Genomic DNA, 57,671 nt, shown 5'->3' with positions numbered 1-57,671 from the left:
GTAAACTATTACAAGTGTAAGCAAAAAAGAAACACCCTAAACAGTAACCGTTCATTCATATAAACGCTTTGGTTCTGCTTATCCTGTTAAAATTCAACTTCAGAAGTATTGGTATCCAACACCCACTTTAATTAACATCGGTATTTAAAATACCAAAACAAAATCCATATATTGTTGAAAGAGGTTGAAAATTCATGTACGTTTTAAACAAGTTCTTTACCTACAAAAAGATTGTACCTGTCGTATTACTTTCATGTGTAACACTAATAGGGTGTTCTAATAGTAATACTCCATCTGAACCACCTAAGCAAACAAAACAAATAAAGCAAATTAAACAAGAAAATACAGGTCATGATTCTTTTGCTAAGCTTGAAAAAGAATATAATGCTAAGCTTGGTATTTATGCTCTGGATACAGGTACAAATCAAACTGTTGCTTATCATCCAAATGATCGTTTTGCATTTGCCTCTACATCTAAATCATTAGCAGCGGGAGCTCTTTTACGTCAGAACTCAATAGAAGCTCTTGATGAAAGGATTACGTATACGCGTGAAGACCTTTCTAATTATAATCCAATTACAGAAAAGCATGTGGATACAGGAATGACGTTAAAAGAACTTGCAGATGCTTCTGTTCGATATAGTGACAGTACGGCACATAATTTAATTCTTAAAAAATTAGGTGGTCCATCCGCATTTGAAAAAATCTTGAGAGAAACAGGAGATACGGTTACTAAATCTGAACGATTTGAACCTGAATTAAATGAAGTACATCCTGGAGAAACGCGCGATACCAGTACACCAGAAGCGATCGCTAAGACACTTCAATCATTTACATTAGGATCTGCACTTCCAACAGAGAAACGTGAATTATTAGTAGATTGGATGAAGAGAAATACGACTGGTGATAAGTTGATTCGTGCGGGCGTACCAAAAGGATGGGAAGTAGCTGATAAAACAGGCGCAGGATCTTATGGAACAAGGAATGATATTGCGATTATTTGGCCACCAAACAAAAAGCCGATTGTTCTTGCCATCCTTTCTAATCATGATAAAGAAGATGCAGAATATAATGATAAGCTTATTGCTGACGCGACTAAAGTCGTATTAGATACTTTAAAAGTTACGAATAAAAACTAATAAATTAATAGCTTTCCGTGTTAGGGAGTATATTCTCTGATAAGAGTAACCATACATGAACGTCAAATGATGTTAGAAAACGAAAAAACACGCAGTTCCATTTGGAATTGCGTGTTTTTATTTTGCTAATTTATTGGGGATAACCGCTTGTGTCATCCAGTGCTGATTGGATTGCACATGGTCTTTTCGAACAAATTTCCCTACGGATTTTGAAAAATCATTATAGTGAAACGCATCCGTTAATCTAAGTACATACCCTTCCTGAATCCCTCCAAAGAGTGAAGTACCGTTGTAGCACGAACGAATTACCTTTTCATTATAGGGGCCACGATATAACACTGGAACGTGTGCAAGGCCTAACTTTTTACACCATGCAACTGTTGCATCCCACGATAAACATTCATTTTTCTCATTCCATATTGAAAAGACATAAAAATAGGAAGTCAGTGCTGTGTAGTGAATGCTATGACAAGCATATACATTTTCACCACATATACGCCATCCTTCTGGAATTCTATACCCCATACTTCCTTGTAACGTTTTTACCCATGTTCTCGATGGGTGATGACCACTTGATAACGACCTTGCATGAATAGCATCTTTATAAAGGGATGTATTTTCACCATCTAACTTTTCTAGTACGATTACTTCTTGAGTTTCAAATCCGTCCATATTTTGTAGAACACGGTCATCACTTGTTACCCCTATCGACCAAGGAACGTGCAATGTTCGTGGATATTTACAAGCATTTTTTCCCTTCTTTACTTCGCAAATGCATCTGCATCTCGGAAAAAATATAATTTCGTAAGCATCTCATCACCGCAGTAATGATAGATTTCACGTGCTGCCTCTTCCCCGCCATGTAACATCTTCATATGAAACTCTGTAATCATTAATACTTTCTCAATAAACTCCTATTCGAAACCAAGTTCCATTAAAAAGTGGCAAGCGATGTGAGTACTGACATATTCGTGACCATAATACGAATGGTACCCTTTGAGCTTTTTAAATACACGGCAAAACGGTTTACCTGTATCATGGAATGCTGCAGCACTTTGCAGAAGAAATAAATCTTCCCCTACATAATTCTCTGTTAAATGAGCGTATACCATATATGTGTGCTGACATAATGGTAAGGAATGATAGGGGTTTCCTTGATTATATTGAAACATATCAGAAAAGAACGGGATGTTCTTCATGACAAATTGAACACCACACCCATGCGTCTCCTCCTGTTTCACCATTACAGTTTACTCTAAGTCCCGCTTTACTTGTTCGTTTATGGTTTCTTGTAGTTCGAATAAGACGATGCACAATCCGCTCTGATTTTATGTAATCTATTAGCTTGAATCGTTACTTAAATATAAAGGGTTTCTCGGAAACCTATCCTTTTTTTCCTAAGGCAGTGTAAATCGTAACCTCTGAATAACTCATGAATATCTTTATACCAATTGTGATATCTACAATTTTCTCCCCAAGCAGCAATCAACATATTTTCCATTAAAGTTTTTTATTTCCAATATTTCATCTAACTTCGTACGATTAATTACTTCCTGTAGTAGTCTTTCTACTGTATCTATTTTTATCTCATTTGGTTTTCTCAATATTTTTCACTTCTATTTTTTGATTGTTATGACTGGCACCTGCTCGGTGTCGGAAAATTCACTGTAACCATAATAAAGTAGAAAAAACAATAAAATAATTGTCCAAATAAATATAAAAACTTTATAACTATACTTCATATGAAAAACCTCATTTTCCCTATATAAGTGAATGTACATACACCTTATAAATCCAATTACATAAATTATTGGATATTTTAGCAGTAGAGAATCATTAAGTATTAGAAATTGTTATTCATAAACATATCCAAGAAATCTTCTAAAAAATATCATCTAGGCATTTTAACATTTTATCAAAATGCACAGATAATATTTTTACGTTTAGCTAAGTAATGCTTTTTATGTAATAAATCCTTATCTCTATTTCACCTTAATGTTTATATGTACAAGAGTCTGTGTAGCAACTAGACTGTACTTTAAATATGTACTAAATTGTGTGTGGGAAAGGAAGCACATTTTATTTAAAGTTTTTACTTTAAACCCCTTAATTAGTTGGTAGTCTTCTTCATTCAGACAGAAAGGAAATTTAAAGTGTGCACTTATTTTCAACTCAGACTCTTTACTACACACACTCCTATACACATAAAACATCTATAAATTTCGTAACATTACAGAAACAACAAGAAACATTAACGAAACAATAATAACATTAAGTAATATTTTTGTAACACAAATGTAACACAATGTATTTAATCGTACAATACTTTTTTAGCTAATTATCAACAAAGTTCTGTTAATATCGTTCAAATTTAATAATGTTCCCATAAAGTATTACATATTGCTTGTGAAATGATTTTTCAAAATATAACGAATCATACCATGATGGAGGAATATTAATTCAATTTAAAAATAAATGGATTGATATCTTTCTAGCTTTTGTATCCCAATCATGTTGTAGAGCGGATTATGGTTATCCAATTAATGTAGGTGACCATGCACAAGCTAAGCCTTCTAAATAATTACTGTACCTAAAAAAACAAGTAATTATACTTGTTTTTTTAGTTTACTTTCCAATATCGAAACAGTTTTATGTGCTTTCTTTTCCTGTCTACATTGGATGCATATCTTACTAAAGATAGCTTCTATTTTTTTTATGATTCTAGTGAAGTAATTAATTGCTGACGTTCTTTATCTCTATAAATTTTCATTTCATGTTTAAACTCGTAATTTCCTACTTCAAATCTAGCCCATTCCTTACTTGTCCAATATACTACATTTACATTTTCTCTTAAGATTGCAGAACACACATCCACTAATTCATCTTCGTAAAATGGAGCCTCTTTTGCTAATTCAAAAGCAAGCACTTTGGGATCCTTAGTTTTAATTTGAAGTTCCCTAGAGGTTTGCCCTAAATACTGCCATGGTGATGGTATTGATTGAACTTGGGCATTTCCCCTATCTTGAAACTGTGATGGAGAATCATTTGTTGAAGCAAATGTAGGTTTACTTACTCCTATTGCTGTTCCTAAAAAAATAGAACCAATAATAAGTTTTTTAATCATTTTTTCAGCTCCTTTAATAATTTTGGATATGCTTCATTTTTATACCACGTTCATGGTCATGTAAATGAAAAAAATTTGACATAATTATGCATTTTTCTTAAAAAATGCATATTAATTACGCACCTTAAATTTACCCAAAAACAAAATTATTGGTTTAATGAAACTTTTTTGTCATAAGTATACACTTTTTGTATAAAAATTAGTTTTTAAAATATTTGCATACTTATTGATAAAGCTTCCTGCTATCCGTTATTCGAAGCCAGTTTATCTCCACCTACTCACTTCGCATTCCTTGAAGAAGGAATCCTCTTGACTAAAATGATAAAAAAAGTTGGGGATTCCCCCAACTTTTTAATACGTCTATTGTCTGATTAAACCTGTAGATGTAACCCGATATGTTCTTTTCTTTCCTATATATTCCTGTTTTCCATTCTCAAGGTTAGTTAAAGTCGCTCGTGTTTTTTCCTTCGCCACTTCCCCTTCTATATGAGTAAATTCTATATAATCTCCCTCTTTTACAGGTACTGTTTGGGTTTCAGCATTTTGTTGTCTATTTCCTATAATTTCCTTATTGTACAAAACGCTACCAGATGAATTCTGGACTTTAACACTTGCATATGTGCTATTGAAATAAGAATGCGGCACACCAGCTTCTAATTTGATTTTCAGCTCTTCTGCTGTTTTATTATAATCTACTTTTGCAATTTCTCGATCACTATATCCTTTTAGGGACCATGCAAATTGTTTTCCATCTAGAATTGTTGTCTCTGGCATTTTTTCTACTTTCTTTAATCCCTCTTTTGTAACCTCATACCTTGCTGACTTTCCAATAGTCTCATTTTTATTATTTTCAAGATTCGTTAATGTTGCGCGTGTTTTTTCCTTTGCTGCTTCCCCTTCTATATGAGTGAATTCTAAATAATCTCCTACTTTTACAGGTACTGTTTGGGTTTCAGCATTTTGTTGTCTATTTCCCATAATTTCCTTATTGTACAAAACGCTACCAGATGAATTCTGGACTTTAATACTTGCATATGTGCTATTGAAATAAGAATGCGGCACACCAGCTTCTAATTTGATTTTCAGCTCTTCTGCTGTTTTATTATAATCTACTTTTGCAATTTCTCGATCACTATATCCTTTTAGGGACCATGCAAATTGGTTCCCTACTAAAATATCAGAATTTTCATTTGTAATTTCTACTTTTTTCTCTACAGTTCGATCAAATATGTCTGTTAATGTAATTTTAGCAAAAGCCGTTTGAGGCAATTGCATAGTTTGACTTACCTCAGTTTTGTAAGACTTAATATTATCGATTACTTTCAAAGGTTGTCCCATTAACTTTTCATTGTCATAGATTTCAATTTTCCCTTTAAACTGTGGAGTACTTTGTTCTTTCAATTTCCATGAAACATTTAATTTTCCATCTTCAAAGCGAGTATTTTGAATATCAAAATCTAAATTTCCCATTTCTGGTTGACTAGGCTGATTTATATTAAAGGTTTTTCCAGTACCAATAGTTGATTGAGTATTTCCTCCTGCCCTAACCCATAGATATTCTGAAGTTGCTCCTCCATCGTATTGATAGGACGTATCATGTTGCCCAGAGATACGCTGATTATTCCAAGAATTCCATTGTTTATCTGAAACTTTTCTGCTGTATCCATTTTTAAGACGTGCTTCTCTTACATCTTGTCCATTACCAGCCCAGTCCTCTTGAAACATCGATAAACCATAGTTAAATGCCACATTTGCAACTGGATGATCCATAATAGCAACTAACTTCCATTGATTTAATTTATTATCTTTTATCCACTGGCCAAACTTTGTATGGCCATCTTCTTGCCAAGAACGTAGAGTCATTCGATACCATTCACTATCTTTCCAATTATAAGTTGTTTGTACCTTTAGACCTGTTCCTTCTCCACCAAATCTACTGGCTTCTGAAGTCGGCGATAAATATTCAGCTTTTATTGCTTGGTTTGATGCTATTGGATCCCAAAGCGCAAAGTGAAGGGTACGTTTACCGAATTGATCAAAACCACTTTGTTGTTGGAAGCCCGCATAACCACCACCTTCTCCTCCCTGATTCCAGTTATGCACAGCCCAATATGTATAAGGTGCTGTTTGGACTGGTGACCAGTCTATGCTAATAATATCTGAAGCAGCAGTATTCTGTGGTGTTACATAAACTGATGGGGCATGAGATCGGGTTGCTGCCTCTGTACTAGAAATTGGTGCTCCATACATTGACAACATGGTACAAGCCGTTGAAACCATAACAATTTCTTTTATTTTTCCCCTTGTTTTTACTTTAAACATAACTTCCTATCTCCTTTTAAATTATTTTAGTTACATTGAATAATAACCCTATATATCCCTTTAAACAAATTACGTAATAAAGTAACATTAGCTTTAAAATCTAGATATATTTAATGTTTTTTTCACTGCTATTACTAATCAAATTATAGTATTTTGTATTAAAATCGTATGATTTAAGACTAAATATAAAGTGAAAATTTTATAAAATTTCATAAATATGTAGTTTTAGATATTTATGATGAAAGACCCACTAAATAACTTAATTGATTTTATGAAAGATTTCCTTACTTTATTGATTACACTATTAAACCTAGAATTGTTTACTAGAAAAATGTTATGTAAACTTTTAATTTTTCGATTAGAAAAAATAGTTTATCTATTTGCTGATATCTTATCATTAGTTAGAAAGAGCCTACTTAAAAACGTAGACTCCTTTAGGTATCCAAACGTTACATATATAACAAACATAAAAAAATAACATCGAATTCTTCTGTTAGTTTATTTAATATTTAATGACGTAGATAATGTATTCCAAGGTGCATTTGTAGATGTATTTTGATATTTAAATTGCCCATTTTGCTGTCCTGAAGCATCCCATTTATATTCCCATCCATCCACTGTTCTATCCCCATTTATATCAATCATCTTAGAATCTACTTTTTTTAGTTTTTGACCACTCATTTGAGCAATTGGATTTCTACCATATCCCATTTCATTTGTATAAATGTATAAATAGCTCCCTCCGTGATCTTTAGCTGTACTTAAATTATTAGGACCAATAAATTCAACCCCGCCTAATTGAGATTCAACTTTTACCACATTTAATGATGTTAATGGTGGTGCAGGTGCTGCGGATACATCAGTCGCTAAGCCAACTGTTGCTCCCACTAATAATGATGAAACTCCTATAATCATTCTTTTTAGCATACTCTCATCCCCTTTCGATTTAATACAAATTGATTCTATCATAATAATTTCATACATTTCCTTCCCTTTAAAAGAGTTAACAAAAAGTACCTATTTACATATGAAATTGTGCATATTCATTGCTTTTTACCATTTATACTTATCATAAATCATACTAAAGCATAATTAGTTCTCTCCCCTGATTGACTTACTACATTTGGCCCCATCTCAAGGTGACTATTCTAAGAACTAAAAAATGATACATAGTTCACTGGTTTAACAAACAAATAATAGAATTGCAAAGTCAACTTAATTTAAGTTGGCTTTTCCTCTAATATTATAAGCAAGATCCACCACTTGCATCAATTAACTCACCAGTTATCCAACGACTGTCTGATGATGAAAGAAAACCTACAATATCAGCTATATCATTAGGTTCCCCCCACCTATTAAAGGTCGATAAACCTGCAGCATATTTTTGTCCATCTTGGTTGCCCAATGTCTCAGCATTCATTTCTGTGTTAATTATGCCTGGGAGAATTGCATTTACTGTAATACCACGAACACCAAGTTGTTGAGCTAAAGTATGAGTGAGTGTATTTATTGCCCCCTTAGATATACTGTAGGCAAAAACACTTGGGGAGGCTACCCTTGTGACAAAAGACGAAATATTTATAATCCTTCCCCCATCTTTTAAACGTGGCAAAGCCTTCTGAATAATGAAAAATGGAGCTTTCACATTAATATTCATAACCTCATCAAAAGACTCCTCTGTAGATTCCTCTAATGTTAAAACCTGCCCAATTCCAGCGTTGTTTACAAGGATATCAAATGTAGTATTACCTATATATTTTTGAAGAGATTGATCCATCATTGAATACAAGTTATTAATGCCATTAAAAGTACTTAAGTCTGCACGAATCGCAAATGCGGAACCGCCATCTTGTTTAATTTTATCCACTACACTTTCTGCTTCTTCTTTTCTTTTACTATAGTGAACAACGACTAACGCACCAGCATGTGCCAAATGTAATGCAATACTTCGGCCTATTCCTCTACTAGCCCCTGTTACTAATGCAATTTTCCCCTTCAATTTATTCATCTCATCATCCCCTTGTTTAAAAAATTCTACTTAGTTATATCACAAGATACCCTTTGAAATGTTGCTCACTAATTTGATATCCATAAAACCAAAAGGCCCACTCATAATTATAAGAGTCGGCCTTTTCACTTCACATATTCATTTGCTTTACATACAGCCTCTCTAACTGTTGTGTACTTTGTACTAAGTATAATAAGGAATCTTGATGGTATTATAGGTAAAGCCAGCTTAAACTAAAGTTAATTCATGTACATTTTGCTTAGAGTTTCTACCTTTAAACAGTTCGTTTAGGCTTCTATGCATATATTCAACAATATTTCAGCAATGCCTGTATTTTTCATCTTTCATATTTTTGTTTCTTAGGCATGAGCATACTTAGAAAAATCCTAAAAACTAGTTGATAATCTTTTAGAATTTAATTTTCCTATAATACTCTTTGCTATTTCTTCAATATTTTCATTTAGAAAGAAATGACTACCTTCAAAAGAATGAAAAGTACACGTTTTACTTGTATATTGCTTCCATTTTATTACTTGATCATATGTAGTAAATTCATCATTTTTCCCATTAAATATAAGAAAATCAATATCACATGGTTGTATATTATTTTCATGAATATATGTCTCGACAATCTTAAAATCTGCTCTTAAAATAGGGAGAAAAATCTCCATTAATTCTTCTGATTGAAGTACCCCAGATGGTGTACCTCCCATTGCAATAACTTCTCTTTTAAATTGTTCATTAGGAAGATTATATCGGATATTTTTTATTTTACTATTTGGATGGTTTCTACCGGATAAAACAAGAAATTCGGGTAATTCGTTATTAGAACCCTGTATTTTTCTAGCTACTTCATAAGCAATCAAACTCCCCATGCTATGCCCGAATAGAATGTACGGTGAAGCGTCTATTTGCTTAACTATACTAGTGTAGGCATCATTTACGGCCTCTTCCATACCTTGGTACAAGCTTTCTTCAATTCTATATCCTCTACCAGCTAATTCTATCGGGACTACTTCAATATATGGATTAAAGTAATTTTTCCATTTTGCGTAGTTAAACGCAGATCCCCCAGCATGTGGAAAGCAAAAAAGTTTAGTCTTCTGCATTGATTTTCTCCTTACTTTCAAATTTGTATATAGTTTGGCAAATTGTATAAATGTCTTTAATTATTATCTCTTGCGGAAATTCATCTCTTGTTGCACAAGCAGATAACTTATAATTTGGATCAATGTTATATTGTTTAAAGTAAAAGTTTTTAGGTATATTCTTGTATGAAATTGAAGTTCGTGATTCTTTTTTTATAGAGAATGAATTTAATGGGGTATAAAGCCCTTTTCCAATCGTTTTTATATAGCTTTCTTTTAATGTCCATAAATCATAAAAATAATTAATTTTTTCATTAGAATTCATATTAGATATATCATAAAATTCTTCCGCTGAAAAAAATTCTTTTGCTAATTTAAAAGCCTCTATTTCTGAAACTTTTTCTATATCAATACCCACGTTAAAATTAGCAGTAGTACAAACCACCCATTCTCCTGAATGAGACACATTAAAATGAAAGTCAGAAATTTTTTCAACAAAAGGTTTTCCATACTTATTATATATAAATCTAATTTCTTTATTATTAATTTTATACTTTTGGCAGATTAGAGATCGGATTAGTAAATCTCCTATTAGAGTTCTATTAATGTCGCATGAATTTAATAAACGCTTCATTCGTTCTTTCTTCTCATTTGAAACTAAGTTACTAAGTTGCTTAAACAAATGACTTTCAATATTCTTTGGTATTTTCACAGCTTGAATTTGTATAATAAATCACTTCCTTTTTTAAAGAATTACTTCATATATGAACGTTACGGAAATTCAAATTAACTTTATTCTATTGCATATACAATAGAATAGGTGCATATTTACATATCAATGAAAATATGCACCTTTCCTCAGTAATATCATCAGGCATTCGCTTCTATTACAAAGATTTCATAGTATTTACATCATACTATGGGTAACTCATAAAGATTTCTATGTCTCTACCAATTACTTTTTACATTATCCCCTTAAAAAGTAATGCTCTTAATATATTCATTATTCCCTACACTTGATATGCAGGTATTGGTCTACCCTTTTCGTTCATTGCATTGCATCTTTTATACTCTCTACTTTTCCGTTAATAAAATGGATTTCTCTTTTATTCCTTCAAATTCATTTAGTAGATACATAGCTATTTTTTCAACTGCAGGTGAATCCACTATTTCTTCATGTGATCCAGGGACTGAATACCTATTTACTCTACCTTTTAATAAAGGTCCCCAATCTGTAAACAACTCTTTTCCTTCCTCAGCACTAAAGTAGAGAACTTCTCCAGAGTATGGTATTAAATCATGCTCTGCCATTATGTTCAGGCATTTCCTATGCGCATTGATAACTTGCTTCAAATTGATAAGATCTGCATCAGGCGTGAGTACTCCTTCCATAATTAATTGCTCCACAAGCATATCTTGTTTATGGACAAGGTCTCCTTCCTGCTCAGTAAGATCTCTAGGAATGAAATGCTCATATATATATGAGAGCATATCCTCACTTGTTTTATGATCCTGCTTTGAAGGTACTTTAGTATCCATGAGTACCAACAACTCAACTTCCTCACCTTGATTCTTTAATACAGTTGCGATTTCATAAGCAATCGTACCGCCTAAAGACCATCCTCCAAGACGATATGGACCTTCTGGCTGAACACGTTTTATTTCTTCCATGTAAAGTTGAATTACTTCCGGCAAAGTTAACTCGTCAATTTCTTTCTTTTCTATAAGAGGATTCTGTAAACCATAAAATGAACAACGGCTCTTAAGCAATCTTGCTAGTTGAATGTAACAGAATACATTCCCCATAAACGGATGAACGCAGAAGAAAGGTCTTTTCTCTGATTCTTGTAGTGGAACTAGCGCTGCTACTGATTTCGTCATATCATGCTTATCACGAATAAGGCATGCGATTCCTTCCACTGTTGGATTCTTAATCAATGTAGACACCTTAATCTCTTTTCCAAACTTCTCCCTAATTTTTGAAACTAATTTAATTACAAGGAGAGAGTGTCCTCCTCTATTAAAGAAATCATCATTTACATAGACATCTTCTATCTGTAACACATCCTGCCAGATTTTAATCAACTGATATTCAATTTCATCCCTTGGAATGATTGGTGTAGAAAAGTTATTTTCTCTTAAAATAGTTAAATTGTTCAATGCCTTTCGATCAACTTTTCCATTCGTTGTAAGAGGAATCTCGTCTACCTTAATAAAGTGTGCGGGAACCATATAATTCGGTACTTGTGTCTTGAGATATTCACGCCAATCATGCATACTACCATCTCCAACTACATAAGCAACCAATCTCTGCTCTCCTAATTTATCCTCTGTTACCAAAACTACTGCTTCTTTTACCAATGGATGCCTCTCTAGATTCGCTTCAATCTCTTCAAGTTCAATACGAAAGCCCCTAATTTTTACTTGATTATCAATTCTTCTCAAGTAATCTAAATTACCATCAGGTAAATAACGAACCAAATCTCCCGTACGATATAAACGCTCTTCTTCATTAAATGGATGACGGATGAATCTCTCTGCTGTTAATTCTGGGCGATTCAAGTATCCTCTCGCTATACCTGCACCCCCAATATATAGCTCACCTGTTACACCAACTGGAACAGGTAACAAATTTTTATCTAATACATAAGTTTGAACGTTCGGCAACGGACGGCCAATTGTTACTCTCTTACTATCTTTTTTGATATGATAGCATGTTGCATCAACCGTACATTCTGTAGGACCGTATACGTTATAAAAATCAATTTTTTCTGTCTCTACTAGCTGTTCCCATAATGACGGCATAATTGCTTCACCACCGACTAATATCTTACTTGGTACATGAACATCAGCACTTATTTCTAGCAATCCTCCATCTATAAGTAATTGAAGTAATGAAGGTGTCATATCAAACATTTCCAATTTATTCTCCCTAATATAGGACACAAATTGTTCCGGATTAGTGCGAACTTCACTTGGGATAATATATAAACTTGAACCATAAAGCAACATTTGTAATTGCTGAATAGATACATCAAAGGCAATTGACGCATTCAAACCGACGCGCATATTATTAGGTATTTCATGTGAGAAAACTTCTTTTTGTAAACCATAGGATAGGTTTATTACAGAATGGTGCTGTACTAAAGCCCCCTTTGGATTCCCTGTCGAACCAGAAGTATAGATAACATACGCTAAATTTTCCCCTGTTACCTCACATATTGGTGAAAGTTTGCTTTCTTGAGAAAGCATTGCTTGGTCCCTATCTAGGCAAACTGTCTTGATGTCTTTAGGTATCCAGCCTAGTAATACTTTATTTGTAACTAACACTTTAATTCCTGTGTCTTCTAAAATATATTGTAGGCGGCTTTCCGGATTCGATGGATCTAATGGAACATAGGCTGCTCCAGCCTTCCAAATTCCCATGAGACCAACAACCATCTCAACTGAACGCTCAAAGCAAAGGCCAACTAATGACTCTGTCCCAATTCCACATTTCTGTAAATGATGTGCTAATTGATTAGCTCTTTCATTCAGCTCTCGATATGTTAGTTGCTGTTTTTCATCTACCACTGCCAACGCGTCAGGCGTACGATTTACTTGCTCTTCGAATAGTTGATGAATTACATTTTGACGTGGATAGGATATAGTATTATTATTCCATTCTTCCAATAGCTTTCTTTGTTCAGCTTCCGTAATATATACTAGCTCCGATAGATTTTGATCAATGTTTTTGAGCATTTGCATTAACACTTGGTGTAAATGACCCAGCATTCGTTCAATGGTTACTCTATTAAACTTACTACGGTCATACATTAACTTTAACGATAACTGGATTCCTGGAACTACAGCTAACCCTAATGGGTAGTGGGTTTGTTCTACCCCTTCCAATTCACCAATTTCCAGATTTTCTGAAGACTCCTCTTTCACTGGATAATTTTCAAACACATATAAACTATTGAACAGCGGTATTCCTCTAGGAACTTCACTCCACCCCTGAATCTCTGTCAAAGAAGCATACTCATATTGTCTTCTTTCTATCTCTTCCTCTTGTATCTTCTGCAACCAATCTATTAATTTTATATCATCCATCAATTGAATTCGCGTCGGTGACGTTGTAATGAAAGGACCTACGATGTTTTCAACATCAATAATCTCCGTAGAACGCCCTGAGCTTGTTACACCAAAAACAATGTCATTTTCTCCACTATATCGGCTCATGAGATATGCCCATGCACCTTGAATTACTGTACTCAAAGTAAGTTTATTGCGTTTCGCCCATCCTTGTAACGCTTGAGTCTGCTCTTCTGATAAATACGTAACCTTCTCTGTGTAACCTTTTTCTTCCTCTTTACTTTCTAAGCCCAGTAAAGTTGGTGCAGTAAAACCTTTTAGCTTCTCTCTCCAGAATTGTTCCGCCTGCTCCTTATCTTGTTCTCTGAGCCATTGGATATATTTCTTATATGGTGAGGACTTAGGTAACTTCACAGCTTCTCCATTCATTCTCTTTTGATAGACTGTAAGTAATTCATTAAATACTAATGGTAAACTCCATCCATCCAGTAAAATATGGTGATGGGTCCAAACAATCCGATATTCTTCCTCACCTTCTTGAATGACTGTTACCCGCATCAATGGTGCTTCATCAAATTGGAAGGCTTGTTTTCGATCTAATTCCAAAAAGACTTTTCTTTTTTCCTCTATCTCTTCACTCGTCATTGTACGCCAGTCTTCTTTGTTCACTTTAAATGGGATATTTTCATACACCACTTGTACAGGTTCTTCAATTTCGTCCCATACAAATGCTGTACGAAAAATTTCATGCCGCTGAATTACAGATTTCCACGCCTGCTCAAATGTAGGAATATTCATTTTCCCTCGAATCATAAAACTCAATTGCACTATATACGGTGCAACATATTCATCCCCTTGGTCATGCAATGTGTGGAAAATCATACCTTCTTGCAAAGGTGATAGTGGATATAAATCAGTAATCTGATTGTTCTTTCCGCGATGCATTTTGTTTAGTACATTTGTCAAACCTTCTTGGCTAAGATTAGCCATTGCAAAATCCGAAATGGTCAGTGCAGATTCTCTATCTGAAAATTGGATCAATGTACTCAGTTGATATAGCATATTCTGTGCAATACTTTGAATCGTTGATTTGGCAAATTGTCCAACATTGTATACCCAAGTGAATTGAAGTTTTCCATCCGTTACAACCCCAATTACATCAATTACATGCGATCGCTTGGAACCGGCAGCATGATCTAAACGCTTAAATTCGTTCTCTGGAATAAACATTGCATCGCTAGAAAACAATTGGTCAAATTGTCCAAGATAGTTAAAACTAATAGACGGTGTATATTGGAAGCTTAATTGCTCACACATTGTTGCGTTCATGTAACGCAACACCCCATAATCAACACCCTTATTAGGAATTTTGCGAACTTGTTCTTTAACTGCTTTTAATGCTGCAATTGGCGTATTAGCATTAGTAATATTTAAATGAACTGGGTAAATACTTGTAAACCATCCCACGGTTCTCGATAAATCAACATCTTCAATAATCTCTTCTCGACCATGTCCCTCTAAATCTACGCTTAATATCGGCCGCCCCGTACATGCTGCTGTAGCTTGTACCAATGCTGCTAATAATACTTCATTGATTTGGACACGGTGAGTGCTTAAAGTCTCTTGCAATAACATACGGGTCTCATTCTCGTTTAACACCACAGTAATTTCCTCAGTTACTGCGCTTACTGGATTACTTATAGTACCATCTACTGGCAGTATAACTACGTCTTGTTCAGCCTGCTGCTCCCAGTAATGTAGCACTTCTTTTGATATTCCAGTTTCAGCGTAATGTTGTAATTTCTCCGACCATTCTTTAAAAGATGTACTCTTCATAGGTAATTGAATTTTTTGTCCTTGGACTGCTTGCGTATACGCTGTTTGCAAATCTTCCAATAAAATTCGCCAAGAAACACCATCCACGGCTAAGTGATGAATTGTCCAAAATAATCGGCCAGTCTTCTCATCTTCATCAAAATACACCATTCTCATTAAAGGACCATCATGTAAATTCAATCTTTCTTGTGCAACATTAATCTCTTTTTGAATAACTTCATGCCAATCCGCTTCCGGCACTTCGTCTAATGAAATGACAGTCAGCATCAATTGTTCTTTAATTCCTTCATTCCACTGTTCCCAAGTCCCATTAGGTAAACGTTCATATCTTAAACGCAGGGCATCATGATGAAGTAGAAGGCTACGCGCTGCCTTTTCCAGTGATCCTATGTCCAATTTTTCTTTCGTTCTAAAGAACATGGATTGATTCCAATGATGTGGATTAGGATGATTTTGTGCAAAAAACCTTTGCTGAATAGGTGTAAGTATCGTCTCTCCAGTTATAATTCCTTGTTCAGCTTGTACACCTTGTTCTTCTTTGACTACTTGCGCCAACTCAGCAATCGTTTGGTGTTCAAATAGTTGTTTTGGTGTCAACTGTAAACCAGCTTGCTTTGCACGAGAGACAATCTGAATGCTAAGAATTGAATCTCCACCAATTTCAAAAAAGTTATCATAAATACCAATACGTTTTGAACCTAGCACACGTTCCCAAATGATAGAAAGCTTATGTTCACGTTCATTTCTTGGGGCCGCGTAGCCTTCTTGTGTTCCTTGATAATCTGGTATAGGTAACGATTTCCGATCAACCTTTCCATTTATGGTTAGCGGTAATTCTTTCATTTCGACAAAGTAGGAAGGTATCATATGGATTGGCAGTTTTGTTTTAAGATACTCTCGCCATTCTTCTAAACTACCTTCGCCCACTACATAAGCTACTAATCTCTTATCTCCCGACTGATTTTCCCTAACTATTACAACTACCTCTTTTACCAAGTCATGCTCTTGTAAAGTCGACTCAATCTCCCCAAGTTCGATTCGAAATCCTCTAATCTTCACTTGATTATCCATTCTTCCTAAGTAGTCTATATTACCATCTGGAAGATATCTCACAAGATCGCCTGTTCTATATAACCTCTCGCCTTCTTTGAATGGATGAGAAATAAATCGTTCGGATGTTAACTCTGGACGATTCAAGTACCCCCTTGCTAGACCTGCTCCTCCGATATAAAGTTCCCCCATCACACCAACTGGAACTGGTAACCTATTTCTATCTAATACATAAGTTTGGACGTTAGGCAATGGACGCCCAATTGTTACTCTCTTACTATCTTTTTTGATATGATAGCATGTTGCATCAACCGTACATTCTGTAGGACCATATACATTATAAAACTGTATTTTATCAGTCTCTACTAGCTGTTCCCATAATGACGGCATAATTGCTTCACCACCAACCAGTACCTTACTTGGAACATGAATGCCATCGCACGTTTCTAACAATCCGACATCTATAAGTAATTGAAGCAATGAAGGTGTTATATCAAAGATTTCTAACTTGTTCTCCCTAATATAAGCTACAAACTGCTCCGGATCACTTCGTACTTCATTTGGAATAATATACAAACTTGAACCATAAAGCAGCATTTGTAATTGCTGGATAGATGCATCAAAGGCAATTGACGCATTTAAACCGACATGCATGTTAGATGGTATCTCATGTTCGAAAACCTCTTTTTGTAAACCATGTGACAAGTTTAGTACAGAATGATGCTGTATCAAGACACCCTTTGGATTCCCCGTTGATCCTGAAGTATAGATAACATACGCTAAGGTTTCTCCTGTTACTTCACATTTTGGTGAAAGAATGCTTTCTTGTGAAATCATTGCTTGATCCCTATCTAGACAAACTATCTTCATTTCTTTAGGTATCCAGTCTTCCAATGACTCGTTCGTAACTAATACTTGAATTCCAGTGTCCTCCAAAATATATCGTAGGCGACTTTCTGGATATGATGGGTCTAATGGAACATAGGCTGCTCCAGCCTTCCAAATCCCCATAATACTAACAACCATCTCAACTGAACGCTCAAAGCAAAGTCCAACCAATGATTCATTCCCAATTCCGCATTGCTGAAGATAGTGGGCCAATTGATTAGCTTTTTCATTCAGCTCTCGATACGTTAACTGCTGTTTTTCATCTACCACTGCTACCGCATCAGGTGTACGATTTACTTGCTCTTCAAACAGCTGATGAATCGTACTTTCCTGTAGATATGCTACAGCATCATTATTCCACTCTTCCAACTGTTTTTGCTGTAATCCTGATAATATAGGCAACTTAGCTAATGATTTATCAGGATTCTCCACGATTACATTCAACCAGTTCCCAAAATGTTCAGCCATGGATTCAATAGTTAAGCTGTCAAATAAATCAGTTCTATAAACAAAAGTAAGTAATAAACCCTCTTCCACTTCTGCAGCAGTTAAACTTAAATCAAACTTAGCGATAGGGGCATTACTTTCCATTACTTCTATATTTCTTCCATGTAGTTCTGGTAGCTTCTGTCCCGTATTTTGCAAAGTAAACATGGTTTGGAAAATCGGAGAATGGCTTGTATTTCGTTCAGGTTGGATAACCTCTACAATTTTCTCAAACGGAACATCTTGATACTCATACGCCTTCAATGCTTTTATCCGTACTTGAGACAACAACTCTTGAAATGCCGGTGCATTACTTAAATCAGCTCGATAAACCAATGTATTGACAAAGAAACCAATCAGTCCTTCAATTTCTCGATAATTTCGATTTGCAATTGGGCTACCAACAATAATATCCGTTTGTCCCGTATAACGAGCAAGGAAACTTTGATACGCTGCCAATAAGGTCATGAAAAGTGTGGCCCCTTCTTGACGACTTAGTTCGTTTAATTTATCCAGTAATGAGCGCGATAACAAAACATTATGAGTTAATCCATGGTGGGTTTGCACTGGCGGACGCGGACGATCCATTGGCAACATTAAGACTGGTAACTCACCGGATAATTCTTCCTTCCAATACGCAAGTTGTTGATATAGTAATTCATCTTTCAACCATTCTCTTTGCCACTGAGCAAAATCGGCATATTGAACTGGTAGTGGTTCCAGCTCTGCTTGTTTTTCACCAATCGCATTCTCATAAAATGCCATCCATTCTTGAAGTAAGATTTCCATCGACCATCCATCTGAGATAATATGATGCATATTACACAGAAGAATCCATTCTTCTTCTGAAATTCTTATGAGTTTCCCACGGAACAATGGCCCTTGTTCTAAATCAAATGGAGATTCGACTTCAGTTTGAATCCATTGCTCCAACTTTCTTTCTCGCTCCTCTAATGAAAGCTTAGTTAAGTCCATTTGCAGAAGCGGACGGAAAACGTACGGTTGAATCTGCTGGATAGGATGGCCATCCTCTTCATAAAATACAGTCCGCAAAGATTCATGACGCTCTATCAACTGATTCCATCCCAACTCCAATGCCTCAGGTAACCAATTCCCTGTAAGACGGCATGCCATTGGCATATTATAAAGTGCACTATTAGGTGCAAATTGATCAATAAACCATAAGCGCTGTTGGGCATAAGACAGTGGAATATTTCCCCCTCGTTCTATCGGCATCAATGGTGGAATTTCTCGTTTTTCGCTCCCCTTACGTAACTGATCTATTCGTTTCGATAATGCCTCGACCGTTGAATATTCGAACAGTTCACGTACTGGCAATTTGATTTGAAAGACCTCCTGTAAGCGTGAGACCACTTGTGTAGCAAGTAGAGAGTGACCACCGAGCTCAAAGAAAGAATCCTGAACATCAATGTCTCTTATTCCTAGCACTTGACTCCACACTGAAGCAATAAGTTCTTCCAGCGGAGTTCTTGGGTATACAGTATTTTCAGCGGATTGTTCACTAAGTATAGGCAATGCCTTCAAATCAAGTTTTCCATTCGGTGTAAGTGGTAAAAATTCCATCTCAATAAAGTTTGTTGGAACCATGTAATTAGGTAAATGTGTTTGTAGATGTTCTCGCCATTCATGGACACTTCCTTCACCAACTACATAAGCTACTAATCTCTTATCACCTTGATTATCCTCTCGCACCAATACAACAGCTTCTTTCACAGAAGAATGCGCCTGCAAAACAGCTTCTATTTCTCCCAATTCAATCCGGAAACCACGAATTTTCACTTGGTCATCTATACGTCCATGGAACTGGAGATTACCATCAGAAAGATAACTTGCTTTGTCTCCTGTATAATAGAGACGTTCTCCTGACTTGAAAGGATGTGGAATAAATTTTTCCTTTGTAAGATCCGGACGATTAGCATATCCACGTGCAAGACTCTTCCCTCCAATATAGAGATCTCCAATTACACCAATTGGTACTAGCTGAAGATGAGAATCTAACACATAAACTTCTGTATTCGCAATCGGTCGACCAATCGATGGCGTACCTGTTGTCACTCCTACAGGTACATAACAATCTGTGGTAACAACGGTATTTTCCGATGGACCATACTGATTAATTACCGCAAAAGGAATATCGTTAGATGGATACTGTGTTAATTGATCCCCACCAGTAATGATAAAACGAAGATCCGTTTTATCTGGCCAAGATAATTTCAAGAGTCTTTCCAGAATAGGCGTAGGTGCAAAACTAGCTGTTATTCGTGAATCAATGAGCCAGTCCCTTAGTGCTTCTGGATTAATTCTCAGTTCCTCTGTTGACAAGTAGAGTGCTGCACCAGCAGTTAGATACGGCCAAATCTCCTGGACAGCCGAATCAAAAGCAACCCCTGCAATCTGAGTCGCACGATCCTCTGCTGAAATACGATAAACTTCTTGATGCCAAGAAACCATATTCATTAATGAGCGATATTCAACCATAACACCCTTCGGTTTTCCTGTAGAACCAGAGGTATAGACAATATAGGCTAAGTTCTCTGGATTTATTTGACGTGTAGGTGCAATTACGCTTTCCACCGTTAATTCTTCTAACCTCACCATTTCGACGTGTGCGAAATGTCCTTCTTGTACTTCCGCCGTCACTACAAATTGAATTCCTGCATCTTCAATCATGTATTCTAACCTTGATTTTGGATACAACGGGTCTAAAACAACATAAGCTCCACCAGCTTTTAAAATGCCTAGTAAACTTGCCATTAGCTCTGCTGACCTCGGAAGATAAACTCCCACCACTGACTCTGGGGCTACTCCCTTTCGCTGTAAAACATTTGCCAACTGATTTGCTTGTATATCCAGTTCACCATAAGTCCACTGTTTTGTTTGATCAACTATCGCAATCGCATCAGGACGCATTGCTACTTGCTCCTCAAATCTTTCGCAAATAAGACCCTGATGGGACATTTCCATTACAGTGTCATTCCATGTTTCTAATAACAAATTACGCTCGGGTTCCGATAGCATGCTCAGGTCATGCAACGGATTTTGTGGGCGATGAGAAACTTCATATAGCCATTTCTCAAAGTGTCCTGCCATCCGTTCAATAGTAGTAGCATTGAATAAATCCTTATTGTATTCAAAAGTAAAAAGTAATCCCTCTTCTGTCTCAACTGCCATCACACTTAAATCAAACTTTGCAATTGGACTATGGCTTTCTATCATTTCAATACTTCTACTAGATAACACCGGAAACTCTTGTTTCATATTTTGCAAGATGAACATAGTCTGGAAGATTGGCGAATGACTTGTACTTCGCTCCGGTTGCACAACTTCTACAATTTTTTCAAATGGGATATCTTGATATTCATACGCCTTCAATGCCTTTTGACGAACCTGATACAGTACATCTTGAAATGTCGGTCCACCACTCAAATTAGTTCGATAAACCAGCGTGTTAACGAAGAAACCAATTAGTCCTTCAATTTCTCTATAATTCCGATTCGCAATTGGGCTTCCGACCAAAATATCTTCTTGTCCCGTATAACGAGATAGAAAACTTTGATACGCAGCCAACAGCGTCATGAAGAGTGTAGCCCCTTCTTTTCGGCTAAGTTCATTCAATTTATCATGTAGCGTGCTTGGCAAAACTAGAGTGTATGTCGACCCGTGATGAGTTTGTATTGCAGGACGCGGGCGATCCATAGGAAGTTGGAGTACAGGAAGCTCCCCAGACAATTCTTCCCTCCAATATTGAAGTTGTTGATCAAGCACTTCCTCCTTCAGCCATCCTTTTTGCCACTGAGCAAAGTCGGCATATTGAACCGGTAATGGTTCAAGTTCCGCCACCTTTCCATCCGTTGCTTTCTCATAAAATGCCATCCATTCTTCAAGTAGGATTCCCATTGACCATCCATCTGAAATGATATGATGTAAAGTACAAAGGAGTATCCATTCTTCCTCTCCCACGTGCAAAATACTCGTCCTGATTAATGGACCCTCTGTTAAATCAAATGGCACTTCTGTTTCTTGTTGAATGAAACGTTTAACCTCTTCTTCTCGGTCTTCAGAAGAAAGCATAGTTAAATCCGTTTTCGGAATTGATTGAAAAGCATACGATTTAATTTGCTGTACGGGTTGACCATTCACTTCTTGAAAGACCGTCCGCAGTGATTCATGACGTTCTATTAGTTGATTCCATCCCGTTTCCAATGCTTCAAGTAGCCAATTCCCTGTAAGACGGCATACCATTGGCATATTGTAAAGGGCACTATTAGGTGTAAATTGATCAATAAACCATAAACGTTGTTGGGCATAAGATAGTGGAATAGCTTCTCCTCGCTCCATCGGTATTAGTGGCGGAATCTCTCGTTTTTTATCTCCTTTACGTAGCTGTTCTAATCGCTTTGCCAGTGACTCCACCGTTGTATATTCAAATAGTTCACGTACTGGTAATTCGATTTGAAAAATTTCCTGTAAACGTGACACTACTTGAGTAGCTAGTAGTGAATGACCACCGATTTCAAAAAAGGAATCCTGCACACTAATATTTTTTATTCCTAACACTTGGCTCCAAACGGAAACAATGAGCTCCTCCACTGGTGTTCGTGATGAAGTAATATCTTCACTTATGAACTGTTCTTCTAATTCCAATAATGCTTTCCGATTCACTTTACCATTTGGAGTGAGTGGCATACCTTCAATTTGGAAAAAGTATGCCGGAACCATATAATGTGGTAATTGCTTCTTGAGATATTCACGCCACTCTCCAGTATCCCCTTCACCCACTACATAAGCTACTAACTGCTTATCTCCTGGTCGATCTTCCTTCACCAACACGACTGCCTCTTTTACAGATGAGTGATCATGTAAAGCTGCTTCAATTTCTCCCAATTCAATTCGGAATCCTCTAATTTTGACTTGGTTATCTATTCTTCCAATATATTCTAAGTTACGATCATTCATATATCTCACCAAGTCACCCGTTCGATATAATCGTTCCCCGTCCTTAAAAGGATGCGGAATAAAACGTTCAGTAGTTAAATCCGGTCGATTGAAGTAGCCACGTGCCAATCCTACTCCTCCAAGGTAAAGTTCCCCTGCCACACCAATCGGGACCACTTGTTGATATTGATCTAACACATACAACTCTGTATTATCAATCGGACGACCAATCGGAATAAGCATTGCCTCTTTTTCTAAATCACAATCGTAATAAGTCACATCCACAGTCGCTTCAGTAGGACCATACAAGTTAATTAACTTTGTTTGCTGAACATTGTAAAAGATCCCCTTAAACCGGCGAACCTGCTCAGTGTTTAACGCTTCTCCACTAGTAAAAACTTGAATTAAAGACGATACATCCCTTTTCGAATTATATAGTTCCATATAATCTAAAAAAGTAGATAACATCGACGGAACAAAGTGCATGGTGGACACACGATATCGTTCAATATACTCCTCAATCACCGCAGGATCTTTCTCTCCTCCTGGTGGAAGTAAACAAACACGTGCTCCTACAAATGACCACCAAAATAATTCCCAGACAGAAACATCAAATGAAAACGGTGTCTTTTGTAGGATTGTATCGTCCTCGGACAATGGGTATTTTTTCTGCATCCACTGTAGACGGTTGATAACGGAATGATGTTCAATCATTACCCCCTTTGGATTTCCCGTCGAACCCGAAGTGTATATAATATAGGCTAAGTTATTTGCTGTTACTCCACTCACCGGAGCTAAATTACTCTCTTTAGAAATCATTACTTGATCCCGGTCTAAACAAATTGCTCGAATATCTTTAGGTAACCAGTCCTGTAGTGCCTCTTTTGTTAACAGCACTTGAATTTGTGAATTCTCCAAAATGTATCTCAGGCGGTTTTCGGGATAACTTGGGTCCAGTGGGACATAAGCCCCACCTGCTTTCAAAATCCCAAAGAGACCAATAATCATATCAGGAGAACGTTCAATACATATACCCACTAATGATTCAGGTCCGATACCTCGTTTTTGTAGAAAATGTGCCAATTGATTCGATTTTTCATTCAGTTCTTGATACGTTAGCTTTCCACCCTCATAAACTACCGCCACTGCATTAGGTGTCCGTGCAACTTGCTGCTCAAATAGCTCATGAATCATACAATCATGACCATAAACTACGTCCGTATCATTCCATTCTTCTAGGAGTTGTTTTTGCTCAGTATCCGATAACATTGACAGCTTTGTATATGATTCATCTGGATGATACGTGATTTCATTTAGCCAGTTCTCAAAATGTCCTGCCATACGTGCAATGGTACTACTATCAAATAAATCCGTGTTGTATTCAAATGAGACGAATAGACCTTCTTCCACTTCATAGGCAGTTAAGCTCAAATCAAATTTAGCAATAGACATATTACTTTCTACCATTTCAATACTTCTATCAGGCAAATCTAGTCGTTCTTGTTTTATATTTTGTAGCGTAAACATGGTCTGAAATATAGGGGAATGACTCGTGCTTCGTTCAGGTTGCACAGCTTCTACCACTTTTTCAAATGGTATATCTTGATATTCGTAAGCTTTTAACGCCTTTTTCTTTGTTTGGTTCAAAATCTCTCGAAAAGTAGGGATGCCACTCAAATCTGATCGGTAAACCAACGTATTAACAAAGAAACCAATTAATCCTTCTACTCCCTTATGGTTCCGATTTGCAATCGGACTACCAACTAGAATATCTTTTTGTCCCGTATAACGAGCAAGAAAGCTCTGGTATGCGGCCATTAAAGTCATAAATAAAGTAGATCCTTCTTGTCGACTTATATCCTTCAATTGACTAAGCAATTTATAAGGAAAAATTACGTGATGCGTAGCCCCAGAGTAAGTCTGCTTAACCGGTCGAGGTCGATCCACTGGCAGTTGTAAAATAGGAAGCTCACCAGATAATTCTTCTTGCCAATACGTAAGCTGACGATTTAGCACATCACCTTGCAACCACTCCTTTTGCCACTTCGCAAAGTCTGCATATTGAATGGATAATGAACTTAATTTAGCAGGATTTCCGCCCGTTTCTTCTTCATAGAAAGCAAGTAATTCATTCATGAATATACCAATGGACCAAGCATCAGAAATAATATGATGCATCGTACACAGTAATAACCATTCATCCTTCTCTAATTGAACAAGCTGATTACGAACTAAAGGACCATTCATTAAATTAAATGGTTCTTGCGCTTCTCTCGCAATTAAACTATCTACCTCTTTTTCTTTTACTTCTAGAGGAAGTTGAGAGTAATCTCTTACAGGTAATGCTCTAGGAAGGAATTCGACAATTTGTTGCACAGGTTGTTCTCCTACTTCTTTAAAAACAGTTCGTAATGATTCATGGCGTTCAATGAGTCGATTGAATCCCTTTTCTAATGCTTCAGGTATCCAATTTCCTTTTAGATGCCATACCGTTGGAATATTATATAAAGAACTATTTGGATTAAATCTGTCCATAAACCACAAACGTTGTTGTGCATAAGACAACGGGAGTGCTTCTTTATTCTCCTTTTTTTGCATTTGCTTCTGAAGCCATGCTCTCTTCTCAGGAGAAAGTGAACTCAGCTTTGCAAGTAAATCACTTCTCATTTTTTTACCCCTTCCTCAATCAAATTACTCTCGAATATCCCTTGTGCTTCTTCCTCTGATAGCTCTTCTAATTGCTTAAGTAGTTCCAGTAATTCTTCATCATTACTCACTTCTGCTTCCTTTTGAATATAGTCTTGAAGACTTACATTCTCCTTACTACCATTCTGCATTTCTTGATTTTTGTTATCGAGCAATTGATCAATCTGTTCTGCCAATTGCTCCACCGTATGAAACATAAATAAATCATGCAATGGTATGTCGATTGCAAAAGCCTCTTTAAGATTAGAAACAGCTTGCGTAGCAAGTAATGAATGGCCACCAATTTCAAAAAACGAATCCTGAATTCCGATGTTTTCCATACCTAAAACTTCATGCCATATCGAAACGATTGTTTTTTCCGTAGACGTACGAGGAGCAATATAACCACTTGCTATCTCCTGTTTCTCTGGTGCTGGTAAAGCCTTCCTATCAATTTTCCCATTAGGAGTGAGTGGAAATGCATTTAATCCAACAAAATAGGCTGGGATCATATAATTTGGTAGTTGATCCTTGAGATAATCACGCCACTTTTGAGCATCTCCGTCTCCTACAACATAGGCAATCAAACGTGGGTCGCCAGGATAATCTTCCCGCACCATCACAATAGCTTCGTTAACTAGTGTATGCCTTTGTAATATCGCTTCAATTTCTCCTAGTTCAATCCGGAACCCACGAATTTTCACCTGATGATCGATTCGCCCAACATACTCCAAATTTCCATCCGGCAAATACCTTACTAAATCTCCAGTCCGGTATATTCGCTCTCCTTCTTTAAACGGATGCGGTATAAAACGATTTTTCGTTAAGTCAGGGCGCTTTAAATATCCACGTGCTAATCCTGATCCACCAATGTACAACTCACCAACTACACCAATTGGAACCATTTTTTGTTCAGCACTTAGTACATATACTTCTGTATTGAATATTGGTTTACCAATCGGTGGGACCCTATGCATGACACCCTTTTCTAATTCCATATACGTGGAATATGTAGTATCTTCGGACGGTCCATATAGGTTGTACACCTTTTCAATCGTATTTCTCTCGTATAAATCTTGAACAAGCGAATATGGCAATGGTTCTCCAGCCAAATTCATCACCTTTACCGAAGAAGGTATTGTTTTTGCTCGAACCAGTTCCTTTGCTGCCGATGGCACAGTATTAACCAAAGTCACACCTTTGGAAGACAACTTCTCTAGATGTAGAGCATTTTCAGTGACAATCACCTTACCACCCATCGTTAAGGGAACAAATACTTCAAAAACGGATAAATCAAAAGATAGCGAAGTTGAAGCTAACACTCCCGCTAATTCCTTTCGGGAATACGTGTGGTGCGCCCAATGAATCATTGTTACTGTATTCCTGTGCTCAATCATTACTCCCTTTGGATTTCCAGTGGAACCTGAAGTATAGATAATATAGGCTAAGTTATCGCCCGTCACTTCACTCGTACATACCGTAGTTACTTCTTGTTCTATTTCTGCTCGATTACGATCAATACAAATCACGTTGACGAATTTAGGTATAACCATTTTTTGTTGTAACTTTTCCTGCGTCACCAGTACCTTTATTTGAGCATCTTCTAAAATGTACTGCAGTCGACTTTCCGGATACGCTGGATCAATTGGGACATATGCTCCTCCCGCCTTCATAATTCCTAAAAGACCGACAATCATCTCGGATGAACGTGTAACGCAAACCCCAACTAATGATTCGCATGTTACACCATTTTTTTGTAAATAATGTGCCAACTGATTCGAGCGTTCGTCCAACTCTCGATATGTTAGTTCTTCATCTTCGCACACTACTGCAATTGCTTCTGGTGTTTTTTTCACCTGTTCTTCAAACATTGTATGAATCGTACTTTCTTCCATATCTATAACACGCGATTTATTCCATTCCTCTAGTAGTTGCTTATATTCTACTTTCGATAACATATTCAGTTCTGATAGTACACATTTTGGATGAGAGACAATTTGATTTAACCAATGTTTAAAATGACTTGCCATACGTTCAATGGTTGTATCATTAAACAAATCAGTATTATATTCAAAGGTTAGTGATAATCCTTCTTCCGTCTCAGAAGCAAATAAACTCAAATCAAATTTGGCAACAGAAGCATGGCTTTCCATGAGTTCCATTTGTCTTTCAGATAGCTGAAGAAACTCTTGTTTCGTATTCTGTAAAGTAAACATAGTTTGGAATATTGGTGAATGACTTGTATTCCGTTCAGGTTTTACGGATTCTACCACTTTCTCAAATGGGATGTCCTGATACTCGTATGCTTTTAGCGCTTTTTTTCTTACCTGCGACAAAAGTTCTTGGAACGTCGGATTTTCACTGAAATCAGCTCGATAAACCAACGTGTTTGCAAAGAATCCTATTAATCCCTCAATCTCTTTCACATTTCGATTAGCGATTGGGCTTCCAACTATAATGTCGTCCTGTCCTGTATAACGAGAAAGGAAGCTTTGATACGCTGCCATCAATGTCATAAATAAAGTGCATCCTTCTTGCAGACTTAAATCTTTGAGCTTTTCCTGTAGGGAATTCGCCACTATTAAGGACTGACTTGCACCACGATGGGTTTGAACTGCAGGTCGAGGACGATCCATCGGTAATTGTAAAACCGGTAGTTCCCCAGATAATTCTTCCTTCCAATATTGAAGGTGCTGATTCAAATTCTCCTCTTTTTGCCATTCCTTCTGCCACATGACAAAATCTGCATATTGGATAGATAACTCCTTCAATTCCACTGGTTTTCCGGTTAGTGCTCCTTCATAAAAAGCCATCCATTCTTCAAGTAAGATTCCCATTGACCATCCATCTGAAATAATATGATGCATCGTACAAATGAGAACCCATTCTTCCCTGTCCACTTTCAATATTCGTGTTCGAATCAGAGGACCTTGTCCCAAATGAAATGGTTCCTCCGCCTCGTTTTGAATAAGGCGTTTCATTTCTCTTTCCCTATCTTCCAAAGAAAGATCTGTTAGATTCGTTTGAGGAATATGTCTGAACACATGAGATTGAACCTGTTGAAAAGGTTCATCCTCTTGTTCTAGAATTGTCGTCCTTAATGATTCATGACGCTCCAACAATTGATTCCATCCGACCTCCAATGCTTCAATTGACCATTTACCTGTTAAGCGACACGCTGCATGAATATTGTACATCGCACTATTTGGCATTAATTGATCAATAAACCATAGACGTTTCTGCGCATAGGAAAGTGGGATAACTTCTTCTCGTTTCATAGGTACAAGAGGAGCAACCTCTCGTTCTTTATCTTCTTTTCGTAACTGATCCACTCGTTTCGCCAATGCTTCCACTGTATCGTGCTTGAAAAGTTCACGTAATGGAATTTTAATTTGGAACAGTTCTTGTAACCGAGAGACGATTTGAGTAGCAAGTAGTGAGTGCCCACCACGTTCAAAGAAGGAATCCTGAATACTAATATTTTCTATCCCTAACACTTGACCCCAAACCGAGGCAATAAGCTCTTCTGATGGCGTCCGAGGTAGAACATTTAAATCTCCAATAGCTTGCTCATCAGGTATTGGCAAGGCCTTTCGGTCAATTTTCCCATTCGGAGTAAGCGGGAAGTGTTCTAACTCTACAAAGTGCGCTGGAATCATATGATTCGGTAATTGTTTTTGTAAATACTCTCTCCACTCCTCGGTATTTTCATCGCTTATTACATATGCAACCAATCGTTGATCACCTGGACGATCTTCTCTAACTAATACGACAGCCTCTTTAATAAACGAACATTTTTCTAAAGTGGCTTCAATTTCTCCTAATTCAATCCTAAAACCACGCATTTTGACTTGATGGTCCATTCTACCTATAAATTCTATATTTCCATCAGTTAGATATCTTACTGAATCTCCTGTTCGATATAGTCGTTCCCCCAATTGGAATGGATGCGAAACGAATTTTTCAGCAGTAAGATTCGGACGATTTAAGTATCCACGTGCTAAACCAGCACCACCAATATATAACTCACCCTCAATTCCTATTGATTGCAAGCGTTGATTTTGGTCTAATACATATAATTGCGTGTTCTGTATTGGCTGCCCAATAGAAACAAATTCTTGATTAGGCTGAATATCAAATGCATTCACATAAATAGTGGCTTCAGTTGGTCCATAAAAGTTGGTTAATTTCACTTGTCCACTATAATTCCATTTCTGTTGAAATCGTCTAACTAACCCTGAACTTAGTTCTTCTCCACCAGAAAATACATGGCGTACGGACGAACAATTCATGTTCAATTCAATACGATTGAAGTGATCTAAGAAAACAGATAACATTGAAGGTACAAATTGAACTATAGTAACCTGATGTTGTTTAATCACTTCAGCTATAATAGAAGGATCTTTTTCTCCATCTGGAGGTAGGAAAGATACACTGGCACCAACGTGAATGCCCCAAAACAATTCCCAAACAGAGACATCAAATGAGAATGGCGTTTTCTGCAAGACCACATCCTTTTCAGAAAGCGGATATTTATGTTGCATCCATTCTAGATAATTAATTACTGAATGATGCTCAATCATTACTCCCTTTGGATTCCCTGTAGATCCTGAAGTATACATAACATACGCTAAATTTTCTCCTGTTACACCACTTATACATGGGGTTGATTCTTCTTTTTCAATTGCAGTGTAATCTTTATTCATACAAATCGTTTCTATATTTTCAGATACAAACAAATTTTTAGAATTCTCTTCCGTCACTAGTACTTCGATTCCAGCATCCTCTAATATATATCGAAGCCGACTCTCTGGATAAGTAGGGTCAAGTGGAACATACGCTGCTCCTGATTTTAGAATACCTAATAACGCTATCATCATTTGTAATGAACGTTCCATATATACTCCAACTAGAGACCCTGGGCCTACACCATGCTTTTGTAAATAATGAGCTAGCTGATTTGCACGCTTCTCCAACTCTTTATATGTAATTTGTTCATTTTCGTAACTAGCCGCGATTGCTTCCGGTGTTTTTTTAACTTGCTCCTCAAACATCGTATGAATCATGCCTTCAGCCGAATAATTAACTTGAGTATGATTCCATTCCTCTAGTAACTGTATCTGTTCTTCTTCTGTTAAATGAGTAATTTCAAATAGTTTTGAATCTAGGCTCTTCGTCATCTGAATTAATATTTGCAATAAGTGATTCTGAATCAGATTTATTGTTTCTTCATTAAAATAGCTTCGATCATACATCAACTTTAAAGTAATTTTCTTACCGGGCATTACAATGAGTGTTAAAGGATAATTTGTTTGTTCCGTGCTTGTAACATCTAGTAATCTTAAATCATCATTTCTCTCACCTTGAATTGGATAATTTTCAAACACATACAAGGTATGAAATAAGGAGCTATTTCGCGGAACCTCACTCCAGCCTTGAATATCTATCAACGAATTATACTCATACTGTCTTCGTTCCATTTCTTTCATTTGTATTTTACGAAGCCAATCTACTACTGATGTATTATCCGTTAATCGAATTCTGGTAGGTAATGTGTTAATAAATAGCCCCACCATATTCTCTGCTCCCATTAAATCAGTAGGACGCCCAGCGCTAGTTACGCCAAATACGACGTCACTGTCACCGCTATACCTACTCATCAAATAAGCCCATGCACCTTGTACTAACGTATTCAACGTTAATCGACTATTTCGTACCCACTCTTGTAAACTCTCAGTAAGTTCCTCAGATACTTGATAAGCACATTCTCCATAACCCTTCTCTTGTCCTTGTTCCTTTCTTTCCATTGCTAATGGAGTAGGTGCATAGAACCCTTTTAATTCTTCTTTCCAAAATTCCTCTGCTTGACTTTGATCTTGTTTATTTATCCATTGAATATATTTTTTATAAGGAAGAGGTTTAGGAAGATTCAACAATTCTCCCTTTATCATCTTGAGATAAACTTCCATCACTTCACTAAAGACCAATGACACACTCCATCCATCTAGCAAAATATGATGATGTGTCCAAATAATTCTCGTTTCCTCTTTTGCCTCTTTAATCGCAGTGACTCTCATCAATGGTGCTTCATCCAATAAAAATCCTTTTCTACGATCTACATTCAAAAACTGTTGTAATTTCTTCGCCCTTTCATCATGTGGATAGGTGCTCCAATCCTCTTCATGAATAGTAAAAGGAAGACGTTGGTAAACCGCTTGTAGTGGTTTTTCTACTTCCTCCCACACAAATACTGAACGTAAAACCTCATGTCGATGAATAACATATTCCCAGGCCTTTTCAAAAGTAGCAATATCCAATTGCCCCCCGAGCAAGAAGCCTACTTGTACAATATAGGAAAATGAATGTTCATCATCTTGATCGTATAAAGTATGAAACAGTATTCCTTTTTGCAAAGGTGATAAACCATATATATCAATAACGTCTCCCATTTTTACACCCTCTTCTTTTTTAATTTAAGTAATACTTTGCTCAAGCTTTCTTCCGTAAGATCCTCTGCATCAGCAAAATCTGATACCGTAAAAGCAGACTCTGTTGTTGGTTTATTTATAAGTTGACGAAGATGCCTCAACATACCATCTGCTATCAATTGAATTTTTAATTTAGAAAACTGTTCTCTACTATACATCCAAACAAAATGTAACTTTTCATCTTTCACCATTCCGATAACATCAATTAGATGAGATGGTTTGGAATCTGGAGCATGATCTAAAAATGTAAATCCTGTCTCTTGCATAAACAAAGATTCCCTTGAGAAAACCTGATCAAATTGGCCCAAATAGTTAAAACTTATTGAAGGCTTTTGCTGATAAAACGGAAGTAATCCTTTATTCAAGTAACGTAAAATACCATAGTCAACTCCGCGATTTGGGATTCGACGCAATTGTTCTTTGACAGACTTTAATCCTTCAATAGGTGTTTGAGTTCCTTGAAAATTGAGATGAACGGGATAAATACTCGTGAACCAGCCCACTGTCCTTGATAAATCAATACCTTCAATTACCTCTTCTCTTCCGTGTCCTTCTAGATGAATAGAAACGGTTTGCTGATTTGTACAATCGACGATAGCTTGTCCTAATGCCGTTAATAGTACCTCATCAATCCTTGTCTTATGAGTTACTGGAACTTCGTGTAACAATTCATGTGTTTCTTCTATTCCTAAAGTCCTCGTCACTTGATCAATCGATTCCTCTGTCGTTTCTTGTATTGGATAGTCCATTGGAATTTTCATCGTTTCTTTTTCTACTTGTTGATTCCAATAATTTTGTACTTCTTTTGAAATACCCGAATCACTGTATGTCTGGAGTCGTTCAGACCACTCTTTAAAAGATGTACTTTTCGCAGGTAAGCGAACTTCTTGACCTTGTTTCATCTGGTTATATACCACCTGTAAATCTTCCAATAGAATCCTCCATGACACTCCATCTACTACTAAATGATGAATCACCCAGAATATTCGATCATTTCCAGTCAAGTTATCTTCAAAGTACACTACTCTCATTAACGGACCAGTAACTAAATTGAAACTAGCTTGATTAATGTTCATTTCTTCTTGTATTATTGTATTCCACTCTTTTTCATTAACTTGATTCCGTTTTACAACATGGAGTACTGACAGCTCATCAGTCTCTTCATTTCTCTGCCTCCACGTTCCGTTTGGTAACTGTTCGTACCGGAAACGTAAAGCATCATGATGTTTGAGTAAATTTAATATCGCTCCCTCTAGTAATTTCACATCCAATCTTTCTTTTACTCTTAAAAGCATTGATTGATTCCAATGCTCTGTATGTGGATGTTCTTGCTCGAAGAACCAGCACTGAATTGGAGTAAGAGGCACATCACCTATCACAATTCCCTGCTCCGCTTGTACTCCCTGCGTTTCTATAGCCACTTGTGCCAGCTCAGCGATAGTTGGGCATTCAAACATTTGCTTTGGAGTAAGTTTTAACCCCACTTGACTTGCTTGAGATATGATTTGAATACTGAGAATCGAGTCGCCACCAATTTCAAAGAAATTATCATAGATTCCCACCTTTTTAACACCTAATACTCGCTTCCAAATGGTAGTCAGTATCTGTTCGTTACTATTCCGAGGGCCAACACATTCACTATTAATCTGCTTTTCCTCCGGCATAGGTAAGGCCTCACGATCAACTTTACCGTTAGCTGTAAGTGGAACAGCTTCCATCGCCACAAATCCCGAAGGAACCATATAACTTGGTAGTTTCGCTTTAAGATACTCTCTCCACCCATCTACATTTCCACCTCCTACAACATATGCTACTAATCTTTTATCGCCTGGCTGATCTTCTCTTACAATTACAACTGCCTCTTTTACATATACATATGTATGTAAAGTAGACTCAATTTCCCCAATTTCAATTCTGAAACCACGTATTTTAACCTGATGATCAATTCTTCCACGATAATCTAAATTCCCATCTGGCAAATACCTCGCTAAGTCTCCTGTCCGGTATAATCTTGCTTTCGGATCACTACTAAATGGATGAGATATAAAACGCTCTGCTGTTAATTCAGGTCTATTTAAATATCCACGTGCCAATCCTGCTCCACCAATATAAAGTTCACCATCAACACCTATAGGAACAGGTTGTTGATAAGCGTCTAGTATATACACTTCTAAATCGGGAATCCGCTTTCCAATATTACTTCTTGAAGCATGCTGCACATCATCTAGAGTAATTGGATAATATGTAACATGAACTGTAGTTTCTGTAATTCCATACATATTAATTAACTGTGGGTTTTTCTCACCATACCTTTGAAACCACGGTAACAAGCTAATAGGTTCTAATGCTTCTCCGCCAAATATTACGTAACGTAGCTGCAAATTTTTATTCTTATCTTCTTGTTCACACACTCGTATTAATTGTCGAAATGCGGAAGGTGTCTGATTTAGAACTGTGACTTCTTCCTCCACTAATAATTGATAAAAATCCTTAGGTGATCGACTAATCCAGTACGGAACAACAACTAATTTTCCACCATATAATAATGCTCCCCAAATTTCCCATACTGAGAAATCAAATGCATACGAATGAAAAAGCGTCCAAGTATCTTTTTCATTAAACTGATACCAACAATCCGTTGATTTAAATAACCGAATGACATTGTGATGCTCTATCATAACGCCCTTTGGATTTCCCGTTGATCCCGAAGTATAGATTACATATGCCAGATTTTTGGGACCGACATCAGAAAGCGGCAAAGTCTTACTTTCTTTCCCAATCTCATCTTGATCACGATCCAGGCAAATCGACTCAACATTTTCTGGTAACCATTTCAATTCTTTTAAACTTTCTTGCGTCACGAATAACTGAATGCTAGCATCTTCTAAAATATATTGAAGTCGCTGCTCTGGATATGTTGGATCGAGTGGAACATAAGCCCCACCAGCCTTCAAAACCCCTAAAATACCTACAATCATTTCGAGGGAACGTTCAACGCATATTCCAACTAAAGTATCAGGTCCTACTCCCTTTTTCTGCAAATAATGAGCTAACTGGTTTGCACGTTCATTAAGCTCCTTATAAGTAATTTTTTCTTGTTCATACGTAACTGCAATAGTATTTGGATAAATCATCGCTTGCTGTTCGAATATTTCATGAATAGTTACTTGAGGTGGGACATTTAGTTTAGGATTGTTGAACTCAACTAAACTTATTCTTTTATCTTCCTCAGAAATGATTTCTATTTCAGCTACCTTCTGCTTTGGTTTTTCAAAAGTGTTTTCCATTATCGCTAACATCACGTTAAAAAACCGTTTTATCTCTTCCTTAGAAAATAGCTCCTCACGATAATCAATATGTACATGTAAAGAGTCAATATCAATTAGATTTTCAATATGCACTGCAAAATCTTGTACCTCTTCATGGTTTGGAATCCATAGTGAGTCACCACTTTCATCGCGATCCCTATAATCAATCGTAGTTCCGAAAAGTCTCACATTACTATTATTCTCTTTATTAATCTGCTTTAACAACAAATCAAATGGATATTTCTGGTGCCTCAATAATTTGCTTTGTTTTCTGGACACCCTGCTAATAAATGAAAGTACTTCTTCTTCTGGATCAATATCCATTCTTAAAGGAACTGTACTCACCATCATTCCAATCAATTTTCGTTCCATTTTAGTCATACGATTGCCGTAAGCCATTCCTAAACCAATATCAAGCGATGAAGTCCACCGATACATGGACAACGAGAAAGCAGCAACAAAAAAAGTGTATAAACTAATTTTGTAATCTTCAGAAAATTTTTCTATCTTTCTCTTCAAATGCTCCGTTAATATAAATGTCTCACGTGATGCTTTAGTGCTAACTTGGTACGTATTATAGGGCTTCAATCCAGTCACAGATGGCAGTGTTTTAAATTCCTCTAACCAGAATTTTTGATCTTTTTGAAAGCGACTACTATTCAAGTATGTTTGTTCATTGGTCAGGAATTGAACATATGAATTTTTAATTTCGCCTTCCTCATTCTCGTTATGCATTTCATAATAATATTTTGCAATTTGCTCAGTAAATATTTGAATTGATAAACCATCCATAATAATATGATGAACATTTCCAAAGACTGCACATTCATTATCGTTTAATTTTATTAAAGCGAAATAGTATAAATCTGAATTAAATAATGTAAACGTGTCTTTTGTTTTCTGCTCAATCCATTCCTCAAGCAAATTTGTATTCTCCACATTACTGAAATCAAAAAACTCAAATTCTTGTTCTTTATGTTTAATAAAATATTGTTTCGGTTCCTGATGCCCATTTTCTTTTAACCTAATGCACAGACCGTCATTTTCACTGATAACGCGATTCACAACTTGGTTTAATTTTGAATAATTCATTTTCCGATGAAGTTTAAATAAAAATCTTAAATTACATATTCCTTTATCAGAATGAATAACTTCTGTATACCATATTCTTCGCTGCGGATGGCTTAATCGATAACATTCCTCATTGGTCATAAAAATCTCCCCTTCAAAAATTATTTGCTCTTATAGGTTCGTGTTTATGTTTAGCCCATAAATATTTCTGCAGTGAAACTCCAATTAATCCAATAATAACAAGCCCAATCCCTCCATAAACATAGAGTTGAGTTACTCCAAACAAATGCACTAATGGGCCACTCATAGCAGGAGAAATAATTAGAACTGCGTTTGTTAAACTGCTTTGTATACCAAATACTCTTCCTACTTGATCTTGGTCGGATTCTATTTGTAAAATGACTTGATTAGATACAAGCATCAGCCCACTTCCGATACCAGCGATAAAACTAATTAAATAGGCTAAAACGAAGACCGTACCGGGCGTTATCAAACCAATCCCCCCAAAACCAATTCCCATTAAAACCATACCTCCACATACTACCCAGCCATATTGAAATTGTTTTAATTTCTGAGTTAGTAGTGCACCAAGTATTCCGCCAAGACCAATAATAGAAATGATATATCCCATTTTACTTTTATCATGTGGGAATAAGCTCTTAAATAAAGTTGGGAATTGTGAGTCGACTAATTGTAATACTGCCATGGCTATTGTAACGAAAATCATGGTTGATAATATTATCCGATTAGATAACACATAACCCCACCCTTGTACCCAAGCGGTCCAAGTACTTTGTTTTTGCTTTTCAACAAATTCTTTCGATATAGTTTCTTTAAATTTTATTGTGGGTATGAGAACTAAGGTAGCTAATAAACAACTTATAGCTCTTATAATGAGGCAGAACTCTGGTTGAAACCAGCTCAGCAACATGCCCCCTATAAGTGGACCTACTATCTTGGTACCCTGCTCTACTATTCCGTTGATACTTACTGCTTTAGTAAGTAAGTCCGGGGATACAATCTGTCTTGTTAGTGTTTGCTGTGCAGGATAATAGAAAACAATAAAAATGGAACGAATCATTAATGCCACTAAGAGCCAGTGGATATCTTGTACAAATAAAAGAGCAATTGTTATTAGACCAACCATTAGATTACAGAACATCATAATTGGAATTTTTCTAAAACGATCTGCAATAACACCTGCCCATGAGCCAAAAATAATTCCAGGAAGTGCATATGCAACAGGGATCAATCCAATCATAGTAGGATCTACTTCCCATTCAAACCCAACTATAGTCATAATCGCTAACATATCAATAAAAACACCAAGCATAAGCAATGAATAAGCAGAGAAAACTTGTAAATAAACCCTATTTCCTAATAGGCCTTTTGAATCAGTAGTTTTCATAAAAGCAAGCTCCTTAGGTTACTAATATAAACGCTTTTGCGTATAAGGTACCCCTTTATTAAACCTAATTAATCATTATAAAGATTTCACCTAGAATGTAACTTCGTCAAAACCTAGACTAATCTCAAGGTTTAGTTTATTTTAAATAGTCAGATAAATTTAGGCGCACCTATTTCTTCGTATTTATATCAACTGTTACAACATAGACCTTTACCTTACACTAAAAAACAGCTAAACATTACCTGAATATAACCATTTATAGTTGTTTGCACATTCAATTCACATCCTTTTTAAAGTTGGCTTTTTTCTATCTCAAATACTATCACACAAATATTTCACCTACTATATTCATAAAGTTGAAATATTTGAATCAGAAAATTCGGATAAAAAAACCAACCCACAAATCATACCAAACAATTATTTAGTTATATTGTCAGTTTATAGATGGCTTTAGCCATAAGGATATCAAAAATTAAGTTTCTTAATTTTATTAACATAATAGTTTAAAGAGACTATAAATCCTACTAAACAAAAAGATAAATATACAATAAAGTATATTTATCTTTTCTTATCCTACATATTTTCTATGCAAATTAATTCCAATAACTAAAATTGATAATAAAAATATAATACTACCAATTACTAATGTACTCATAACAGAATTGAATAATATAGTATTAATACTTCTGCACCTACTACCTATTTTATTTATTAGATATTTACACTTCAAAAAAATTACAAATTATTCACAATTAGGATACACACCCAAAATATGATTTGAATATGTTATTATATTTTAAGATAATATAAAATCAGTTTTTCTATAAGAGAACTTAATTTTTATGTAGTACGAAATTGTTAGTACTACAGTATATATTTAAATTTAGTTATAAAAACGTTTAAAGACCACCTATTTCCATAAGTGATCTTTCTTTGTAATTCTACATTTATGCACTACTGTAGAAATATATCGTAGATACGCTTTGTATGCTAAATTTCTAGTTCTCTCCATTTACTAAAAAACATAGCTTAGCACAATTAATATCATATTCGTTAAATTGCAAACTATTATTTTGTCTTCTGTACAGACAAACTACTAAAAATCAAATCAGCAACTTTTACATATCCTTTTGAGTTTGGATGAATTAAATCCTTAGACCAAAGCGTATTGTCATTAACTAAATGATGATTCCAAAAATCAACATGATGAAACTTATATTCTCTGCTCAGTGAACGTATAACTTCATTTGCCTCTAATAATTGTTCTTTTATTACTTGTTTTTTTTCAGAAGCAAAAGGAAGCCTAACTGTAAAATCAGGAAGGTTTGCTATAATAATATCAGCCCCTGCTTTACTTAATGAATCTATCATAAATTCCATATCGTTCTTATATGCATCATGATTCCAACGTCCTTTTAAAACATCGTTTGCCCCTGCAATGAGACTAACCAAATCTGGATTAAAAGTTAACGCCTTTTCCAATTGCTGCGAGCGAATTTCTTTAGTTACTAAGCCACGCTTTGCCAAATTAGCATATTTTATATCGTTTTCACACAGTTGAACAAAATGATCTATCCAGCTTTTTAATGCAATTCCCTCAACTTCATCCCCTATCCCCTCTGTAAAACTATCACCAATTGCTACAAATCGCTTCCACATATGTATTCCCCCTTTATTATTAACCATATCTATACTATACAATAGCTCACACCGTAATTGTTATTTCTAAGTGGTTTTCGATTTCAATTATATTCCACTTTATTATATTTACATTTAGAATCCAAAATTGACCGATTCCTAAGTATACTTAGGAATCGGTCATATTCGTATATTTACTAAAGAAATAAAATTTCTCTAGGAATTATACTTTTTTCAAAAAATTGGTTGTTCTTTGTTTTGCCCAGTTGATACATTTCTTTTCGATTAAATGATATGAAACTATAGAAAAAAGTAGTGTCATTGCAATGCATAAAGTAAGAAGGAAAAAGATAGGTATCTTTGTATACAAAAGTTTAAATAGTACCATCATGATTGGAAAATGACACAAATAGATACTGTATGAAATTTCTCCTAAATATACAAATACACTCTTATTTAAAAATGCTTTTACTTTTAGGTTACTCATAGCCATTATAATAAATATACCAACCCCCATTACGACACCCCAATCTTTTAATAAGAAAGTAGTATCATTACGGGAAAAACCATAAATTAAAATGGAATATAAATACAGAATAATCCCTAATGCAATAAGAAATCCTTTTTTAAATTTTTTCATATTCCTATATGAGTAGATAAGTTTTTCCTGATACTTAAAAAGTAACATTCCAACCATAAACATAGATGTAAAATGCAGTGTATCAGCATAACCATTATAAAATCCTTCAGCTTTCCCAATATACAACACATTGAGAAAAACACTAATTAAAGAAAAGCTCAAAGCAAATAGTATCGTTTTCTTCCAATTCAATTTATAAAAAAGAAGGAATAACAAAGGAAACACAATAGATATACGCATTTCTTGAGCCAATGACCAAATAACTGGATTATAATTTTCCGTAAAAAAGTTATTAAGAAGCACAAAGTGGTTTAGAATATCTAATTTTGTTATAGACCCTTGCCACCTATCATAGAACCAATCCCGTAGTCCTACCACTTCATACGACGAAAATAAAATAAATAAAACAAAGGAAACAATTATCCAAAAATAATAAGGAATATAGATTCTTACAAATCTCTTAATTAAATATCCCCAATAATTTGTTTTTGAATGATAAAGTGCCATCGATAACACAAAACCACTTAGTACATAAAAAACGATAACAGCTTCCCCACCCGCCCATAAAAACCTAAGCGGGGAAAATTTAATAGAATTAGGCAACGATGGTAGCATTAAACAAAAATGTCCAAATACCACAGTAAGTGCCGCTAACCCTCGTATGGAATCTAATTCTTTTATTCTCTTACTCATAAAATGTTCTCCTTGTAAATTGTAGATTTTGCTTTTCATAAAGGCCACTATGCGAATGTAGTGAGAGAATTGTACACATCGTTTCTTTAAATTCCTAATATAAGCAGTAAAAAGTTAATTTGACCTCCATTTCTTTATATACATAATTTAAAACAAAATATTTAATACAAAGAAAAGATTTTATTAAATTTTTATAAAGTGAAACTTTAATGGGTGGTTTTTCATCATGTAACTTTATTAAACTAACCTTGCACCAGAATCCTTTAAATCGAAAGATTCATAATAAACGCCATCCCTTCTGTATATTTCTACAAAAAGAATAGCGTTTTTGGAGTATATGGATACAAATTTATTTTAGCTTAATAGAAATACAAAAAGTTCCGAAGGACCAAATTTGAAAAGTAATACAATCTTTCATTCCAAACTATCCACATAAGAATCTATAATACTTTGAAACCTTTTGTTTCAAACTAATATTTAGTTGTATCCTATAAAATTAGCTTTTTACTATATCAATCGCACTATCCCACATACCACTAAAAAAAGATCCAGTTTTACGTATAAAACGTGTAAACCAATTTGCTTGTTCCACATCAGATTTTGTTACAAGGTCTATTTGTAATGAATTACCTGATAAGAACCCAGGATCGGTATTATCTTTAGGCGAGATAATTATTTTACTAATTGTTACACCTTTTTTAATAGGCGCTTCTGGTTCTTTATTTGATACTTTAAATTCTTTTTTATAACCGTCTTTGTTTCCCTTCCGCATTGGAAGTGAAACAGCTTGCTTCGTTTGAACTACTACATCTTTCTCTTTTGCATTTGCTACTCGTACCGTTTCATGTCCTTTTACTACTGAATCTTTTCCGTAGACATTCTTCACTTCAAAATTCGCAAATCCATAATCGTATAATTTCTTTGTTTCATCAAAGCGTGCCGTATGAGATTTTGCTTTTATCACTACAGAAATTAGGCGCATACCATTTCTTTCTACTGTACCAGTGAAACAATCTCCCGCTTCTGGAGTCGTTCCTGTTTTCAAACCATCTACACCTTCATATTGCTTAATTAAACCTTTTAACATCCAGTTAAAGTTCGCCATATCAATTGGATATTTACCACCCTCTTGGAATGTTTTTTTAGGAATTTTCGCTGTATTCAATATTTGGGGAAAATCTTGAATAAGACGTTGTGCTAAAATTGCACAATCCCTTGCAGACATTTTATTTTTCTCATCTAGAGTTGTCCCTTCTAGGTGATATCCTTTTAAATCTTGATTTGTTAAGCCTGTAGAGTTTACAAATTTATAATCTTTCATTCCAAACTCTTTCGACTTATCGTTCATCATTTTTACAAAATTGCCCTCTTTACCAGCAATCTCTTCAACTAAAGCAATTGTTGCACCATTTGCAGAATAAATTGCCATTGCCTCATATAACTCTTTTACCGTATAAGAGCCACCATTTTCTAATGGAACATTTGATAATGAACGATCTTGCGAAATCTTATGTGCATATTCAGAAATTTTAACTTTTTGATCCCATTTAAGTTTTCCTTTATCTACCGCTTCATGAACTAAGTATTCGCTCATCATTTTTGTCATACTAGCAATTGCCAATGATTCATCTGCATTTTTTTGATATAAAATTTTTCCGGAATTTGCTTCTATTAAAATTGCTGATCCTGCTTCAACGTCTATAGCAGAAACTGTTTCCGCTGCTGCTCTTCCAAATGTAACGAACATACTAAAAAATAGTGTAAGCACTGTTACTATTGCAATAAATCTCTTGCAAAACATACCTTTCACTTCTGTTACCTCCAATATCTTTGTACTCAAAAAAGCGTTATTCTAACATAATCTCAAAAAAAATAGACAGTGTTCTCAAATTGTATATACATATTAAACGTTAGGATTGCTTTCATATAGACCATCTCATCTGACACTTTTAGGTGCCCTGATACTTTGTATTCCCACGCATATCCTTATTTTTAATCCCCTTATATTTTTTAAAATGATTCGCACTTTCATATTTTTTAGGATTACAATTAATAGACAATCTACATAATACATTTGTTCCACATTTACAAAAAATAAAGTGAAACTTTAATCAGTGGGGGTTTTGTTCATCCCCACTAATTATTAACCCTCACCAATCGGGATTTTAATTATTCAATTGAGCTATTTGCTAGACTTATATTAGAGATAAATTTTCTTTAGTCTAAACCATTAGTTTTTTGTAATAAAAAAACTACACCCAATACTGAATGTAGTTTTTCTAACTAACTAATTTATTTATTTTTTACTTCATTTTTATAAAAAGTAAATAATGGTTCGATGGATGGACTAGATAACAGCGGAATTGCCTTCTCGATCAATTTCCTATCCCAATCAAACCAACGCATTTCCATTAACATGTTTATTTCTGTATCAGTGAATCGTTTCTTTATTTCCTTAGCAGGATTTCCACCAACTATTGTATACGGCGGAACATCTTTACTTACGACAGATCCTGCAGCAACAATTGCACCTTCACCAATAGTAACGCCAGGCATTATTATAGCATTCATTCCAATCCAAGCATCACTTTTAATGACTGTATCGCCCTTAGTTTCATATGATTGTTCAATTTGCTCAGCGAATGGATATACTGTAATCCATTCTGAGTGATGATTATGGTTACCACCCATTAAAATGACTACTCCACTTGCAATGCAAACATAATTCCCAATAATGAGTTTATCAAGATGCCATCCCATCTGTTCAATTGGATTAAACAGTGCTTGTGACTTAGCATCCCCCCACAAATACCTTACACAACCATCTTCAAAATTTTGATGACCATAATACCCTGAATAATAGGAGTACTCTCCTACTTCAATGAGTGGATTTGTTACTATATCTTTTATATATTTTGTTTCTGACCAATGATTAAATAATGGATGCTTCATAACTTTATTCCTCGCTTCTAAGTATTATATATTTTGCTATTTACTTAGAAGCTTACTACGACTGCTACATTTTTTAGCTTTCTCAAACGACGAATCATTATCTTCAAGCCTTTCTTTTATAATAGAAAAAGCATAACGCAATACATTACACTAGTCAAATTGTGTAATTTTGAACACATCTTAAACAGTGTAATACTGCAATAACAACATGAAAACACTCTAACTTCGATACAAATACTATATTTATTACATTTAGTTCATATTTTGTAAAAAAATCTTAATTGCCATGACAAAGCAAACAATAACCACTATTGGTCGTATTAATGACGTCCCTTTTGTAAGCACCATCTTCGCCCCAATATATGACCCTATAATTTGACCAAGCATCATAATCAATCCAATTGTCCAATCGATTTGGCCAAAAATAATAAAATACAACAAAGCAGCGAAATTACTAGTAAAATTCAAAATCTTAGCATTTGCAGTTGCCCGTGTAGCACTATATCCACATAAAAGAATGAACGCTAAAGCAATCAAGCTACCTGTTCCTGGGCCGAAGAAACCATCATAAAATCCAAGGAATGGAGGCACTGTTAACGCAAACAACAACATACTTATTTTTCTCGGTCGATCTTCGTTTGCTATATTTGGAGATAATAGAAAATAAAGACCAATAATAATAAGTAAAAAAGGTAATATCATGATTAGATATTCTGCCCGTATCTGTAAAACAAGCCATCCACCCAAAACTGATCCAAAAAAGGTCATTAAGATGGACAAACGCATTTCTTTAAGATTAATTTCTTTCTTCTTAATAAAAAACACTGTCGCCATGAGAGTTCCGCTACTCCCTTGCAGTTTATTAGTTGCTATCGCTACAGAAGGAGACATACCTACTAATAACATTATCGGGATAGTTATCATACCACCGCCTCCAGCAATTGTATCTATCCACCCTGCTAATACAGCTACTAAAAATAGTAATATGAGTAATTCAATAGTAAAATCCATACAAAGAATATGGGAAGGCTTGAGCTATTATACCCCAAACCTCCCCATCGTCCCTCCTCTCTTTAAACTAGTTAATAATATCTGTAAAGTAACTTTCTTTCTGATCACGTAATCGGCTGGAAACGTACTGCCTGCAAACAATTCTTCTTCCGTACTTATTATCTCCAATCGGAATTTTATATTCTTCCTCAGATAACCTTTCCCTACCATGAGTTACATTTGTTTGTTTACCATAGTATGAATTTGGAATAATTAATAAATCTTCAGATGTAAGTGGAACCTTATAAGTGGGCGTTGTTCGTAAGAGTTCTAAAAACATGTCAAATTTCAATTTTTCTTCTTCACTTTTTCCCACATAAATCAATCTATTTTCTGCTCCATTCAAACAAGTTGCAATAATATCACCATTATCATCCAAAAATATGATTTGGTTTATTTCCCCTACAAATCCCGATATTTCACCATCCGCCATTCCTGCGATATGAGCAATAGGCATTTTACTTATCGCCAATATATCATCTTTACTGAAGTGATTTTCTTCAAGATGCTTTTGAAGTAATTTTGGCGTTCCAATATGAGTTTGAGTTTTTAAATTTAACACTCCTTTTAATAAAAGAGCATCAACTCTAGTAAATTTTCCACAAGTAATTTCAGACACTATTCGTTCCACGGATTTATTAAGTCTATTTGATACAATTTCTAAATTCGTATTGAATATTTTCAATCTTGCTTCAATATCTGATTGGTCTTTCATGTCTGTATACACTGTGGCATCGTTATGTTGATAAAAGTTCCCGCCACCGGTGCTTGCACCGACATTTCGCAAAACTTCATCGTTGTTCAAAGGGGAAATGAGGTGAAATCTATTTTTCCCTGCATGTTCGGATGGGTGAATTAAAGCATCATAATTAAAAAGTGTGGCAAAAAGCCATGTGACCCATTCTGCATAAAAATATTTTTTCATTCTATCGTCTTCGTCTTCACCATAATTAAAACCTTTGCGATTTTCCCCAGGTAATAGGGTTTCCATAGGATCACATGGAATATTTTTAATAAGAGTAGGTGGTACGTTTCCACCACAATTCGCTACTTTTATCATATGTAGTAGTTTTTTCATATCTGAATTCGAAGTTTTCTTTGAATAATCAATCAAACAATTAAGCCACTCTCTTGAAAAGCTTGCAGCTATTTCTTGATCACAAGTATAAGGATTATGAGTTTTTAATTCATGGTCTATTAGATTCTTGATTTTATCCTTCAATACATTAGGAATGCTAATTTCTTCGATTTCTGTAATCTGCAGTATTCCTTTATTCATTATAAAACCTCCGTTGTTTTATTTTTTCACCATATCTTCTATTAAATAAACTACCTACTTCTTTTTTGCTCCTTTGCTTTTCGTCAGAGCTATTACAGTTACCAAATTACAGAGCATAAACGTGGAGTAAACAAAATTTCTTTTTAGTTACATTAACCCCGTAAATCTCCATTAAATTAGTATATTTAATGGAGATTTCTTTTCATACTTTACTTTCAAACTATGTTTATAGGATTTTCAATTCAAGCACAAATATTCCTTTCCCTAGAATTTTCCTAAGATTGAAATCAGAATTTTCAATACACTAATATTAACAATAAAAATATAACACGAAACCAAAAAATGTAAACGAATAGTTTTTTTATAAAAAATAGTCAGACTATTTTAAGGTAATTTGTATTTCATTGAACTAACTGTAATAAAGTGGAACTTTAATCAGCCCTCACCAATCGGGATTTTACGAGCAACAGGGCCCCCGCCTAACTTCTTTGCTTCCGCTGAATTTTGAGGTGGGGGTCTTATTACCCAGCAAATAGCGGATAAAAAAGCCCCCTAAATGATAGAGGACTTTCTTTACAAGAATATTCTATTTTAAAATCCTTACTTACCTTTTATTTTAAAAGATATTGCTGTAACTTCTTTATTAATAGTTCCGTCCCCTCTGGACTTACAATAATCTTCCCATTCGCTAACGAAATATTGCTGTCTGAAATATCACCTGTAAGTGCACAAGCTCTTGGAGATTGATATTTTCGTAAAATAATCTGATCCTCTTCTATAAACATTTCAAGAGAATCTTTTTCTACAATTCCTAAACTCCGTCTTATTTCCATTGGAATAACAATACGCCCCATGCTATCTGCTTTACGAGTAATCCCTCTTGATTTCATAAAATGCCACCCTTTATTTTTATCTAATATTACGGTACTTATTTTAGCAATAAACAACAATAAGGAATAGTTCGTATTACAGTACTTTTTTTAGGAATAAATACCAATTAAAAATAGCTTATGTTAGGATTGTTTCTTGTTTATTCTTCATTTTTAATATATTTATCCTTGATCATTTTTATATATTGTTTTCTTTCTGTTAGTTCAAATATAAATAATGCCTTTTTTATGTATGTTAAACCAACTTCATTAGAGTGCTGAACTTTCAATAAAATTGCACCTTTTTCAAAAAACAATTCACCTAATAAGTATAAAGTATTCATATTTATGGCTAATTTTATACCTATTTCACTATACTTAATCGCTTCTTCATATTGATTTGCAAGGTGTAGACATTTTGTTAACGTATGAATGAGTCTTAATTTGATTTCTTTTTCTCTAGGAAATTCTATCTTATTAAAATTAATTAAACTTTGTTTTAATATATTTATGCTTTTCTCATACTCTTCATTTTCTGCATGTATTATAGCAATTGAATTCATTATGCTTATTTCTTTTTCTGATAAAAAGTTACTACTACTTAAAGTTTGTTTTAGTGCTCTATTTAAAATGTCAAAAGCATTAATTGTTGCTCCATTTACATAATATATAGCAATCGCTTCATGCCATAATAGAAATTGTTTATCTTCTTTTGATTGGAAATTATTTTCGTTTTTCTCTTTTTTCACTATTTCGTAAAGCTCATTATATTCTTTTTGTTTCACACAATCTCTCATTACACATTTTACATTTTCAATATATTTTATTTTTTTATTTTTGGTCAGTGCAAATATATAATTTGGATCAATACCAAGTCTTTCAGATAGTTGATACAACAATATGCTAGATGGATAAATAATCCCTTTTTCTATCTTACTAATTTGGCTTTGTGAACATATTCCATGACATAATTCAGATTGTGACATATTTTTTTTCTTTCTAAGTTCTTTAATAATAATACCAAGATTGTAGAATTCCATCTTTCCTCCCTCAAATGTAACACTTTATGAGTATAAGAATATTTTCCAACTTTTAATGTAATGTAAAATTAGTATAGTTACAATTACTATTTATATGGATTTATAGTTTTTCACAAACTTGTATCACAATATGAGAAATTATTACAATAAAGTTCACTAATAACCAATGGGAGTTTTATTCATCACCACTGATTATTAGTCCACTCCAAGCAGGCGTTTACAGGTAGTTCGATTTCTTTGTCACAGCTAAATTTTGAGGTGAGAATCTTATTGCCCGCAAATAGCGAAATTAAAAGAAATAAATATGATTTTTGACCTTTATTTCTTTTAATAGTTTCTTTTGATTTTATATAAACAATTTCGAAGGGACTTATTTTATGAAAAGAATATTAACCGAAAGAGAATTAGAAGTGGCTATTTATGTAGCAAAAGGATATACAGATGCAGAAATTTCCAGAAAAATATATGTTACCCCTAGAAGAATTTCAACGATAATTAATCATATTAAAGAAAAATGGCATATTAATTCTAGAGTGGAATTAGGTATTTTAGTTTATCATTATGGTTTTATAGATGCACCCTTATTTTCTAATAAGGAAATTCAGCTATGCAAAAAGGTTGTACAGTAGATAGCAGAATATAAAAAGGTTAGAGAATTAACTTCTCTAACCTTTTTATATTCAATATTAGCTTTTAAACAGCCCTAATGCTACCATTAATCCTGTTATCTGTTCAACCTTGTATAAACACAAAAAAGAATTAGCCCTTCCTACTTTTCAAAACTAGTTACAATTCTCTCTTTCATTTTCTGTATTACTTCACTGCTCAATACTTTTTGACCAGCAGGAAGTTTTAATATGGCAGCGGCACCTTTGCTAAGGTATATTTCTTGATCATTATTTTGATTTACTACCAATATTCCTTGCCCTTCAAATTCGAAATAACTAATATCTTTTGTTTCATTTGTATTATTTTTTATTGCTTTATATAATCCATATAAATCTTTACTTCTATTTTCTCCGCCCGTTCGAATCGGTTCAGTATCATTCGCAACAATTAGTCCTTCTGGCTGCTCACCCTTCATAATAAACCACAGCTTTTCATTTGTTGGTAATAGCAATTGCTTAAATTCAGAGCTATTTAAAATTTGCTGTGCTGGAATTGTTGCATAGATTGGTAACGAAAATGGAGATGTTGTTATTTTTTCAAAATTTAAATTTTCAGAAGAACTTCCCTTACTATATTGATAATCTTTTAATGCGATCGATTGTACTGATTCACTTTTATTTTTTGATGCATAACTAATTTTACTAGCGAAAATAATAACGGTCATTAAACACATGCACGGTATCACAAGCTTAAGTAGATTTCCCATTTATGAACCCCCGCTTTTAATATTATTAGTTTGCATGGATATTATAAACAGTTTCACTCCACCAAAAATTATTATTGTTATGGAACGTACTGAAATTATGATTATAATGATCACCATACCAAGGGTCCATGTACGTTATATAATCTGTTCCATTTGTCCCTTTATAAAATCCATCAAGTACTAGAAAGTGTCCGATGTTAGCTCCATTTTGCCACATAATAAGTACAATCATCGGCTGATTACTATTAATTTGACTTTTGAACCAATCATACGATTTTGCTCCAGAACTTATAGCTGAACTAACACCATATCCCGATAATCCATATTGTATTTCACGTGAAGTTGCAGGATTATTATATGATCCACCCTTAACATACCTAACGTACTGATCTTGTGAAGGAGTTTTCCCAAAATAATTTAAAACTGAAACCGAAGTGCCTGCCCAACACCAATTTGATCTTTCTTGTAATATGTTAGGTACAGATAATTTACGGTCTATTGGTGTACTTGGAGGATTTCCATTAATATACGCTGACGTTACATATACTTTTTTTCCATCTTTAAAATAGTAAAACCAACGATTATCTAAATTTCCTGTCCAGTAATCTTTAACCGCTTCACCATACTCCCATCCTTTAAAAGATACTTTTGTATTTCCGGGAATCACATCTACAATATTTGCATTCAAACTTTTCGCCTCTCTAACATTTACATTCAATGGAGCTGTTGTCCCTGAAAATTCAACTTCTTCTGCTATTATTTTCTGAACACCAATAAAACTAAATGTGAAGAACAATAAAACCATACAAACAATAAAATGCTTTCTTCCCTTCATTTCTCCACCCCTTCATCAGTACTAAAAAACATCAACAATTCATCCTTATTAATTGTTCAAGCTTAATATTACATACTAACGAAAAATGACTTCTCATAAAGTAAAACTTTAATCAGTGGGGGTTTTATTCATCCCTCACTGATTATTAGTTAAACTAATCGGGCTTTTACGGGCTGCCCGATCCCCACCTAACTTCTTTGCTCTCGCTGGATTTTGAGGTGGGAGTCTTACTGCCCGGCAAATAGCGAGATAAATTCCAATACAAAAAAGGAGCCTATAAATTTTTATAGGCTCCTTTTTATTTCGTCGTTATTACTTAGCTAATTCTTTCGTACCCTTCATTACATCAACGAAGAATCCCCAGTTATTCACTACAGAAGAGATACTGATATGTTCATCTGGAGTGTGGACGTTAAAGATGTCTGGTCCGAATGAAATTGCATCTAATTCAGGCATCTTTTGAACGAATGCGCTACACTCAATCCCCGCATGTACAGCGAAGATTTCAATTTCTTTATTGTATTTTTCTTGATGTACTTTTTCAAATAAATTACGAATTTGTGAGTTTGGATTGTATGGCCATTCTGGATACTCTGACTCTATTTCAAATGTAGCACCAACTAATTCAGCAATATATTTGATTTCTTCTGCAACATGTTGTTTTAAACTACTTACAGAACTTCGCACTTCGTTACGTAATTTAATTTCATCTTGCAACGTTTCAATAACGCCTAAATTTGTTGAGCTTTCTACAAGACCTTTAATATCCATGCTCATACTTTGAATACCATTCGGAATTAAGAATAATGATGAAATAAGCTGCTTTTGTGTCTCTTTAGCAAATACTTTTTCAACTGTTTCATCCAATTTTGTCAGTGTAACATGAACATCTGAATCAACAGCACGCATTTCTTCTTGTAATACACGTGTCCATGATTCTAGTTTTTCTTCTACTTGCCCTACATCTTCTGTACGAATTAAAATTGTAGCTACACTTTCACGCGGAATTGCATTCGTTTTTAATCCGCCGTGAACTTCACTTATGTTAAACTCCGTATGTGCTGATAAATCACGTAACACTCGTCCTAATACTTTGTTCGCATTACCGCGTTGTTTATCAATTTCCATACCAGAATGTCCGCCTTTTAGACCGCCAACATATAGACGGTATGCATCCATATTCGCTGGTGTTTCATCCCAAATTACGGGAATTGTTTCAACAGCTTTCGCACCACCTGCACTACTTACAAGTAATTTATGATCTTCTTCAGAATCAATATTTATAAATATCTTTCCTTCAAAATGATTTGGATCAATAGCAAAAGCCCCGCCCATTGTCGTTTCTTCTTCAGTAGTGATAACGACTTCAAGTGCTGGATGCGGAATTTCTTTTGAATCTAATAAAGCTAATGCATACGCAACTGCAATACCATTATCCGCACCTAAAGTTGTTTGATTTGCATATAACATGTCCCCAATGATTCGTAATTCAATTGGATCTTTTTCAAAATCATGTACTGTTGCTTGATTTTTTTCGCAAACCATATCCATATGACCTTGAATAATAATAGCTGGTACATTTTCATAACCAGCTGTTGCTTCTTTTTTAATAATGACATTTAATGCTTCATCTTGAATGACTTCTAAGTTACGCTCTTTTGCAAAGCCCACTAAATAATCACTAATTTCCTTTTCATTACCTGATCCTCTAGGAATCTTTGAAATTTCTGCAAAATGATAAAATACAGGGTGCTTTGTTAATTGTTCTAAAGTAGAATACATTTTTCAAGCTCCTCTCAAAATGAAAAAATAGTATGTAAGTCTTTTATCATTATACCATGATTCATTATTTTACCTTTCTTTTAACTTTTATTGTTCATTTTATTTACAACACTCATACAACATTATAAGGGCGTTGTAAGCTATATCGATTTTTCTCATTTAATAATAGTCGTATACTTTTTAAAGAAACACATTAAAGGAGATAAAGAAAATGAAAAAGTTTGCAGCAATTATTACACTATGTTTATTATTTTTTAGTTTTACTATTGGCTGTGAGAGAGCGTCACTAAATAAAATTGGTAAAGATGTATATTACATGCAGATAAAAGGCGAAGGAGCTATCGAAAAAGTAGATGGTAGAAACTTACGAAACTATACGCTGCCCGCATATCATGAAGATGGTGTCAAAAAACAAATTACATTTAGAAGTACAAAAAAAGAAAACGACCATAAATTAAATGAAGACGCGTTTTTACGCCTTTATGTAGATCAAGATGATAATAGCAAAAATGAAATATCATCAATTGAAGTAAAGTCCTATGAAGAGATTCAGAAAACAGATTTACCTAAAAAAGTAAAAGATAAGTTTACTATTAAATAAAAAACAAAAGAAAATGCTCTATGCATTTTCTTTTGTTCTTTTCACTTGTATATATTTTGAACTACTATTATTCATCAGTTTCTCTAACCGATTTATATTCTCCGTTAATGCACCTTTCACAAGAGAGAAATCTGTATTGGATTCTTCTTTTTTTTCTTTAAAAAACGAAGACTTTTGTACATTGACTTCAGCCATCTCTTCTCCCCCTTTTCAAAAAGATACAACCTTTTATTTATATTATATAGCAAATGTAGAAAGAGTGTACACTTATGATTTTCTTTTTAATTCTTCTTCTAATTCTTCTACTTGCTGCAACGCATCCCCTTTTATTAAAGAGAAATCTGTTGTATCTTCGTTATCTTCTTTAAAAAAATCATTGTCATAATCTTTTACCACTACAATCACCTCTACATGCTAGTGTAGGAATGATTGTCCAATTTTATTCAACTTTGTCGGATTTTGTTTTTAATTTATGTATAGAAGAAAAGGACAGAAAAAGATTCTGTCCTTATTTACTAAAATAACTATGATGTATTGTTAAATTATATACATTTTCAAAATCCCGATCTTGCAGGTTATTTTTCTTTCCATCAATAACAATGAAAACATCACTTACTATTTTTGCTGGTATAATCCCGACATTTTCTACTTGCACTGCTTTCTGCTCATTCAATTGCTCGATATGTTCTAACGGAACGATAATACTAAATTGCGAGCGAATACCACGAAAGTTTGTATTTAATTCCTTTGCCGCTTCAAAAACAACAATTTTCGCGCCAATTTTTTCCCCATATGAATCTAAAAATACATTTAAGCTCTTTGTATATTCTTCTTCCGTATGCCATTCCATCGTACCGAAAACTGCTGGATTAACATTTTGAATAATTGTGGTGTATATTTCTCCTCTCGCTTTAGATGCAATTAATGATCGTTTTATTGATTGAACTGTCTTGCCAATATCGCTAAATTTCGCACCCCATATTTCTGAAATATTAGGCGTTAAAATGAACGCAATATCAACAAAAATAACCATTGCAGTAAACATTAAAAGATTTTTCCAGAGGGTTAAATCAATTCCTTTTATCATGAAATACACGGTGACAGATATGATAAACAAACCATACCAAGTCTTTCTAATACGTTGCTTTTTCTCTTCGTACAACTCCTCATTTTTCCAATAAAAGAAAACAAGGACTACAAAGACAATCGCTAAAACAAATAAGCCAATTCGAATGTTAGAGATCATTAATCACATCACCCTCCATTCAAAAACTACTCACGATATCATTACATGCGCAAGCCGCTCTCTTTATGACAAAAGACATGGACAAGCTTCTAAATTTAGCTACATCGCATATATATTAGAAGGTACCACGTCTTTTATCCTGCTATTTGTGGGCAGTAAGACCCCCACTGATTAAAATTTTACTTTACCATGAGTCTATATTGTATATGTAGACAAGCATTCATTTCAAATTTTCGTATTAAAAAGAAATATGTTTCGGAATTTCCCCTTCAGGTACTTCTCCATCCATACTTAAATAATAATGACGAATCGGACGTAAGTTTTCGTCTAATTCATAAACAAGCGGAATACTAGTTGGAATATTTAATGAAACTACACCATCACTCGAAAGGTTGTCTAAGTATTTTACTAGCGAGCGAATTGTGTTACCGTGTGATGAAATAATTACTTTATTACCATTTTTTAATATCGGCGCAATTTCTGAGTGCCAATAAGCAAGTACTCTCTTCTCCGTATCCTCTAAACATTCAGTTAATGGAAATTCACCTTTTTTGAGTGTTTTATATCTTTGATCGGTCGCTTCATATCGAGGATCGTCTTCAGTAAGAGCCGGTGGTCTTACATCAACACTTCTTCTCCAAATATGAACTTGCTCCTCACCATATTTTTGGGCAGTTTCATCTTTATTCAACCCCTGCAATGCACCATAATGTCTTTCATTTAGCTTCCAAGATTTATGTATTGGGACCCAAGTAAGATCCATCTCATGAAGTACAATCCATAACGTCCGAATTGCGCGTTTTAATACAGATGTATAAGCCACATCAAAAGTATATCTGTTTTTCTTTAATATTGCTCCTGCTTCTCTCGCTTCACTTAATCCATTCTCTGATAGATCAACATCTGTCCATCCAGTAAAGCGATTTTCAAGATTCCATAAACTTTGTCCGTGACGAATAAGTACAAGTTTTATCATTATAATTCCCCTTTCGGAAATGTGAATTTTATTGTTCCATTGCGTACACGTATAAAGTATCTAGTAATGTATCTTTTTATCCATTCACTCTATAACCAAACGATAGTTGCCAAATGTATGGATAAAATTTGTTCTTTTTCAAACTATAAAAACAGAAGTTTTTCATTATTTTTGATCGACTGGTATTTCCCGTTTTGATATCCAAGCATCAAAACCTGATCGACTATTTGCCATTTCATTCATAACTTGATGCCAATTGTCTTCACATGATTCACCAAATTTTGAAAAAATAGCGCCCATTTGTTGTCTTTGTACATCGCTCAATTTTTTCTCTAAATCTGCACCTTGTTCTGTTAAAGACAACTGTTTCACACGGCGGTCATGTGTAGCTTCATTACTCTCAATTAAGCCCTTTTCCACAAGTTGACGTAGTGGCCCGTGGAGAGCTTGTTTACTTATTTCTAATAATGATAATAACTCATTTACACTTATCCCTGGAAAACGTGCGATAAAAAATAAAATTCGATGATGTACTCGTTGAATGCCATATTCTTTTATAATTTCATCTGGCTTTTCAGTAAATGTTTTATATGCAAAATAAAATAATGCTAATGCCTCATTCATCTGTTCTTCTTTATGTTGTGTCATCTACTTTCCCCCTGTATGTAAATTATACCACAATCTAGTAATGAATATTTTAATCAACTTATTAGAACCTGTTTAGTCTATTGAAACATTCACTGCATAATTAGGAGATGATTCATTTGAAAAAAATATACTGTAAGTACATATTTATTGGATAGACTACACGGATTAGGAATTGAACATACATTCGGGGTTCCTGGTGATTATAATCTTGCCTTTATAGATGATGTAGTACCACATGAAAATTTAAAGTGGATTGTATTATTAGTATTGGTGTGAAGTTAACTGATACTATTACAGGCGGCTTCACACAAGGTTTTACAAAAGAACAAGTTATAGAAATCCATCCCTACACTGTGAAAATTATAGATAAAAAATACGGTCCAGTTGTAATGCAGGATATTTTACAACATTTAAGTGATTCAATTGAGCATCGTAATAAAGATACTCTTGACGTTAAGCCATTTATTTTAAAATCATCTCTTTTTACTGAAGAGTTCAATCCCAAATCACAAATGGTCACACAAAAACGTTTTTGGCAGCAAATGTACCATTTCTTACAAGAAAACGACATCTTAATTGTAGAGCAAGGAACACCTTTCTTTGGTAGTGCTGCTATCCCTCTACCTAATAACACTGCATATGTAGGACAACCGTTATGGGGATCTATCGGATATACACTGCCCGCTCTAATTGGTACACAGGTCGCCAATTTATCACGGCGCAACATTTTAATTATTGGTGACGGTTCTTACCAAGTAACTGCCCAAGAGTTATCAACTATACTACGTCAAAATTTAAAACCGATTATATTTTTAATCAATAACAACGGATACACTGTTGAACGTGCCATTCACGGCCAAAACCAACCATATAATGACATACAGATGTGGGATTATACTAACTTGCCGAACCTATTCGGATCAGAAGAAAAAAGCCTAACATTTAAAGTGGAGAATGAAACAGAGTTAACAGAAGTCTTAACAAATATAACTTTTAATAAGAATCAACTTATCTTTATTGAGGTAATAATGAGCCAAAGCGATCAACCTGAATTGTTAGCTAAACTCGGGAAAAGATTCGGTCAGCAAAATTCTTAATATAAAAAAACTAATTATACAATTGGTAGTGTAAAATTTGTTTTGAGAATAGTTTCGACACTCAAAATACATAAGGAAAAGGATGGAAAGCACCATCCTTTTCTATTTTAAGAGCGTTCTTCGACTAACGCCCCGTGTGACAAACAAAAATTCTTAATCCATCTTTAACTTTATAGCTTTTGTCGCAATAAATGTTTTAATATGCTTATCTAATATCCTTGTCCCACCAAAATCATCCTCATAAAAACCTGTCATAGCAAAACCAGCTTCAATTTGGCCTTGGATTTGGTCTTCTAAAGTATGCGCATATTCTATTGTTTGATTTGAATCGATGTAATCTTGAACTTCATCCTCTGGTAAATAATCCAATGTTGATGAAGGAATTGAATGTTTAACATCAAGAATACCTTTTTGTTCTTGGTTATCATCAAAGATCCATAGTAATGGATTTGTAAATCCAGCAATAAGAATACCTTTATTCTTTAAAACCCTAGAAACTTCATTCCATACAAGATGAACATCTTTTACAAACAAATTAGAGACAGGATTTACAACAATATCAAAATATTCATCCTCAAAGTCACCAAGGTCTGACATATCTCCTTGTACGGTTTTTAAAGTCAAACCATCCCGTTTTGCTACCTTTTCATCTTGTTCCAATTGCTTCTTAGATATATCAGTAACTGTTACATCTGCTCCAGCAGCAGCTAGAACAGGTGCTTGTTGTCCACCACCTGACGCTAAGCAAAGTATCTTTAATCCATCTAATGACTTTGGAAACCACTCTCTAGGAACTGACTTTTCCGTAGTGACTGTAATCGCCCATTCACCTGATTTGCTTTTCTCAATAATCTCGCTACTTACAGGCTGCGTGTATCTAGAACCTTCTTCAACCTTCTTATCCCATGCATTACTGTTTTGTTGTGTAGTATCCATTGCGATTAGTCCTCCAAACGATCTAGTGGCATTCAATGTGTAAGCTTATTAACTATTTATACTTTCCTTTTCCTATTAACCTG

General features: G+C 34.8%; 34 protein-coding genes and 2 pseudogenes. 6 read left to right on the top strand and 30 right to left on the bottom strand.

Annotation, left to right across the window (positions count from 1 at the left end; translation table 11 throughout):
- The first annotated feature begins 194 nt into the window (after nt 1–194).
- On the top strand, nt 195–1,139 hold the full coding sequence (gene blaIII, locus ACLBXA_RS18080) for a class A beta-lactamase BlaIII (protein WP_000289420.1): 945 nt from the start codon (nt 195–197) through the stop codon (nt 1,137–1,139).
- A 117-nt stretch (nt 1,140–1,256) separates the two neighbouring features.
- Here the strand turns inward: blaIII and ACLBXA_RS18075 are convergent, their stop codons facing one another.
- The 3 genes from ACLBXA_RS18075 to ACLBXA_RS18065 all read right to left on the bottom strand — a co-directional run bounded on the left by ACLBXA_RS18075 (nt 1,257) and on the right by ACLBXA_RS18065 (nt 2,383).
- A complete protein-coding gene (locus ACLBXA_RS18075; RefSeq protein WP_000348600.1) occupies nt 1,257–1,811 on the bottom strand; it encodes an RNA ligase family protein in 555 nt (184 codons plus the stop codon).
- 89 nt (nt 1,812–1,900) lie between these two features.
- Entirely contained in the window at nt 1,901–2,032 is a 132-nt protein-coding gene (locus ACLBXA_RS18070; RefSeq protein WP_000627209.1) for a hypothetical protein, read from the bottom strand.
- A 21-nt stretch (nt 2,033–2,053) separates the two neighbouring features.
- Nucleotides 2,054–2,383: a hypothetical protein gene (locus tag ACLBXA_RS18065; protein ID WP_000240601.1), complete on the bottom strand. Its 330-nt coding sequence runs from the start codon at nt 2,381–2,383 to the stop codon at nt 2,054–2,056.
- A 1,181-nt stretch (nt 2,384–3,564) separates the two neighbouring features.
- Here ACLBXA_RS18065 and ACLBXA_RS18060 point away from each other — a divergent pair.
- A pseudogene (locus tag ACLBXA_RS18060) lies at nt 3,565–3,720 on the top strand (DUF2278 family protein); the annotation flags it as partial.
- Between the two features lie 132 nt (nt 3,721–3,852).
- Here ACLBXA_RS18060 and ACLBXA_RS18055 read toward each other — a convergent pair.
- The 18 genes from ACLBXA_RS18055 to ACLBXA_RS17970 form a co-directional block, all read right to left on the bottom strand.
- Complete coding sequence (locus tag ACLBXA_RS18055; RefSeq protein WP_000592185.1) at nt 3,853–4,263, bottom strand: hypothetical protein; 411 nt, start codon at nt 4,261–4,263, stop codon at nt 3,853–3,855.
- A gap of 360 nt (nt 4,264–4,623) precedes the next feature.
- Nucleotides 4,624–6,585 (bottom strand): DUF3472 domain-containing protein, encoded by a 1,962-nt coding sequence (locus ACLBXA_RS18050; protein WP_447617364.1) that lies wholly within the window; start codon nt 6,583–6,585, stop codon nt 4,624–4,626.
- Between the two features lie 498 nt (nt 6,586–7,083).
- Nucleotides 7,084–7,569 carry a DUF4879 domain-containing protein gene (locus ACLBXA_RS18045; RefSeq protein WP_000272949.1) on the bottom strand — a complete coding sequence of 162 codons (486 nt, stop codon included), beginning with the start codon at nt 7,567–7,569 and terminating at the stop codon, nt 7,084–7,086.
- Nucleotides 7,570–7,828: 259 nt separating this feature from the next.
- Nucleotides 7,829–8,593, bottom strand: a complete 765-nt coding sequence (locus ACLBXA_RS18040; RefSeq protein ID WP_001037508.1) for an SDR family oxidoreductase — start codon at nt 8,591–8,593, stop codon at nt 7,829–7,831.
- Nucleotides 8,594–8,979: 386 nt separating this feature from the next.
- Nucleotides 8,980–9,702: a thioesterase II family protein gene (locus tag ACLBXA_RS18035; protein WP_001172926.1), complete on the bottom strand. Its 723-nt coding sequence runs from the start codon at nt 9,700–9,702 to the stop codon at nt 8,980–8,982.
- The gene (locus ACLBXA_RS18030; RefSeq protein ID WP_000701210.1) at nt 9,689–10,393 is read right to left on the bottom strand and encodes a 4'-phosphopantetheinyl transferase family protein; all 705 of its coding nucleotides are present in this window, start codon (nt 10,391–10,393) and stop codon (nt 9,689–9,691) included. The genes ACLBXA_RS18035 and ACLBXA_RS18030 overlap by 14 nt, the downstream gene beginning before the upstream one ends.
- Nucleotides 10,394–10,755: 362 nt before the next feature.
- Nucleotides 10,756–25,638 carry a non-ribosomal peptide synthetase gene (locus ACLBXA_RS18025; RefSeq protein ID WP_098424631.1) on the bottom strand — a complete coding sequence of 4,961 codons (14,883 nt, stop codon included), beginning with the start codon at nt 25,636–25,638 and terminating at the stop codon, nt 10,756–10,758.
- A complete protein-coding gene (locus tag ACLBXA_RS18020) occupies nt 25,635–32,105 on the bottom strand; it encodes a non-ribosomal peptide synthetase (protein WP_151618908.1) in 6,471 nt (2,156 codons plus the stop codon). Before ACLBXA_RS18020 ends, ACLBXA_RS18025 begins: the two co-directional genes overlap by 4 nt.
- A gap of 2 nt (nt 32,106–32,107) precedes the next feature.
- Nucleotides 32,108–36,664: an amino acid adenylation domain-containing protein gene (locus tag ACLBXA_RS18015; RefSeq protein ID WP_447617363.1), complete on the bottom strand. Its 4,557-nt coding sequence runs from the start codon at nt 36,662–36,664 to the stop codon at nt 32,108–32,110.
- Nucleotides 36,665–36,677: 13 nt separating this feature from the next.
- Complete coding sequence (locus tag ACLBXA_RS18010) at nt 36,678–37,931, bottom strand: MFS transporter (protein WP_000858612.1); 1,254 nt, start codon at nt 37,929–37,931, stop codon at nt 36,678–36,680.
- 1,068 nt (nt 37,932–38,999) lie between these two features.
- Nucleotides 39,000–39,590, bottom strand: coding sequence for an SGNH/GDSL hydrolase family protein (locus tag ACLBXA_RS18005; RefSeq protein ID WP_000265867.1), 591 nt, complete (start codon nt 39,588–39,590; stop codon nt 39,000–39,002).
- A 202-nt stretch (nt 39,591–39,792) separates the two neighbouring features.
- Nucleotides 39,793–40,941, bottom strand: a complete 1,149-nt coding sequence (locus ACLBXA_RS18000; protein ID WP_003282126.1) for an acyltransferase family protein — start codon at nt 40,939–40,941, stop codon at nt 39,793–39,795.
- A gap of 457 nt (nt 40,942–41,398) precedes the next feature.
- On the bottom strand, nt 41,399–42,712 hold the full coding sequence (locus tag ACLBXA_RS17995) for a D-alanyl-D-alanine carboxypeptidase family protein (protein WP_000677657.1): 1,314 nt from the start codon (nt 42,710–42,712) through the stop codon (nt 41,399–41,401).
- A 482-nt stretch (nt 42,713–43,194) separates the two neighbouring features.
- A complete protein-coding gene (locus tag ACLBXA_RS17990) occupies nt 43,195–43,854 on the bottom strand; it encodes a CatB-related O-acetyltransferase (RefSeq protein WP_144514116.1) in 660 nt (219 codons plus the stop codon).
- Between the two features lie 252 nt (nt 43,855–44,106).
- Complete coding sequence (locus ACLBXA_RS17985) at nt 44,107–44,865, bottom strand: TSUP family transporter (protein WP_042598004.1); 759 nt, start codon at nt 44,863–44,865, stop codon at nt 44,107–44,109.
- A 67-nt stretch (nt 44,866–44,932) separates the two neighbouring features.
- Complete coding sequence (locus ACLBXA_RS17980; RefSeq protein ID WP_001032355.1) at nt 44,933–46,183, bottom strand: hypothetical protein; 1,251 nt, start codon at nt 46,181–46,183, stop codon at nt 44,933–44,935.
- Nucleotides 46,184–46,794: 611 nt separating this feature from the next.
- Nucleotides 46,795–47,073, bottom strand: a complete 279-nt coding sequence (locus ACLBXA_RS17975) for an AbrB/MazE/SpoVT family DNA-binding domain-containing protein (protein WP_000842214.1) — start codon at nt 47,071–47,073, stop codon at nt 46,795–46,797.
- A 140-nt stretch (nt 47,074–47,213) separates the two neighbouring features.
- Nucleotides 47,214–48,092, bottom strand: a complete 879-nt coding sequence (locus ACLBXA_RS17970; protein WP_000397974.1) for a helix-turn-helix domain-containing protein — start codon at nt 48,090–48,092, stop codon at nt 47,214–47,216.
- A 377-nt stretch (nt 48,093–48,469) separates the two neighbouring features.
- Between ACLBXA_RS17970 and ACLBXA_RS17965 the strand changes: the two genes are divergently transcribed.
- Nucleotides 48,470–48,721 (top strand): response regulator transcription factor, encoded by a 252-nt coding sequence (locus ACLBXA_RS17965; RefSeq protein WP_000821942.1) that lies wholly within the window; start codon nt 48,470–48,472, stop codon nt 48,719–48,721.
- 140 nt (nt 48,722–48,861) lie between these two features.
- On the opposite strand, the gene ACLBXA_RS17960 is transcribed toward ACLBXA_RS17965, so the two are convergent.
- The 3 genes from ACLBXA_RS17960 to pepD form a co-directional block, all read right to left on the bottom strand.
- Nucleotides 48,862–49,467, bottom strand: coding sequence for a hypothetical protein (locus ACLBXA_RS17960; protein ID WP_000527414.1), 606 nt, complete (start codon nt 49,465–49,467; stop codon nt 48,862–48,864).
- A gap of 25 nt (nt 49,468–49,492) precedes the next feature.
- Nucleotides 49,493–50,302 carry a papain-like cysteine protease family protein gene (locus ACLBXA_RS17955; RefSeq protein WP_000678376.1) on the bottom strand — a complete coding sequence of 270 codons (810 nt, stop codon included), beginning with the start codon at nt 50,300–50,302 and terminating at the stop codon, nt 49,493–49,495.
- 312 nt (nt 50,303–50,614) lie between these two features.
- The gene (gene pepD / locus ACLBXA_RS17950; RefSeq protein ID WP_000287540.1) at nt 50,615–52,084 is read right to left on the bottom strand and encodes a beta-Ala-His dipeptidase; all 1,470 of its coding nucleotides are present in this window, start codon (nt 52,082–52,084) and stop codon (nt 50,615–50,617) included.
- 211 nt (nt 52,085–52,295) lie between these two features.
- On the opposite strand from pepD, the gene ACLBXA_RS17945 reads away from it, so the two are divergent.
- Nucleotides 52,296–52,685: a YxeA family protein gene (locus ACLBXA_RS17945; RefSeq protein ID WP_000712655.1), complete on the top strand. Its 390-nt coding sequence runs from the start codon at nt 52,296–52,298 to the stop codon at nt 52,683–52,685.
- An 18-nt stretch (nt 52,686–52,703) separates the two neighbouring features.
- Here ACLBXA_RS17945 and spoIISB read toward each other — a convergent pair whose 3' ends face one another.
- The 5 genes from spoIISB to ACLBXA_RS17920 form a co-directional block, all read right to left on the bottom strand.
- Nucleotides 52,704–52,880, bottom strand: a complete 177-nt coding sequence (spoIISB, locus tag ACLBXA_RS17940) for a stage II sporulation protein SB (RefSeq protein WP_000852629.1) — start codon at nt 52,878–52,880, stop codon at nt 52,704–52,706.
- 72 nt (nt 52,881–52,952) lie between these two features.
- Nucleotides 52,953–53,081 (bottom strand): hypothetical protein, encoded by a 129-nt coding sequence (locus ACLBXA_RS17935; RefSeq protein WP_000237817.1) that lies wholly within the window; start codon nt 53,079–53,081, stop codon nt 52,953–52,955.
- A gap of 112 nt (nt 53,082–53,193) precedes the next feature.
- The gene (locus tag ACLBXA_RS17930) at nt 53,194–53,931 is read right to left on the bottom strand and encodes a type II toxin-antitoxin system SpoIISA family toxin (RefSeq protein ID WP_000624981.1); all 738 of its coding nucleotides are present in this window, start codon (nt 53,929–53,931) and stop codon (nt 53,194–53,196) included.
- 238 nt (nt 53,932–54,169) lie between these two features.
- Nucleotides 54,170–54,907, bottom strand: coding sequence for a 2,3-diphosphoglycerate-dependent phosphoglycerate mutase (gene gpmA, locus ACLBXA_RS17925; protein WP_447617362.1), 738 nt, complete (start codon nt 54,905–54,907; stop codon nt 54,170–54,172).
- A 165-nt stretch (nt 54,908–55,072) separates the two neighbouring features.
- A complete protein-coding gene (locus tag ACLBXA_RS17920; protein WP_000191905.1) occupies nt 55,073–55,555 on the bottom strand; it encodes a MarR family winged helix-turn-helix transcriptional regulator in 483 nt (160 codons plus the stop codon).
- A gap of 147 nt (nt 55,556–55,702) precedes the next feature.
- Between ACLBXA_RS17920 and ACLBXA_RS17915 the strand changes: the two genes are divergently transcribed.
- Nucleotides 55,703–55,831: a hypothetical protein gene (locus tag ACLBXA_RS17915; protein ID WP_256146025.1), complete on the top strand. Its 129-nt coding sequence runs from the start codon at nt 55,703–55,705 to the stop codon at nt 55,829–55,831.
- Nucleotides 55,807–56,652: pseudogene (locus ACLBXA_RS17910) on the top strand (thiamine pyrophosphate-dependent enzyme); the annotation flags it as partial. The gene ACLBXA_RS17915 and the pseudogene ACLBXA_RS17910, both read left to right, overlap by 25 nt.
- Before the next feature lie 153 nt (nt 56,653–56,805).
- On the opposite strand, the gene ACLBXA_RS17905 reads toward ACLBXA_RS17910, so the two are convergent.
- On the bottom strand, nt 56,806–57,588 hold the full coding sequence (locus ACLBXA_RS17905) for a class I SAM-dependent methyltransferase (RefSeq protein WP_144514114.1): 783 nt from the start codon (nt 57,586–57,588) through the stop codon (nt 56,806–56,808).
- Nucleotides 57,589–57,671: the final 83 nt, after the last annotated feature.

Source organism: Bacillus sp. D48C (assembly GCF_053345735.1).
Note: the sequence above shows the minus strand (reverse complement) of the source record. Positions and strands in the feature narration are given on the sequence as shown.

What these genes read in the sequence shown, in the direction of transcription:
- ACLBXA_RS18010 (WP_000858612.1), bottom strand. Translation starts at nt 37,931, where the DNA reads ATGAAAACTACTGATTCAAAAGGCCTATTAGGAAATAGGGTTTATTTA.
- ACLBXA_RS18020 (WP_151618908.1), bottom strand. Translation starts at nt 32,105, where the DNA reads ATGGGAGACGTTATTGATATATATGGTTTATCACCTTTGCAAAAAGGA.
- pepD (WP_000287540.1), bottom strand. Translation starts at nt 52,084, where the DNA reads ATGTATTCTACTTTAGAACAATTAACAAAGCACCCTGTATTTTATCAT.
- spoIISB (WP_000852629.1), bottom strand. Translation starts at nt 52,880, where the DNA reads ATGGCTGAAGTCAATGTACAAAAGTCTTCGTTTTTTAAAGAAAAAAAA.
- ACLBXA_RS18050 (WP_447617364.1), bottom strand. Translation starts at nt 6,585, where the DNA reads ATGTTTAAAGTAAAAACAAGGGGAAAAATAAAAGAAATTGTTATGGTT.
- ACLBXA_RS18065 (WP_000240601.1), bottom strand. Translation starts at nt 2,383, where the DNA reads ATGGTGAAACAGGAGGAGACGCATGGGTGTGGTGTTCAATTTGTCATG.
- ACLBXA_RS17990 (WP_144514116.1), bottom strand. Translation starts at nt 43,854, where the DNA reads ATGAAGCATCCATTATTTAATCATTGGTCAGAAACAAAATATATAAAA.
- ACLBXA_RS18040 (WP_001037508.1), bottom strand. Translation starts at nt 8,593, where the DNA reads ATGAATAAATTGAAGGGGAAAATTGCATTAGTAACAGGGGCTAGTAGA.
- ACLBXA_RS18035 (WP_001172926.1), bottom strand. Translation starts at nt 9,702, where the DNA reads ATGCAGAAGACTAAACTTTTTTGCTTTCCACATGCTGGGGGATCTGCG.
- ACLBXA_RS18075 (WP_000348600.1), bottom strand. Translation starts at nt 1,811, where the DNA reads ATGGACGGATTTGAAACTCAAGAAGTAATCGTACTAGAAAAGTTAGAT.
- blaIII (WP_000289420.1), top strand. Translation starts at nt 195, where the DNA reads ATGTACGTTTTAAACAAGTTCTTTACCTACAAAAAGATTGTACCTGTC.
- ACLBXA_RS17970 (WP_000397974.1), bottom strand. Translation starts at nt 48,092, where the DNA reads ATGGAATTCTACAATCTTGGTATTATTATTAAAGAACTTAGAAAGAAA.
- ACLBXA_RS17920 (WP_000191905.1), bottom strand. Translation starts at nt 55,555, where the DNA reads ATGACACAACATAAAGAAGAACAGATGAATGAGGCATTAGCATTATTT.
- ACLBXA_RS17960 (WP_000527414.1), bottom strand. Translation starts at nt 49,467, where the DNA reads ATGGGAAATCTACTTAAGCTTGTGATACCGTGCATGTGTTTAATGACC.
- ACLBXA_RS18005 (WP_000265867.1), bottom strand. Translation starts at nt 39,590, where the DNA reads ATGTGGAAGCGATTTGTAGCAATTGGTGATAGTTTTACAGAGGGGATA.
- ACLBXA_RS17965 (WP_000821942.1), top strand. Translation starts at nt 48,470, where the DNA reads ATGAAAAGAATATTAACCGAAAGAGAATTAGAAGTGGCTATTTATGTA.
- ACLBXA_RS17985 (WP_042598004.1), bottom strand. Translation starts at nt 44,865, where the DNA reads ATGGATTTTACTATTGAATTACTCATATTACTATTTTTAGTAGCTGTA.
- gpmA (WP_447617362.1), bottom strand. Translation starts at nt 54,907, where the DNA reads ATGATAAAACTTGTACTTATTCGTCACGGACAAAGTTTATGGAATCTT.
- ACLBXA_RS18070 (WP_000627209.1), bottom strand. Translation starts at nt 2,032, where the DNA reads ATGATTACAGAGTTTCATATGAAGATGTTACATGGCGGGGAAGAGGCA.
- ACLBXA_RS18025 (WP_098424631.1), bottom strand. Translation starts at nt 25,638, where the DNA reads ATGAGAAGTGATTTACTTGCAAAGCTGAGTTCACTTTCTCCTGAGAAG.
- ACLBXA_RS17955 (WP_000678376.1), bottom strand. Translation starts at nt 50,302, where the DNA reads ATGAAGGGAAGAAAGCATTTTATTGTTTGTATGGTTTTATTGTTCTTC.
- ACLBXA_RS17945 (WP_000712655.1), top strand. Translation starts at nt 52,296, where the DNA reads ATGAAAAAGTTTGCAGCAATTATTACACTATGTTTATTATTTTTTAGT.
- ACLBXA_RS18000 (WP_003282126.1), bottom strand. Translation starts at nt 40,941, where the DNA reads ATGAAAAGCAAAATCTACAATTTACAAGGAGAACATTTTATGAGTAAG.
- ACLBXA_RS18055 (WP_000592185.1), bottom strand. Translation starts at nt 4,263, where the DNA reads ATGATTAAAAAACTTATTATTGGTTCTATTTTTTTAGGAACAGCAATA.
- ACLBXA_RS18045 (WP_000272949.1), bottom strand. Translation starts at nt 7,569, where the DNA reads ATGTATGAAATTATTATGATAGAATCAATTTGTATTAAATCGAAAGGG.
- ACLBXA_RS18015 (WP_447617363.1), bottom strand. Translation starts at nt 36,664, where the DNA reads ATGACCAATGAGGAATGTTATCGATTAAGCCATCCGCAGCGAAGAATA.
- ACLBXA_RS17975 (WP_000842214.1), bottom strand. Translation starts at nt 47,073, where the DNA reads ATGAAATCAAGAGGGATTACTCGTAAAGCAGATAGCATGGGGCGTATT.
- ACLBXA_RS17980 (WP_001032355.1), bottom strand. Translation starts at nt 46,183, where the DNA reads ATGAATAAAGGAATACTGCAGATTACAGAAATCGAAGAAATTAGCATT.
- ACLBXA_RS17930 (WP_000624981.1), bottom strand. Translation starts at nt 53,931, where the DNA reads ATGATCTCTAACATTCGAATTGGCTTATTTGTTTTAGCGATTGTCTTT.
- ACLBXA_RS17905 (WP_144514114.1), bottom strand. Translation starts at nt 57,588, where the DNA reads ATGGATACTACACAACAAAACAGTAATGCATGGGATAAGAAGGTTGAA.